51 protein-coding genes and 8 pseudogenes (2 of these 59 only partly in view) are annotated in these 56372 nt (G+C 70.4%); 24 read left to right on the top strand and 35 right to left on the bottom strand.

All coding sequences use genetic code 11. The annotated features are described in order from the left end of the window. Window positions 1–414: pseudogene (locus BLV72_RS00565) on the bottom strand (MerR family transcriptional regulator) (its annotated part extends 261 nt beyond the left edge of the window); the annotation flags it as partial. Window positions 415–722: 308 nt separating this feature from the next. Beyond that, complete coding sequence (locus tag BLV72_RS00560; protein WP_093459526.1) at window positions 723–1103, bottom strand: winged helix-turn-helix transcriptional regulator; 381 nt, start codon at window positions 1101–1103, stop codon at window positions 723–725. Between the two features lie 77 nt (window positions 1104–1180). Between BLV72_RS00560 and BLV72_RS47635 the strand changes: the two genes are divergently transcribed. From BLV72_RS47635 to BLV72_RS51365, 4 genes and pseudogenes are all read left to right on the top strand, one after another. Next, the gene (locus tag BLV72_RS47635) at window positions 1181–1333 is read left to right on the top strand and encodes a hypothetical protein (protein WP_167746225.1); all 153 of its coding nucleotides are present in this window, start codon (window positions 1181–1183) and stop codon (window positions 1331–1333) included. Further along, window positions 1330–1998 (top strand): DsbA family oxidoreductase, encoded by a 669-nt coding sequence (locus BLV72_RS00555; RefSeq protein WP_208905436.1) that lies wholly within the window; start codon window positions 1330–1332, stop codon window positions 1996–1998. Before BLV72_RS47635 ends, BLV72_RS00555 begins: the two co-directional genes overlap by 4 nt. 290 nt (window positions 1999–2288) lie before the next feature. Further along, window positions 2289–2648, top strand: a pseudogene (locus BLV72_RS51370) (FMN-dependent NADH-azoreductase); the annotation flags it as partial. Between the two features lie 77 nt (window positions 2649–2725). Next, window positions 2726–2929 carry a hypothetical protein gene (locus BLV72_RS51365; protein ID WP_342030648.1) on the top strand — a complete coding sequence of 68 codons (204 nt, stop codon included), beginning with the start codon at window positions 2726–2728 and terminating at the stop codon, window positions 2927–2929. Between the two features lie 254 nt (window positions 2930–3183). Here the strand turns inward: BLV72_RS51365 and BLV72_RS00545 are convergent. The 3 genes and pseudogenes from BLV72_RS00545 to BLV72_RS00530 form a co-directional block, all read right to left on the bottom strand. Beyond that, window positions 3184–4375, bottom strand: a pseudogene (locus BLV72_RS00545) (alginate lyase family protein). A gap of 313 nt (window positions 4376–4688) precedes the next feature. Continuing rightward, window positions 4689–5648 carry an alpha/beta hydrolase family protein gene (locus tag BLV72_RS00535; RefSeq protein ID WP_093459523.1) on the bottom strand — a complete coding sequence of 320 codons (960 nt, stop codon included), beginning with the start codon at window positions 5646–5648 and terminating at the stop codon, window positions 4689–4691. A gap of 972 nt (window positions 5649–6620) precedes the next feature. Continuing rightward, window positions 6621–7403 carry an MBL fold metallo-hydrolase gene (locus tag BLV72_RS00530; protein ID WP_093459521.1) on the bottom strand — a complete coding sequence of 261 codons (783 nt, stop codon included), beginning with the start codon at window positions 7401–7403 and terminating at the stop codon, window positions 6621–6623. A 95-nt stretch (window positions 7404–7498) separates the two neighbouring features. Between BLV72_RS00530 and BLV72_RS00525 the strand changes: the two genes are divergently transcribed. Further along, window positions 7499–8101, top strand: coding sequence for a TetR/AcrR family transcriptional regulator (locus BLV72_RS00525; protein WP_093459520.1), 603 nt, complete (start codon window positions 7499–7501; stop codon window positions 8099–8101). Between the two features lie 234 nt (window positions 8102–8335). Here BLV72_RS00525 and BLV72_RS00520 read toward each other — a convergent pair whose 3' ends face one another. Both BLV72_RS00520 and BLV72_RS00515 read right to left on the bottom strand, forming a co-directional pair. Next, window positions 8336–9418 carry a PP2C family protein-serine/threonine phosphatase gene (locus BLV72_RS00520; RefSeq protein ID WP_244320528.1) on the bottom strand — a complete coding sequence of 361 codons (1083 nt, stop codon included), beginning with the start codon at window positions 9416–9418 and terminating at the stop codon, window positions 8336–8338. Between the two features lie 534 nt (window positions 9419–9952). Beyond that, window positions 9953–10546 carry a CGNR zinc finger domain-containing protein gene (locus tag BLV72_RS00515; RefSeq protein WP_093459518.1) on the bottom strand — a complete coding sequence of 198 codons (594 nt, stop codon included), beginning with the start codon at window positions 10544–10546 and terminating at the stop codon, window positions 9953–9955. A gap of 87 nt (window positions 10547–10633) precedes the next feature. Between BLV72_RS00515 and BLV72_RS00510 the strand changes: the two genes are divergently transcribed. After that, on the top strand, window positions 10634–11437 hold the full coding sequence (locus BLV72_RS00510; protein WP_093459516.1) for an MBL fold metallo-hydrolase: 804 nt from the start codon (window positions 10634–10636) through the stop codon (window positions 11435–11437). A gap of 200 nt (window positions 11438–11637) precedes the next feature. Here BLV72_RS00510 and BLV72_RS00505 read toward each other — a convergent pair whose 3' ends face one another. Further along, complete coding sequence (locus BLV72_RS00505; protein WP_093459514.1) at window positions 11638–12531, bottom strand: NADP-dependent oxidoreductase; 894 nt, start codon at window positions 12529–12531, stop codon at window positions 11638–11640. Between the two features lie 70 nt (window positions 12532–12601). Between BLV72_RS00505 and BLV72_RS00500 the strand changes: the two genes are divergently transcribed. Then, window positions 12602–13210 carry a TetR/AcrR family transcriptional regulator gene (locus tag BLV72_RS00500; protein ID WP_093459512.1) on the top strand — a complete coding sequence of 203 codons (609 nt, stop codon included), beginning with the start codon at window positions 12602–12604 and terminating at the stop codon, window positions 13208–13210. A 63-nt stretch (window positions 13211–13273) separates the two neighbouring features. Next, window positions 13274–13463, top strand: a pseudogene (locus tag BLV72_RS49165) (RNA polymerase subunit sigma-70); the annotation flags it as partial. Window positions 13464–13612: 149 nt separating this feature from the next. Here BLV72_RS49165 and BLV72_RS00490 read toward each other — a convergent pair. From BLV72_RS00490 to BLV72_RS00425, 14 genes and pseudogenes are all read right to left on the bottom strand, one after another. Beyond that, a pseudogene (locus BLV72_RS00490) lies at window positions 13613–13795 on the bottom strand (phosphatase); the annotation flags it as partial. A 143-nt stretch (window positions 13796–13938) separates the two neighbouring features. Further along, window positions 13939–14844 carry an NADP-dependent oxidoreductase gene (locus tag BLV72_RS00485; protein WP_093459511.1) on the bottom strand — a complete coding sequence of 302 codons (906 nt, stop codon included), beginning with the start codon at window positions 14842–14844 and terminating at the stop codon, window positions 13939–13941. A gap of 303 nt (window positions 14845–15147) precedes the next feature. After that, the gene (locus BLV72_RS00480) at window positions 15148–15927 is read right to left on the bottom strand and encodes a maleate cis-trans isomerase family protein (RefSeq protein WP_093459509.1); all 780 of its coding nucleotides are present in this window, start codon (window positions 15925–15927) and stop codon (window positions 15148–15150) included. Window positions 15928–16007: 80 nt separating this feature from the next. After that, window positions 16008–16490, bottom strand: coding sequence for a MarR family winged helix-turn-helix transcriptional regulator (locus BLV72_RS00475; RefSeq protein ID WP_093459507.1), 483 nt, complete (start codon window positions 16488–16490; stop codon window positions 16008–16010). Between the two features lie 74 nt (window positions 16491–16564). Further along, window positions 16565–17425: an alpha/beta fold hydrolase gene (locus BLV72_RS00470; protein WP_093459505.1), complete on the bottom strand. Its 861-nt coding sequence runs from the start codon at window positions 17423–17425 to the stop codon at window positions 16565–16567. Between the two features lie 36 nt (window positions 17426–17461). Next, complete coding sequence (locus BLV72_RS00465) at window positions 17462–18124, bottom strand: isochorismatase family protein (protein WP_093459503.1); 663 nt, start codon at window positions 18122–18124, stop codon at window positions 17462–17464. Then, the gene (locus tag BLV72_RS00460; RefSeq protein WP_093459501.1) at window positions 18121–18822 is read right to left on the bottom strand and encodes an SRPBCC family protein; all 702 of its coding nucleotides are present in this window, start codon (window positions 18820–18822) and stop codon (window positions 18121–18123) included. Before BLV72_RS00460 ends, BLV72_RS00465 begins: the two co-directional genes overlap by 4 nt. Before the next feature lie 3 nt (window positions 18823–18825). Continuing rightward, window positions 18826–19359: a (2Fe-2S)-binding protein gene (locus BLV72_RS00455; protein ID WP_208905430.1), complete on the bottom strand. Its 534-nt coding sequence runs from the start codon at window positions 19357–19359 to the stop codon at window positions 18826–18828. After that, on the bottom strand, window positions 19356–21728 hold the full coding sequence (locus tag BLV72_RS00450; RefSeq protein WP_093459499.1) for a xanthine dehydrogenase family protein molybdopterin-binding subunit: 2373 nt from the start codon (window positions 21726–21728) through the stop codon (window positions 19356–19358). The genes BLV72_RS00455 and BLV72_RS00450 overlap by 4 nt, the downstream gene beginning before the upstream one ends. Next, window positions 21725–22573: an FAD binding domain-containing protein gene (locus tag BLV72_RS00445; protein ID WP_093459497.1), complete on the bottom strand. Its 849-nt coding sequence runs from the start codon at window positions 22571–22573 to the stop codon at window positions 21725–21727. The genes BLV72_RS00450 and BLV72_RS00445 overlap by 4 nt, the downstream gene beginning before the upstream one ends. A 63-nt stretch (window positions 22574–22636) precedes the next feature. After that, a complete protein-coding gene (locus BLV72_RS00440; RefSeq protein ID WP_093459495.1) occupies window positions 22637–24034 on the bottom strand; it encodes an MFS transporter in 1398 nt (465 codons plus the stop codon). Between the two features lie 351 nt (window positions 24035–24385). Then, a pseudogene (locus tag BLV72_RS00435) lies at window positions 24386–25444 on the bottom strand (FAD-dependent monooxygenase); the annotation flags it as partial. A gap of 46 nt (window positions 25445–25490) precedes the next feature. Further along, window positions 25491–26522, bottom strand: a complete 1032-nt coding sequence (locus tag BLV72_RS00430; protein ID WP_093459494.1) for a 2,5-dihydroxypyridine 5,6-dioxygenase NicX family protein — start codon at window positions 26520–26522, stop codon at window positions 25491–25493. A 468-nt stretch (window positions 26523–26990) separates the two neighbouring features. Next, entirely contained in the window at window positions 26991–27962 is a 972-nt protein-coding gene (locus tag BLV72_RS00425) for a LacI family DNA-binding transcriptional regulator (protein ID WP_093459492.1), read from the bottom strand. Window positions 27963–28191: 229 nt separating this feature from the next. On the opposite strand from BLV72_RS00425, the gene BLV72_RS47630 reads away from it, so the two are divergent. From BLV72_RS47630 to BLV72_RS00395, 6 genes and pseudogenes are all read left to right on the top strand, one after another. Beyond that, the gene (locus BLV72_RS47630; RefSeq protein ID WP_167746224.1) at window positions 28192–28365 is read left to right on the top strand and encodes a hypothetical protein; all 174 of its coding nucleotides are present in this window, start codon (window positions 28192–28194) and stop codon (window positions 28363–28365) included. Window positions 28366–28550: 185 nt separating this feature from the next. Further along, a complete protein-coding gene (locus tag BLV72_RS00415) occupies window positions 28551–30122 on the top strand; it encodes a purine-cytosine permease family protein (protein ID WP_093459489.1) in 1572 nt (523 codons plus the stop codon). A 58-nt stretch (window positions 30123–30180) separates the two neighbouring features. Continuing rightward, a complete protein-coding gene (locus BLV72_RS00410) occupies window positions 30181–32973 on the top strand; it encodes a hypothetical protein (RefSeq protein ID WP_093459488.1) in 2793 nt (930 codons plus the stop codon). Between the two features lie 117 nt (window positions 32974–33090). Then, a pseudogene (locus tag BLV72_RS52455) lies at window positions 33091–33386 on the top strand (hypothetical protein); the annotation flags it as partial. A gap of 542 nt (window positions 33387–33928) precedes the next feature. Beyond that, complete coding sequence (locus BLV72_RS00400) at window positions 33929–34315, top strand: hypothetical protein (RefSeq protein ID WP_093459486.1); 387 nt, start codon at window positions 33929–33931, stop codon at window positions 34313–34315. Between the two features lie 14 nt (window positions 34316–34329). Then, a complete protein-coding gene (locus BLV72_RS00395) occupies window positions 34330–34503 on the top strand; it encodes a CsbD family protein (RefSeq protein ID WP_093459485.1) in 174 nt (57 codons plus the stop codon). Window positions 34504–34817: 314 nt separating this feature from the next. On the opposite strand, the gene BLV72_RS00390 is transcribed toward BLV72_RS00395, so the two are convergent. The 3 genes from BLV72_RS00390 to BLV72_RS00380 form a co-directional block, all read right to left on the bottom strand. Next, window positions 34818–35303, bottom strand: coding sequence for a lipocalin-like domain-containing protein (locus BLV72_RS00390; protein WP_093459483.1), 486 nt, complete (start codon window positions 35301–35303; stop codon window positions 34818–34820). A gap of 75 nt (window positions 35304–35378) precedes the next feature. Beyond that, window positions 35379–36956: an aldehyde dehydrogenase (NADP(+)) gene (locus BLV72_RS00385; protein WP_093459482.1), complete on the bottom strand. Its 1578-nt coding sequence runs from the start codon at window positions 36954–36956 to the stop codon at window positions 35379–35381. Then, the gene (locus tag BLV72_RS00380) at window positions 36953–37582 is read right to left on the bottom strand and encodes a cysteine hydrolase family protein (protein ID WP_244320527.1); all 630 of its coding nucleotides are present in this window, start codon (window positions 37580–37582) and stop codon (window positions 36953–36955) included. The genes BLV72_RS00385 and BLV72_RS00380 overlap by 4 nt, the downstream gene beginning before the upstream one ends. A 172-nt stretch (window positions 37583–37754) precedes the next feature. Here BLV72_RS00380 and BLV72_RS00375 point away from each other — a divergent pair, with 172 nt between their 5' ends. Together BLV72_RS00375 and BLV72_RS00370 are read left to right on the top strand one after the other, a co-directional pair. Next, window positions 37755–38312 (top strand): TetR/AcrR family transcriptional regulator, encoded by a 558-nt coding sequence (locus BLV72_RS00375; RefSeq protein ID WP_093459479.1) that lies wholly within the window; start codon window positions 37755–37757, stop codon window positions 38310–38312. 384 nt (window positions 38313–38696) lie between these two features. Next, window positions 38697–39437, top strand: a complete 741-nt coding sequence (locus BLV72_RS00370) for a class I SAM-dependent methyltransferase (protein ID WP_093459477.1) — start codon at window positions 38697–38699, stop codon at window positions 39435–39437. Window positions 39438–39440: 3 nt separating this feature from the next. Here BLV72_RS00370 and BLV72_RS48580 read toward each other — a convergent pair. Further along, window positions 39441–39629, bottom strand: a pseudogene (locus BLV72_RS48580) (IS5/IS1182 family transposase); the annotation flags it as partial. Between BLV72_RS48580 and BLV72_RS00360 the strand changes: the two are divergent. Continuing rightward, on the top strand, window positions 39592–39738 hold the full coding sequence (locus tag BLV72_RS00360) for an SDR family oxidoreductase (protein WP_093459476.1): 147 nt from the start codon (window positions 39592–39594) through the stop codon (window positions 39736–39738). The pseudogene BLV72_RS48580 and the gene BLV72_RS00360 sit on opposite strands and share 38 nt — an antisense overlap. A 375-nt stretch (window positions 39739–40113) precedes the next feature. Here BLV72_RS00360 and BLV72_RS00355 read toward each other — a convergent pair whose 3' ends face one another. From BLV72_RS00355 to BLV72_RS00320, 8 genes are all read right to left on the bottom strand, one after another. Then, the gene (locus BLV72_RS00355; protein WP_208905428.1) at window positions 40114–40509 is read right to left on the bottom strand and encodes a hypothetical protein; all 396 of its coding nucleotides are present in this window, start codon (window positions 40507–40509) and stop codon (window positions 40114–40116) included. A 189-nt stretch (window positions 40510–40698) separates the two neighbouring features. Next, window positions 40699–41688, bottom strand: coding sequence for an NAD(P)H-dependent flavin oxidoreductase (locus BLV72_RS00350; RefSeq protein WP_093459474.1), 990 nt, complete (start codon window positions 41686–41688; stop codon window positions 40699–40701). Next, window positions 41685–43304 (bottom strand): AMP-binding protein, encoded by a 1620-nt coding sequence (locus BLV72_RS00345; RefSeq protein WP_093459473.1) that lies wholly within the window; start codon window positions 43302–43304, stop codon window positions 41685–41687. Before BLV72_RS00345 ends, BLV72_RS00350 begins: the two co-directional genes overlap by 4 nt. Continuing rightward, a complete protein-coding gene (locus BLV72_RS00340; protein ID WP_093459471.1) occupies window positions 43301–44110 on the bottom strand; it encodes an enoyl-CoA hydratase/isomerase family protein in 810 nt (269 codons plus the stop codon). Before BLV72_RS00340 ends, BLV72_RS00345 begins: the two co-directional genes overlap by 4 nt. A 6-nt stretch (window positions 44111–44116) precedes the next feature. Beyond that, window positions 44117–45316 (bottom strand): CaiB/BaiF CoA transferase family protein, encoded by a 1200-nt coding sequence (locus BLV72_RS00335; RefSeq protein ID WP_093459470.1) that lies wholly within the window; start codon window positions 45314–45316, stop codon window positions 44117–44119. Continuing rightward, window positions 45313–46074 carry an enoyl-CoA hydratase/isomerase family protein gene (locus BLV72_RS00330; protein WP_093459983.1) on the bottom strand — a complete coding sequence of 254 codons (762 nt, stop codon included), beginning with the start codon at window positions 46072–46074 and terminating at the stop codon, window positions 45313–45315. The genes BLV72_RS00335 and BLV72_RS00330 overlap by 4 nt, the downstream gene beginning before the upstream one ends. A gap of 58 nt (window positions 46075–46132) precedes the next feature. Beyond that, on the bottom strand, window positions 46133–47065 hold the full coding sequence (locus BLV72_RS00325; protein ID WP_093459468.1) for a hydroxymethylglutaryl-CoA lyase: 933 nt from the start codon (window positions 47063–47065) through the stop codon (window positions 46133–46135). Window positions 47066–47128: 63 nt separating this feature from the next. Continuing rightward, window positions 47129–47614, bottom strand: coding sequence for a MarR family winged helix-turn-helix transcriptional regulator (locus BLV72_RS00320; RefSeq protein ID WP_093459467.1), 486 nt, complete (start codon window positions 47612–47614; stop codon window positions 47129–47131). A 113-nt stretch (window positions 47615–47727) separates the two neighbouring features. Here BLV72_RS00320 and BLV72_RS00315 point away from each other — a divergent pair, with 113 nt between their 5' ends. The 5 genes from BLV72_RS00315 (at window position 47728) to BLV72_RS00295 (ending at window position 54451) form a co-directional block, all read left to right on the top strand. Continuing rightward, the gene (locus BLV72_RS00315; RefSeq protein ID WP_208905422.1) at window positions 47728–49092 is read left to right on the top strand and encodes an MFS transporter; all 1365 of its coding nucleotides are present in this window, start codon (window positions 47728–47730) and stop codon (window positions 49090–49092) included. A 349-nt stretch (window positions 49093–49441) separates the two neighbouring features. After that, entirely contained in the window at window positions 49442–50446 is a 1005-nt protein-coding gene (locus BLV72_RS00310; protein WP_167746223.1) for a LacI family DNA-binding transcriptional regulator, read from the top strand. A 37-nt stretch (window positions 50447–50483) separates the two neighbouring features. Continuing rightward, window positions 50484–51482 carry a LacI family DNA-binding transcriptional regulator gene (locus tag BLV72_RS00305; RefSeq protein ID WP_143059710.1) on the top strand — a complete coding sequence of 333 codons (999 nt, stop codon included), beginning with the start codon at window positions 50484–50486 and terminating at the stop codon, window positions 51480–51482. An 87-nt stretch (window positions 51483–51569) separates the two neighbouring features. Continuing rightward, on the top strand, window positions 51570–52922 hold the full coding sequence (locus BLV72_RS00300; RefSeq protein ID WP_093459462.1) for an MFS transporter: 1353 nt from the start codon (window positions 51570–51572) through the stop codon (window positions 52920–52922). Beyond that, on the top strand, window positions 52919–54451 hold the full coding sequence (locus BLV72_RS00295) for a sulfatase-like hydrolase/transferase (RefSeq protein WP_093459461.1): 1533 nt from the start codon (window positions 52919–52921) through the stop codon (window positions 54449–54451). Before BLV72_RS00300 ends, BLV72_RS00295 begins: the two co-directional genes overlap by 4 nt. On the opposite strand, the gene BLV72_RS49155 is transcribed toward BLV72_RS00295, so the two are convergent. Continuing rightward, entirely contained in the window at window positions 54384–54575 is a 192-nt protein-coding gene (locus BLV72_RS49155; protein ID WP_244320525.1) for a transposase, read from the bottom strand. The two genes, BLV72_RS00295 and BLV72_RS49155, sit on opposite strands and share 68 nt — an antisense overlap. Window positions 54576–54717: 142 nt before the next feature. Between BLV72_RS49155 and BLV72_RS00285 the strand changes: the two genes are divergently transcribed. Then, window positions 54718–55938: an RNA-guided endonuclease InsQ/TnpB family protein gene (locus BLV72_RS00285; protein ID WP_093459980.1), complete on the top strand. Its 1221-nt coding sequence runs from the start codon at window positions 54718–54720 to the stop codon at window positions 55936–55938. A 76-nt stretch (window positions 55939–56014) separates the two neighbouring features. Then, a protein-coding gene (locus tag BLV72_RS00280) for a CehA/McbA family metallohydrolase (protein WP_342030631.1) crosses the window boundary here: on the top strand, window positions 56015–56372 show its 5' end (the start). Its footprint extends 671 nt past the window's final position; only the first 358 of its 1029 coding nucleotides appear in the window; its start codon is at window positions 56015–56017; its stop codon lies off the right edge, out of view.

Here is a 56372-nt window from a genome sequence, read left to right as displayed (position 1 = left end):
CTCGGTACACCGCGTCGCGGTGTAAGCGCCGCCGATCGCGTCGTACAACCGTGCACCGAACATCCCCAGTTGCTCCTCCGGTGTCACCGTCAATCCCGCCGCCCGCGCCTCCAGTTCTCTGTCAATGGCCGCCACCATCGCGTCAGCGCGATCACGCCGCTCGAGCAGCAGGCCGCGCAGCCGGCGCAGATGCGCGACCGCGTCGGTGGACGGGTCGCCGACCAGCTCCGCGATCTCCCGCAGACCGAAGCCCAGCCGCCGATAGGCCAGCACCTCCCGCAGCCGCTCCACGTCGCCCGCCGAATAGGCCCGGTACCCGGCCGTGGTCCGCGCCGACGGCCGAACGAGCCTGATCTCGTCATAGTGATGCAGCGTGCGGACACTCACGCCGGCCAGCTCGGCCACGCGTCCCACAGTCCAGTGATCCTCCACGGCACCGACTATGCAGCCTGACGCCACGTGAGGGTCAAGAGCCTCACTCACGGCAGCAAGTGGCGAACGCGAAGCAGCGGTCCGAGGCGCCACATCGGAGTCTTGTGCGAGTCGGAGCTGACGGAGGCCGCGTCGGTCCGGTCGAGTGGGAACCGCCGACCGACCGGCAGCGGACGGGATTGGCCTTGTGGCCGTCCCGTCGGGAGGCGGCCGTCCTCGGTGACGGCTCCTGCCTTGACACTGTGACAGCCCCCTGTGTCCTGGCCGGACGCACGCTTCTCCGGCACGCTTCAGGAGGCTTGGTCGTGGCGTCGGCGGGCGGCCCGGATCTCTTCGCGGTGGGTGTTGGCCCAGGTGTCCAGCGCCCTGAGGGGGCCCAGCAGGGTCCGGCCGAGGTCGGTCAGCTCGTAGTCGACCCGGGGCGGGACGGTCGCGTGCGGGGTGCGGGTGATGAGGCCGTCGCGGGCCAGCGCGCGCAGGGTCAGGGTGAGCATGCGCTGACTGATCCCTTCGATGGCGCGGTGCAGTTCGGAGAAGCGGTGTGTGCGCCGGCCGAGGAGGACGACGATCAGCACGCTCCATTTGTCGCCGACCAGGTCGAGCACCTCACGAACGGCACAGTCGTCGGTCGGCTTGATGGCCTCGGGCACATTCGTGTTCGTGACTGACATCAAAGTGCCTCCTTCCAGTTCCTCCCATGCTGTCGCAGACTGGGGTTACGCACAATAAGTAACCCAAGGAGGATCCCGTGAGCACCTCACTGGATGAAGCCCCCGGGCCCGGGGCGCAGTCGGGTCCCGCGCCGTCCGGCGAGGAACCGGCCCCCGTCCCTGCCCCTGCCCTGGTCCTCGTCGGGGCCGACGACGCTCCCCTCTGCTCGGACGGGGTGTGCCCGCTGTGAGCGGGCAGCAGCGGTTGCGGATCGAGGTGTGGTCGGACGTCGTGTGCCCGTGGTGCTCCATCGGAAAGCGCCGGCTGGACAAGGCACTCGACCAGTTCGGGCACGCAGACGAGGTCGAGGTGGTGTGGCGCAGCTTCCAGCTCGACCCCACTCACCGTGAAGGCGTGCGGGAGCCCGTGTACGACGCCCTTGCCAGGAAGACGGGCGGCTCGCCGGCGCAGGTCCGTGCGATGACCGGGCAGCTTGCGGAGCTGGGGGCGGCGGAAGGGCTCGCCTACGACTTCGACCGGGCCGTCCTCGTCAACACCTTCGATGCCCACCGCCTGAATCAGCTGGGCCGTACCCACGGCCTCGGCTCCCAGATGCATGAGCGGCTGATGCGCGCCCACCTGATCGAGGGCGAGGTCGTCGACGACGTCGAGACCCTCGTCCGGCTCGGGAGCGAGGTCGGGATCCCGGCCGACGAGGCACGCGAGGTTCTCGCCGGTGACGCCTACGCGGCCGACGTCCTGGAGGACACCCGCGAGGCTCAGGCGCTCGGCGCGAGCGGAGTGCCGTTCTTCGTCCTGAACCGCGCATACGGCCTCTCCGGCGCGCAGCCGGTCGACACGTTCCTGTCCGCGCTGCGCAAGGCCGCTGCCGCGCCCGGCACGGCAGCTCGCTGAGCCCCCACCCGCCCCGGCGGACCGGAAACAACCGCCCCGCCTCCGCCGGGGCGCCCCGGGACGCCGCTCATCACCATCGGCACCCGTGGCTCATCGCCTCCGGCACCCCGTCACCGGCCGCTTCCCGGCCGGGAAGCCGGCACCACTCTCGATTTCCTGAGGCAGTCCCTCGCGGCCCGCACCGTCCGCGGGTCCGAGGGCCGCGCGGTCCCCATGCGCATCGCACCGGGTGCCGACGCGCCTGCCCGTCCGTCCTGACACCCATCGAAACCGAAAGAGACCACACAGATATGTCGTACTTGCTCCACATCGATTCCTCGGCCACTCCCGGCGACGGATCCGTCTCCCGCAAGGTCGCCCGGTCCTTCCGCGCCTCCTTCACCGGGCCCGTCATCCACCGCGACCTCGGGCTGGCACCGGTCCCGCACCTCACCGCCGAGAGCATCACCGCCCGCAGCACCGACCCCGCCCAGCACACCCCGGAGCAGGCCAAGGAGCAGGCCCTCCAGGACGAACTCATCGAGGAGTTCCTCGGCGCGAGCGCCTATCTGTTCACCATCCCGCTGTACAACCTGACGATGCCCTCGGTGTTCAAGGCATGGCTGGACCAGATCCTGATCTTCGGCCGAACCCTGGCCATCGGAGCCACTCCGCCCACCGCCGGCCGCCCCGCCACCGTGATCACCGCCCGGGGCGGCAGCTTCGGACCCGGCACCCCAACCACGGCATGGACCACCTCGTACCGTCCCTCGAAGCCATCCTCAACCGGATGCTCGGCCTCGACCTGCGCATCATCCTGCCCGAGCTCACCCACGCCCCCCACGTCCCCGCGATGGCCGACCTCATCCCGCTTCACGAGACGGCCCTGGCCACCGCACACGAACAGGCCGCCCAGGAAGGCGAACTCCTCGCCAAGCGCTTCGCCGCCTGAGGTACGCCCGACCGGCGCGAGGACGCGGGCAGACCACGGGCGCGGACGATGGTGGAGTCGATCTGGACGAGCCAGTCGATGTCACCGGCGGCGCCCGTCCGGGCCCGGATCTGTCGCAGGGCCCGGGCGAAGCTGCCTGCGGGGCCGGTGTCGCTCGCGCCGTCCTGCTCGCCGGGCTCACCGCCACCGTCATGGGTCGTCTACCGCTCCTGCACCCCGGCCCCGGCGGCGGAGAGGGCCGGGGTGCCGCTCGGTCAGGACGGGTTGTCCGCGTGGGTGAGGGTCGTCCAGGCGTTGAAGTAGTTGTCGGTGCCGGACGGGCGGTGGGCCTCGGTGTACTTCTGGGTGTTTGGACATGCTGATGCCGAGACGGTTGTGAAGGGCGTTGAAGCCGACCTCGGTGACCTGGTCCAGGCCCTTCTTGACGGTGCCGCCGCACAGCCAGGAGGGCACTGGGGTGCCGTTCTCGTAGGCGGTGTGGAAGCCCAGTGCGTAGCGCAGCCGGTCCTGGATCTTCGGGTAGAGGTCCTGGCCCTGGATGCGGCTGGTCTCCGCGATGTCCGCGATGGAGGCGATGCCCCAGCCGGTGTGCCCGAAGTCGCGGCAGGTTTCCTGGGCGAGACCGTCGGCGAAGGTGCTCTGGCCCTGCCAGTACTTGATGACCTCGGCCTCGGTGTCGATGCTGCTGTCCGCGGGCGGCTTGGGCAGGTCGCCGTCGCTGGTCAGGTATACGTACGCCGGGACGCGGTCGAGGTAGGTGCTGACCGCCTTGTCGTAGGCGGAGCGGTCATCGAGAAAGACCGCGATGCCGATGGTCGCCTCGGTCATCACCAACTCCCAGTTGCCGTTCTTGGTGGCGGCGCCGTTGATCACCTCGGGGAGGTACACGTTCCGCAGCATGGTGGCGAAGCGTCCGGCGCCCGGCCAGCCGCCGTCGTAGGTGTACTTGATGATCTCGGCTGCGCGCGGCCAGGTGGCGCCGGACCAACCGGACTGCAGCGGGGCGTTGCTGTTGGTGTGGTCGGTGATCGTGGAGGACCAGGCGTCCATGATCTCGATCGACTTCTTGGCGTACTTGCTGTCCCGGGTGAAGTACCAGGCGAGCGCGTCGGTGTAGGCCGCGATGGCGTCCTGGCGCTCCTCGGTGCACCCGTGGTTGGGGTTGGACGACGAGCCGCACTCCACGACGGCGCGTGGCTGGGGGGTGCGCGACAGCGAGGCGTAGGAGCTGCCCATCATGTCGTCGTAGGCGGCCTTCCAGGGCTGCTGGTCGGCCTGCACCTTCGAACGGGCGTAGTCGAGTTGGGCCCGGCTCACCAGTACCCCGGGGTGGGTGAAGGCGGCCGGCGCGGCGGTGGCCCGCGGGGCCGGTCCGCTGAGCTGAAGGCTCAGCAGACCGGCCAGCAGGGCGAGAACACTGAGTAACGCGGTTCTGGTTCGTGCCATCCGATGACCTCTTCCGTTCATGTATAGGAACATAGTTCCCACATACGGACAGGATGGCCTGGACCATAAGGACCGCCCGTGAACATGTCAATGCCTGCGGGCGACGGCCGGGAATTCTCTCCGAGCCCAGCCGAGCACTCCTGGTCCTGCTCCCGCGCGGTGCCGACCTCCGCGGGGCGGGCCGGGGACGCCGTCGATCTCGCCGTAGGGCCAGAGGAGGTCGCCGTGCCCATTGACGCCCAAGACCGCCACGCGACCCGGATATGGCAGGGCTGGACGACGATGACGACGCGGCACTGACACTTGAGACCGCCTACTTGGATTCGACCCGTCCGAGCGGGTCGGGGCCGGAGGCCAGCGCGTCGCGCGCGGTCTGCCAGGTGGAGTCCTCGGGGTAGAGCTCGCTGCGCAGATAGGCCCAGGTGAGGCGCGCGACCGCGGCGACCCGCTCAGGGTTCTCGTCCGTGGTCTCGGCAACGTCGTATCCGGGGATCCCGCCGAGTGCGTGCCCCGCGCCGAACAGGGTGAGCAGGGACTTGGGGCTGGGCCCGAGGGTGTAGGGGTCGGCGTGCCAGTCCGGTCCCATGTCGGTGAAGTGCCGGGAGTCGTCCTCGTCGCCGGCGACGACCAGCGCGGGGGTGGCCATCGTGGAGAAGTCGATGGTCGCGAAGACCGGCAGCATGTCGCCCATGGGTCCGTTGAGGACGTCGCCCCTGCCGGGCGCGGCGAGCAGCACGCCCGCCTTGATCCGGGGTTCGAGGAGGTTCACCACCTCGCCGGTGTCGGGGTCGGTGAGCTTGGCTCCGAGCAGGGTGCTGGAGGTGAAGCCGCCGAAGGAGTGTCCGGCGACGGCGACTTTGGTGTGGTCGATCCGCCCGGCCAGCAGCGGCACGGCCTTCTCGATCTCGTCGAGCCGGTCAAGGATGTGGGTCATGTCCTCGGCGCGCGAGCGCCAGAAGAAGGGCGCTCCGGGGGCGTCGGCGACCAGGTGGCTCAGGGTCCTGGAGGTGAGGTGGGTGGGCTGGATGACGACGAATCCGTGGGCGGCCCAGAAGTTGACCAGCGGCGCGTAGCCGTTCAGCGACGAGAGGTTGTTCGAGGGGCCGTGACCGTGGGAGAGCAGGATGACGGGCAGGCCGGTTCCGGTCTCGGGTGCGGAGACGCGTGCCTGGAGGTCCACGGGACGTCCGGGTACGGACAGCACCACCGGACTGTAGGACAGGACCGGGGCGGGCGAGCCCGAGGTGTCGGCGGTGGTGGCGGATGTGGTCATGATGCGTTGGTTGCCCTTCTGTGGACCCTGCCGCCCTGCGGTCCGGTTCGACCGGCGCACGGCGAGGCGGCCAGGAGCGTTCCGCTTCGATCAGCCTGAAATGGAGCGTTGCTCCATTTAGTATTCGGAACGTCGCTCCGGTTTGTCAAGTTGTGTGCGAAGCAAGGGGAGGGCGTCGTGCCCACCGAGAGTCCCGCCGGGAAGACGCCGGCCCGAAGCAAGCAGGCCGACGCGCTGCGCAACCAGCAGGCGTTGGGCAGGCGGCGTCGAGCTACCCCGGTAATGATGTGGCGACGCAGGGGTCTGCGCATCCGCCATGGCGCTCACCGAACCTGTCGTCGCGGCACGGGCCGAAGCCGCCGACCGACTGACCTTGCTGACGTTTCGTCACCCCGACCGCGAGCCGCTTCCGCAGTGGCAGCCCGATGCCCCCATCGACCCGCTGCTCGCCGACGGCCTGGTGCGAAACTACTCATGGTGCGGCGCGCTCGCCGCGTCCACCCGGCCCGCAGGCGTTGAGCGTGAGAGTGGCCAGCCGAACCGCTCCATCACATCCGGGCTCGCGGACCATCCGGGGCGCGGCCGCCACAGCTCGAAACCCGCGAGCTCAACGCCGGTGAGACGGACCTCTTCCAGCCGGCCGGCCCGGCGGCCGTCGCCCTGGAAGCAGACCTCCCTCGAGCGATCCGGCGGCGATCTCCTTGAGCCGACGGTCGTCGGCGCCCGCCTCCTCGGCCCCGAAGAGACGGGCGGCACAGCCGAATTGGAGAGGCGACGGTCAGGTGCCGGAAGTGGTCCTGATCCCCCGTGCCGATCGGTGCGGTGCGACCGAGCTGGACACCGGTGTGCTCCAGCGCCCGGTGTGACCACCGGAAGTCGTGGTCTCCCTCGTGTGCATCGGCCCCATGTCCTGTTGCTGTCCGAGCCATGTCCTGTTACCGCCTGAGCCCGTTGGCATGGCGGAGTTTCCGGTCATGTGGCCAGGTCCAGCCATTCCCCGACGGCCAGCACGTGGGCGCGCGATCCGGCGTGCGTGCGGAACTCGTTCTCCGGGTCGGAGACCTCGACGTAGCCCGCGATCTTGTCCGGCTGCTCCACCTCGTAGTGCATCGGCACCGCGTACCGGGCGTCGAGGATCTCCGCGGCCGCGGCGGCCTGCCTCGGGTCCATCGCGGCGGGCAGCGGGCTCGGCGGCTGCAGGTGCGGCGCGTCGACCACCGCGCCGTTGGCGGGCAGGAACACCGCGTCGAGGGGGCTGAACCGGCGCGCGACGAGCCACCAGTAGCCGTGGAACATCGTGTCGCCGCCGTGGAAGACCCGCTGCCCGTCGGCCTGCACCACCCAGTTCAGCTGCGGGTCGCCCAGCCCGTCGACGGAGGGGACCGCGGTGACGCGGAACGGCCCGACGTCACGGGTGGACCAGACATCCACGACCTCGGCGGCCAGCCGGTGCAGGGCCAGTTCGCGCTCGGCCGGCAGCGTCGTCACGTTGTCCACGTCGTCGCCGTGACCGGGCGCCGGTCGCAGCACCGGCGCCCCCGGCGTCAGCGCGTCCGCGAGCGCGGACGCGTCGGTGTGGTCCCGGTGCAGGTGGGTGACCAGCGCGGCAGTGGCCTTCCCGCCCGGCACCGCCAGCCCCTCGCCGGGCTTCCACCCCGTGAACAGGGGTGAGAGGTCCCGCACGTAGTCGATCACCAGTCGCTCGCCGCCTGCCTCGATCTCCACTCCGGCCCAGCCCAGTCGTCGCACCCGCATCTCGCACTCCTTCGTCCCGGTGGTTGTTGCCACGGAATTTAGCGTACGGTCGTTCACCAAATCTATAGCGGACGACCGTACGCTATCCTCGTCGCATGTCACCACGACGTTCAGCGGCGGAAGCGCAGGCCACCAGGGGCCGGATCCTCGGCCGTGCCGCCGAGATCGCCTCCGAGGAAGGGCTGGACGGCATCACCATCGGCCGGCTCGCCGAGGAGCTGGAGATGAGCAAGTCCGGGGTGCACAAGCACTTCGGCACCAAGGAGACGCTGCAGATCTCCACGCTGGACAAGGCGTTCGTGGACTTCTGGCACCGGGTGGTCGAGCCCGCACTGGCCGAGCCTGCGGGTCTGCGGCGGCTGCGCGTGGTGTGCGCCAACTCCGTGGGCTACCTGGAAGCGCCGCTGCTGCCGGGCGGCTGCCTGATGACCGCGGCGCTCAGCGAGTACGACGGCCGCCCCGGCCGGGTCCGCGACGCGGTGGCCGAGGTGTGGTCGCGCTGGCGGGAACAGCTGCGGGCGGACCTGACCGCGGCGGTGGAGAACGGCGAACTACCCGCAGGGTTCGACATCGACCAGGCGCTGTTCGAGATCCTCGCCGCCGGACTGGCGCTGAACGCCGCCATGCAGCTCCACCACGACCGGGCGGCCGCGGGCCGGGCCCGCCGCGCGATCGAACGGGCCCTGGAACAGTCCTGACCCCACGCCACACCGGGCACCGGCCGAGCGCGCCGAGCGAGAGGCCTACCCAGAGGTCATGGAGCAGGCCCCCGCCGACGTCGCCACCCCGGATACGACCACCTGACCGCGTACCTGGCGGCCAGCCGGCCCGTATCCACCCGGAAATTCCCGAGTACTACGGGGGCTTGGCCCAGTCAGCGTGACGATCGTCAAACGTGGCGCGCGACCGAGATCTCCGACAGCGTCGGCTTGTCAGCGAACCGGCGCCAGGGCCAGGGCCAGGATCGCCATGTCGTCATGCCGTCGGCCCCCGGTCCAGCCGGTGACATCGGCAACGAGTGTGTCCACCACCTCCGACGCTGTGCGCAAATCCCGGCCGGCCAGCCTCGTACAGGGATCGTAAAAGGCCCCGTGCCGGTCGCGCGACTCGGTGACACCGTCGGTCACCAGCAGCAGGCAGTCCCCCTGGTGGAAGGGGAAGGTGTCACAGCCGGACACGCCGACACCCTCCGGCATTCCCAGCCCCAGGGGGAGCCCCGGAACCGAGGGCTCCAGCGACATCACCCGGCCCCCTCGGATCAGATACGGCGGCGGATGACCGCGGTGGTGCAACCGCACCCGCCCCTCCTCCTCACTGACCTCGACCAGTACGGCGGTGGCGAACCGCTCCAGTGCGTCCGGCTGGTCGCCGACGTCCGCCGCGAACCGGACCAGGGCCCGCTCCATGTACTCCGCGAGCTCCCGCAACGTCGCCGCCTGCTCCGCCGCCTCACGGAAAGCACTGGTCGCCACAGCCATGGTGGACACGGCCGGCAAACCCTTGCCCCGTACGTCCCCGATCAGCGCCCGCACCCCGAACGGCGTACTGCGCACCGCATAGAAATCCCCACCGACCAACGCCTCCGCGTCCGCACACTCATACCGCGTGGCCACCGACACTGCCCCCACCCGCGCCGGCGGCAGCGGCAGAACCGCCCGCTGCGCCACCTCGGCCACAGCTCGCACCGCCGCGAAACGCTGTCCCTGACGCTGGACCACCCACTTCAGCCACAACGCGATCACACTGATCACCGCCACGTCCAACAGATCCACCACCAGCGCCGTCAGCGGGCGGTTCACCAGCACGTCCACACACACCGTCAGCACACAGGCAACGGCCGCGGTGATCACCGCACCCCGGAACGCCAGCACCATGCAGGCCGCGAGCGGGCTCGCGGACAGCAGAGGCAACCCGGCATACGGCACCGGCCCGAAGACGTCCAGCACCACACCCCCGACCAGCAGCAGCACCGGGACCACGGCGAGCAGCCCGGCCCAACCGCCACGCACCTCCACCGGCCCGCCCACCACATCCCGGCGCGCACCGGCCCCCGGCCACCGGCCCTCACCTCATCCGCCATCCGCCCTCTCCCGGTCCATGTCCGGCCTACGGCGGCGAGAAAATCCTCTACCGCCCATACCGCCATACCCGACGGCACGGACGGAGCGCGGCCTCACGCCATATCACCCCCGATCGATGGCGAGCAGAGGCGCCCGACCCCCTCAAGGAGTACCCGGACCAGCCCACCGCCAAGGAGGGGTGCTCTGCGACGAGGCGGAGAAGCTCCCGCAGACCACGGAGGTGCGCGAGTAGAGGCGCAAGGAGGTTGCCGACGACCACGAGCGGTCCGTTCGCGAACCACGGGCCGGTGCCGCCCGCCGCGGTATCAGCCGGAGCCAGCTTTCGCGCACCCGGGCGGCGCGACGTCGACGCACTCTGGGCGGCGCGCGCCGGACGCGGCGCGGCCTGCTCGGCAGAAGCGGCGGGAGTGGGCTTTCGGACGCCCCTGCGGGCGGGCCCGGGCCGCAGTTCCCCGGGCAAACGGCAGGTCAGGCGGGGTTGGTGCGGCGGGCGTAGGCGCGGGCGGCACGGGCCCGGTCGCCGCAGCGGGTGGAGCACCAGTGGCGGCGGCCGTGGCGGAGGAGGTAGCGGTTGCAGGGGGTGGAGCCGCAGGCGGTGAGGCGTTGTGTGTCGGGGGAGGTGAGGAGGTCGGCGGCGTCGGCGGCGAGGGTGGCCAGCGCGTGGTCGACGATGGCGGTGGTGGGGTGGGGGGTGGTGCGGTAGGGGCCGGTTGTGGCGTCCCACTGCAGCAGCGGTGCGGTGGGGACACGCGTCATCGCGTCGTTGATGGCCGTGACGGCGGCGGGGAGGGCAGGAAGCCCCGCGGTGTGGGAGGCGAACAGCGACCTGATCTGCTCGCGCAGCGAGCGCAGCTGCGTCGCGCACATCTCGCGCATGCCGGCGTCGGCCGGGGCGAGGTCGCGTTGTGCCAGCCATTGGTTGGCCTGCGCGGGGGTGCCCAGGAGATCGAGGGTGTGCCCGCCGGGCAGCGCGATCGCGCTGTTGGCGAGGGCGAGGGAGAGGTGCTCTTCCTCGCCTTGCGCGGGCGGCAGGCCGGGGGGTTCGATCACGGGCTCTTCCATGTTCCTCATGGTACGGCTTGCGTGTATCCGTGAGAAGCGTGCTACGTTCGCCTCACGGTTCAAATGCATCCATCCGTGAGGTGTCTGGTGTCTTCTCTCCCCGCAACGACCAGCCGGTTCCCTGTCCGCGTCTTCGGCGGCCCGACCGCCCTCCTCGAGTACGGCGGCCTGCGGCTCCTGACCGACCCGACCTTCGACGGCCCCGGCGACTACGGTCCACCCGGGCGGCCGCTCCTGACCAAGACCGCTCCCTCCGCCACCACCCCAGCCGACCTCGGCCACATCGACGTGGTACTGCTCTCGCACGACGAGCACCCCGACAACCTCGACACCTCCGGCCGGAACCTGCTCGCCGACGTTCCCCTCACTCTGACCACACCCGGCGGCGGCGAACGCCTGGGCGCGCAACTCGGAGACAAGGCCAGGGGATTGGCCGACTGGGAGACCATCGAACTGGACCGCCCCGGCGGCGGCACGATCACCGTGACCGGTGTCCCCGCCATCCACGGCCCCGGCTCCCGCGAGGAGGTCGAGCCGGTCGCCGGTCAGGTCGTCGGCTTCGTCCTGACCGGCCAGGGACTGCCCACCGTCTACGTCAGCGGCGACAACGCCTCACTCGATGCGGTCCGCGAGATCGCCGGCCGCTTCCCCACCGTCGACACCGCTCTCCTCTTCGCCGGCGCTCCCCGCTTCGCCGTCCTCTTCGACAACCAGCTGATCGTCCTGGACAGCGCCCAGGCCGCCGAGGCCGCCACGATCCTCGGCGCCCGCCGCGTCGTCCCCGTCCACTACGACAGCTGGGCCCACTTCACCGAGGGCCGCGACGACCTGACGGCCGCCTTCAGCGCCGCCGGGCTGGCCGACCGCCTGGACTGGGGCCGCCAGAACTGACCCGGGGCACCTGGAACACCGACGAAAGCGGCGAGCTCTCCCCCACACCGGTCGCCTGACCGGGGCCCGACGGGCGGGCCCCGGCCCGGAGACCGCGTGGCGGTTTGTACGGCCGGGGCTGGTGTCGCGGGCCGGCTGCCGACGTACTCCACCGTCGAGCAATTCAGCCCGCCGGGCTCCGCGACCGCGCAGGAGAGGGATCAGATGACCACGACGCGGCGCCCGCGCGTGTGACCGGCCTGGCTGTCGATGTGCGCCGCAGCGGCCTCGACGAGCGCGTACGACTTCTCAACCGGGATGTGGAGCTTCCCCCGCGAGATGAGACCGGCCGCCTCGGCCAGCGCCTCCGGCACACTCCCGGCCACGCCGGAGAACCGGACACCGAACTCCGGCGCACCGAGATCCGCGATGGAGACCACCTTCCCCGGATCCCCGGTCAGCTCGACCAGCTCACGGATCACGCCCGAGCCGGCCAGATCCAGTGCCGCGTCGACATGGCCGAGCCGGCGCACCCGCTCGACCCAGCCCTCGCCGTACGTCGTGGCAACGGCACCCAGGCTCCGCAGATAGTCCTGGTTCGCCGCCCCGGCCGTACCGATCACCGCGATGCCGCGCTCGCGCGCGATCTGCAGCACCGCCGATCCCACTCCCCCGGACGCACCGCTGACCAGCAGCCTCTGCCCGGGCTGCACACCGACCTCGCGGATGATGCGCAGCGCGGTCTCCACCACGGAGGGGTACCCGGCCGCCTCCTCGAATGTCAGCCCCTCGGGCATCCGCGCCCAGGCCGACAGCACGGCGAACTCGGCATACGTGCTCGACCCTTCGCCGAACACATGGTCACCGACCTCGACCCCTTCGACCCCGTCACCGACCTCGTCCACCACCCCGGAGGCATCCAGCCCGACCCCGGAGGGCAACTCGACCGGATGGGCCCCCAGGACCTGGCCCTCCCGGATCCTCCAGTCGACGGGATTCACACCCGCCGCCCGCACAGCGATACGTACCTGGCCGGGGCCCGCATGGGGCTCCTCGGCATCCACGAGTTGCAGAACATCCGGACCGCCGAACTCGGCGAAGCTCACTTTCTTCATGCCGCCGACCGTAGCACTAACGGTTAGCTTTTAAAAACGGTTACGGGTTCGTATCTGATAGTGTCAGGGCATGACCGTGCCGACCGGACGCCGTGAGCGCAAGAAGGCCGCGACCCGACAGAAGATCGCCGACACCGCCCTGCGGCTCTTCCTGGAACACGGATACGACGCGGTGGGCATCCGCGACGTGGCCGCCGAGGCCGACGTCGCCGTCACCACGCTCTTCTCCCACTTCGCCTCGAAAGAGGCCCTGGTATTCGAGCAGGACGAAAACTTCGAACAACGCCTCACACTGGCCGTCACCGGCCGGGCGCCGCATGAGCCCGTCATCCCCGCACTGCGCCGCGAGATCCAGGCCATGGTGCGACATTGCATGGCGGACAGCGCCGCCCCCATCTGGCACATGATCGACGCATCACCCGCCCTGCGGGAGTACGAGGAATCGATGAGGCTGCGCCACGCCGAGTCACTGGCAACAGCCATCGCCGCCGACCCCGACCTGTCACAGACCACAACCGCCTGCCGCGCGATCGCGAGGTTCGCGATCGACGCCTTCTCACTGGCCCGCGAAACCGCCGACCCGCAAGCCGCCGTAGACGAGATCTTCCACATGATCGAAGCCGCCTGGAACGCCACCAAACCACCTCACGACGCGCCAGGAACTGTTTCCTCCACGTAGGGCAAAGCGGCGTGGACCGGGGTGCGGATGGTGCGGCTCTGGTCGGCAAGGGCCGGGTGACCGTTGGACACCGAGATGACCCCGCACGAGGCCGGCATCATCTCCCCGCGTTACGGCCTCACCGGCGGCCGCCCACCGAGGAAGTCGGCAAGGCACAGGCGTCACCCGCGAACGCATCCGCCTGATCGAAACCAAGACGATGAGCAAGCCGCGCCCCCCATCGCGATCGCACGTACCGCGGGACTACCTCGACGCAAAGCGACCCAAGCCCGCACGGAAGGCCGGCCCGCCGGCCTCGATCCTCGCCACCGCCCACGCCGAGTCTCGTCGCCCGGAGTGTCAGAGGGCGTTTACATCTCTTATGCTGCAGTTTTAGGTGGTACGCGTATCGGCTTCGGTGGGGAGCTGCTCGGCGGCCAACAGGTAGGGCACGGGCAACGGTTTGCCCTCCTGCACTGCGGCGGCGTCGACGATGACGCGCGGGAGTGGCAGGCTCGTCCGGGCAAATCGCCCGCGGACCCGGTGCTCGTAGTTCGACGTCACCAGCGCCCACGAGGCCGCCGGCAGGGTGTTCAGCAGCTCCGAACCACGGCGTCGATCAACTTACCGTCGACATCGAACAGGACGTACTTGGCGGGGCCGGGCTGCACAGGCTCACTGGTCACGTCGCGATCATGCCAGGCTTCCCGCGGCCGAAGCCGCGGGAAGCCCCGAACGGTGGGACAAGCTCAGATGCGGACCACGATCTTCCCTCGCGTGTGTCCGCGCTCGGCGTATGCGTGCGCTTCCGCGATCCGTTCGAGCGGGTAGGTCCGCTCGATGCGCGGTGTGTAGCGGCCTTGCCGACCGAGTTCGCCTGCTGCGGCGAGGAGCGTGGAGTCGTTCTCCGCGTTGCCCAGATGCACACCCAGTCGATGCGCGTTGGTGTAGTCGGCGATCGTCGACACACGAGCAGGGTCGCCCACGATCGCGATGAGATCGGCGAGGGACCCGGAGGCCGCAGTGTCGAGCGCGATGTCGACACCGTCCGGAGCCAGCGTGACGAGGCGCTCCGCGAGGCCGGTGCCGTAAGTGGTCGGAACGGCTCCGAGAGAGGCGAGGAACTCGTGGTTGCGCTCGCTGGCCGTCCCGATCACGGTGGCGCCCTGAGCCACCGCGATCTCGACCGCGGCACTGCCCACGCCTCCGGCGGCCCCCTCGACGAGAAGGGTGCGCCCCCGCAGGGGACCGAGCGCCTTCAGCCCGCCCATCGCGGTAACGGATGCCAGACCGGCGCCGGCGGCCTCCTCGTCGGTCCATGTGGTGGGCGCGGGGGCCCAGGCCGAGAGCACGGCCAGCTCCGCTGTCGCGCCGGTGACGCCGCCCAGCCCGAAGACGCGGTCGCCGATGCTCACCCCCTGCACGCCCTCACCGATCTCATCGACCACGCCGACGGCATCACGCCCGGGAATCGCGGGCAGGTCCACGGGGAGCACCTCGTGCACCGCACCGGAACGCACCTTCCAGTCGACGGGATTGACGCCGGCCGCCGCGACACGGACGCGGATCTCGCCGGGCCCGGGATGCGGGTCCGGCGCCTGTTCGACCACAAGGGTCTCCACACCGCCGTACTCGTGATAACGGACTGCGCGCATGACGTTCTGCCTTTCCACGCGGCCTGAACCGGCCGTTCGTGAAATCAATGGGTGAAGGTTCGGCGAGCGCCGACACCCACTACGCTAAAACCTCACGTCGGCGTCAGGTGCAAGTCGGACGGGCCACCCCGAACAGAGTGGTCCGCCAGGGCCCGCAGTCGCAGGGCCGGGGCTCGGGTCCCGCCCTGACAGCCGTTGCCTCCCGTGGCGGCGTGCGTGGCAGTCGGGGCCGGACACGGGCCGGGCACGCCCGGCCTCCCTGCCCAGGCCCACGCTTTGACGGTAGGACCAGCTCAGGCGAAGCTATTCCGGAGCACTCCGGGCGGGGACGGGAAGGCGGCCGCCGAGGAGACTGCCGGTGCCCGGCACATGCGGGGGCAGGCCGAGTTCGACGAGGATGCGGTACGCCGTGGCGGTGGCCGCGGACAGGACGGGCAGGCCGACCGCGTCCTCGACCGGTTGGATCGACGGCAGTGACGGCATCTGGACGCACGCCGACAGTACGAGGGCGTCGGCACGTGACAGGTCCAGGCGCCGCCAGTGGTCGAGCAGATCCGCCGGGTCCAGCCGGGCGACGGCGAGATTGTCCGGTACCTCCAGGCTCAGCGCGTCCACGACCTCGATGTCCGCGTCCTCGATGTAGTTCGCGACCAGCCCCGTGAGCGGCTTCATATAGGGCGTGATGATCGCGACCCGCTTGGCCCCGAGTGCCTTGATGCCGTCGAGAAGGGCACCTGCGCTGGACACCACGGGTGCCTGGGCGCCGTGCGCTCGCAGCACAGTGGTGATCTCGTCCTCCGCCGTGCAGTGGTACCCCGTGCCCTGGGCCATGATCGCGACGAGACAGGCTGTGGCGACGACGTCCGGCCGTGCGTCGGCGAGTTCCAGCGCGGCACGCTCGGTCTGCGCGTTCATGGCGCGCAGCTGCTCGGGGGTCACCTGCTGCATGCGCATCCGGCTGCTGTGGAACACGAACCGGTCCTCGGGGACTGCCGACTCGCGCAGCCGCAGGATCCGGGGCAACTCCTTTTCCATGGTGAGGTTCGAGCTGGGCACGATCAGGCCGACGTGGTGATCGGTCACGGAATCCTCCGGTTGTCCGGTGTACGGGACTCGCCGACGACCCGCGGGCCCGTTCCCGTGGCCTGCCGTGCCACGGCGGTTCACCCGTCCTGAGTCAGTTGCTCCCAGTGGTCGGCGAGGGATGCGAGCAGATGCGTGATGTCGTCGCGCTGCTGTGGTCCGTACGGCTCCAGGAGCTGTTCGTCGAGCAGGCGGGCGCGGCGGTTCGCGTCGTCGAGGGTGTGTTTGCCTTCCTCGGTCAGATAGAGCAGTTTGCGCCGGCCGTCGTCGGCGGCCGTTCTGCGCACGATCAGGCCGCGCTTCTCCAGTCGGCGGGCGACGTCCGTCATGGTCGACGTATCGAGGGCGACCGCTGACGCCAGCGATCGCTGGTCGTGCCCCGGGCTCGCGTCCACGACCTGGAGCACCGCGAACTGCGGCCCGGTCAGGAGCGGGTCGACCGCCCTGATCCAGACGGCGAGGTATGCCTGGTACAGGCGCCGGACCTGGTACCCGGGCGCGGTCGTCAGCGCGGCGGGTGGCCGGGGCCGCGCGGACGTCGAGGGTGCGGTTTCGTCAGCCATGGGGCCTACTTAAGCACGCCACGTCATCGCCCCCGCGCGGGGATGGAGCGGGCTGGGAATCGAGGAGCCACCGGTCAGGCGAGCATCGGGCGCAGTGCTTCTCGCAGGCTCGCGAGGGCGGCGGGAGGATTGTCCCAGAACAGCATGTGGCCGGCGTCCGGTATCCGGCTCAGTGAGGCCGTGGGGTTCTTCCGGGCCGCCTCTGCCGCGCCCGCCTCGGTGACCACGGGGCTGTCCGCGCCGTACAGCAGCACCGTGGGGCCGGGGACGGAGGGCCACCAGTCGAAGAAGTCCTCGCTCTCGAAACCGCGGTGGGTGGCCTTGATGGCCTCCTCGCCACAACTGGCCAGCCACCGGGCCCTCAACTCCAGCTCCCGGTGCGGCCACCGGGGCCACGCCCTGGCCACTTCCGCGGCGGTGGTGCCGCGTACGGCCTGCGCCAGCTGGTCCAGGAAGGCGTCCACGGGTGTCGGGTAGGGTCCGCGCCCCGGGCCGCTCATGGGCGGGTCGCCCAGAACCGTGCCCCGGAGCGGGACCTTGTTCCGCGCCGCGGTGACCGCGGCGATGCGCGCGCCCATGGAATGCCCGAACAGCACCGGCCGGTCGAGCCCGAGCCGCATGATGACAGCCTCCGTGTCCTCGGCGTACTCCTCCAGCCCATAGCCGCCGCCGTCGTCGGACAGCCCGCGCCCACGGACGTCGACGACCACCGGACGTACAAGGTCGGTCAGCTCACGCACGACGAAGTCCATCGTGATCGCGGGACTGGTGATGCCCGGCATGACGAGGAGCGGGACACCAGGGCCGCCGTAGTCGAGGACGTGCAGGCGAGTGGCGCCCGAGCACACCCAGCGGCTCGTGGCGGGCACATCGGCGAGATCGGCGAGCGCGCTCTGCGGCAGGCTGCGGGCAGCCGGGGACGGGTGCGGGGTCATGCGGCCTCCAACGGCGGGTGGTGCGGGGGGGCAAGGTCATGGCGCTGCGACGGGGAGCGCCGAGAGGTAGGCGATGGCGTCCTCGAGGTCGATCACGTCGCCGTACTTGGCCTGGATGTCGAACAGGTTGGCCTCATGAGGACCCGGCGCGCGGTCGCCGACGCATTCACGCGGCACCAGCACCGAGAGCCCGGACTGCACGGCGTCGACCGCGGTGGCCCGCACGCAGCCGCTGGTCGTCGCCCCGCAGACGAGCACGGTGTCGCGGCCGAGCCCGGTCAGCAAGGAGGCCAGCGCCGTGCCGAAGAACGCGGAAGCGCCCTTCTTGGCGATCACATGGTCCCGTGCCCCGCGCGGCAGCCGTGGATCGATCGTGACTTCCTCACTGTCCTCGACCAGGGCTCGCATGCCTCGCGCCTTGTGCAGCCAGGTCACCGCGTCTCCGGTCGCCTCGGCCGAGGTGTAGGCAATGGTCGTGAACACGACCGGCACTCCGGCTGGACGGCCTGACTCGATCAGCGCGGACGTCGCACCGACCACCTCGGTCAGATCGGCCCCCGACGGGAACCGGTCCTCGGTGAACCCGCGCGTCAGATCGACCACGACGATCGCCGGCCGGTCGCCGCGCCGGACCGGCGCGCCGAAGCCCGCCCGTTCGTAGGTGCGTCCCGTGTCCAGTCCGTACGGCGCCTCGCTCACAACGACCCCCGCAGGGTGCGCAGTTCGCGTGACTGGGCGCGCATCCGGCCGACGAGCCAGCCCTGGACGAGACCGAGCGCGAACGCCCCGGCGAGCACCCCGTACTTGGCGGCGGCGGGACCGAACACCATGGACACACCGTCGAGTTCGGGTTGCCGAGCGGGAGCGGCCGGCGTGCGGGCGGCGTGCGCGGCGGGAGCGGTGGCTGAAGGGGCGGGCACCGCGGAGTGCGGTCCGGGTTGCCCGGCGGCATGGTCCTGATCGAGCAGACCGGCCAGGTTCTGCGCGAACTGCCGCAGGATCCGCTCCGACACGGCGCCGATCGCCCCCTTGCCGAACTGAGCGATCTTGCCCCGGATCACCAGATCCGTGGCGAGCTGGAGCAGCGCGCCCTCGGGTGCGCCCAGCACATCGAGGACGACTTCGGCCTCCGCGTCGCCGCTTCCGTGCGTGTCGGCGCCGCGGGCGTGGACGCGCAGCCGCCGGTGCTCGGAGTCGACCTCCAGGAAGCGGACCGTGCCGGCGTACGAGGCCGTGATCGGCCCCACTTTGACCTTTACGCTGCCCTTCCAGGTGTCCCCGTCCTGCCCTTCGAGCGCGGCGCCCGGCATGCACGAGGCGACCCGTTCGACGTCGTTCATCAAGGCGAAGACGTCATCGGGTGAGGCTTTGACCGGAATGGAGTTGGTCAGCTGCACAGGTCAGTCCTCCTTGCTGGGGCACGCCCGTGCGCAGGCCCGGCGGCGGGCCGTGGCACAGGCGTCGATCGCCTCGACGATGGTCTGGTAGCCGGTGCACCGGCACATGTTGGCGGCGACGACCTCCCGGATCTCCTCCTTGGTCGCCTCGGGCCGCTCGGCGAGGAAGCCCTCGGCGAGCATGAGGAACCCCGGTGTGCAGAAACCGCACTGCAAGGCGTGGTGCTCGCTGAACGCCCGCTGGAGGTCGCTCAGCCCGTTGCCGTCGGCGAGGGATTCCACCGTACGGATGCGGGCGCCTTCGGCCTGCGCCGCGAACATCAGGCAGCCACGTACGGGCCGGTCGTCGACGAGTACGGTGCAGGCACCGCAGCTGCCGTGCTCGCACCCGACGTGGGTTCCGGTCAGGCGCAGCTCGTGGCGGAGCACATCGACGAGGGTGCGGCGGGCTTCGGTGATCACCTCGTGCTGCTCGCCGTTGACATGCAACGCGATGAGCTGTGGCTCCCGCGGCGTCATGAGAGTGTCATCGGTCATGGAAAGGGCTCCGGGTTCAGGGCGCGGTGCACGGTCTGTGGCGTGATGGGCGTGTGGTCGAGTTCGGTGCCGGTGGGGCGCAGGGCGTCGTTGACAGCATTGAGGACGGCGGCGGGCGCCCCGATGGTGCCGCCCTCTCCGGCGCCCTTCGCTCCCGTGGCGGTGAACGCGCAAGGGGTTTCCAGGTGGTGGATCGACACCTCGGGGATCTCTTGGGCCGTGGGCACCTTGTAGTCCATGAAGCTCGTCGCCGACGGCTCGCCGACCGCGTCGTAGGTCACCTCCTCGTACAGGGCACCGGCGATGCCCTGCGCGATCCCGCCCCGGCACTGTCCCTCCACGACCTGCGGGTGGATCGCGACGCCGCAGTCCTCGACGCACACGTATCGCAGGATCTCCACCTGCCCGGTGCCCTGGTGGAGCTCGACGACCACACCGTGGGTGGCGTTGGAGAACGTGCCGTCGTTGAAGACGTCGAAGGTGGCGGTCGCGGTCAGCCCCGGTTCGATGTCCTTGGGCAGCAGGTCCGCCCGGAGGTAGGCGACGTCGGCGATCTCCTGGTGGGTGAGCACGTCATGGGCACCGTCGCCGCCTCGGCGGCGCACATGGCCGCCCGCCAGCTCCACCTGCTCCGGCTCGGTGTCCCACAGGGCGGCGGCGATGGCGCGCAGCTTGTCGCCGAGTCGCTCGGCGGCCAGGCGCACCGCACTGCCGCCGACGGTGATGGACCGGCTCGCGAAGGTGCCCCAGCCGTAGGTGACACGGTCGGTGTCCCCCTGGTGGAGCCTGACCCGGGCGATGTCGAGGCCGAGTGCGTCGGCGACGATCTGCGCCATGGTCGTCTCGTGGCTCTGCCCATGGCTCATCGTGCCGGTGGTGACCGTCACCGCGCCGCTGGTGTCCATCCGTACTTCGGAGATGTCGAATCCCGGCACCACCTGCATCTTGCGCTGCGCGAAGGCCGAGGAGCCGTATCCGGTGCGCTCGCTGAAGCAGGCGTAGCCGATACCGACGTGCCGTCCTTCGGCCGCCGCCGCGGTCCGCGTGTCGTACCAGCCCTCGTCCCTGATGACCCGCTCGCACAGGTTCAGGGACTCCAGGTACGAGCCGGGGTCGTAGGTGATGTCGTTGACGCCCGTGTAGGGGAAGTCGGTGATGACATTGCGGCGGCGGATCTCCACCGGGTCCAGGCCGAGTTCGCGGGCGGCGCGCTCGAAGAGCCGCTCGACGACCATCACGTACTGCGGGCGGCTCACACCCCGGTACGGTGCGGTCGGCGCCTTGTTGGTGGTGATGGCCCGGCCGCGGACCCGGTAGGCGGGCACCTTGTACACCCCGGGCATCTCGGCGGACGCCATCAGCGGCTCGATGCCCGCGGTGAACGGATAGCAGGAGTAGGCGCCCATGTCGCACACCACGTCCGCGTCGAGAGCAAGGATCCGGCCGTCGGCGTCGAAGGCGGCGCGCGCCCGGTAGTGCTGCTCGCGGGCGAGAAAGGACGCGGACAGGGCGTCCTTGCGGTCCTCGATCCATTTCACCGGCCGCCCGAGTCTCAGCGCGGCCGCGGCGGCCGCGATCTCCTCGCGTCCGACCACGCACTTCTGGCCGAAGCCGCCGCCCATGTCGGGGACCACGACCCGCACGGCTCGCTCGTCGAGGCGCAGGCAGCGCGAGGCGACCGTTCTCACCTGGTGCGGGACCTGGGTGCAGGTCTGGAGGAGAAGTTGCTCCTCGCGGTCGTCCCAGTGCGCCACGGCGCCGCGGGTCTCCAGCGGCAGCGCGTTCTGCCGGCCGGTCGTGACGTCCACCTCGACGACGCGGTGCGCCGCGTCGAAGATGGCGTCGATCCCGTCGGTCGCGAAGAGCGAGACGTCCACGAGGGTGTTGCGGGCGGCCTCGCCGTGGACGAGCACCGCGTCGTCGGCGAGCGCCGTCTCCTCGCCGAGGACAGGTGGCAGCGGGGCGTACTCCACATGCGCCGCCTCCAGGCCGTCCTCCACGGCGTAGGCGTCGAGGCCCACGACGATCGCGAGGGGCTCCCCGACGTAGCGGACCTTGTCGCGGGCGAGGACCGGCATGGCGGTCGGCACGAACTGCGACCGGGGACGTCCCAACTGAGCGGTGATGTCCGCGATGGCCAGGTCGTCCGCGGTGAACGCCGCCACGACGCCCGGGACGCGGCGTACCGCCGACAGGTCCATGGACATGATCTCGCCGTGCGCGACCGTGCTGCGCACGAACTGCGCGTGGAGCATGCCGGGCAGGGCGATGTCGTCCACGAACCGGCCGCGCCCGGACACCAGCCGCCGGTCCTCCCGGCGCGGGATCGACCGGCCCACCAGTGGCCGCCCGCTTTCCTGACGTGTCATCGGGACATCGCCTCCTCACAGGCGCGCCGGACCAGGGTCCGGACCAGTTCCTTGCGGTAGTGCGAGCCGCAGGACGCGTCGCCCGCGGGGTCGGCGGCCGCCGCCGCGGCGGACGCGCAGGCGTCGAAGGAACCGCCGCCCGTCAGCACCGCCTCCGCCTCCGGAACGCGGATGGCCGCCGCCGCCACCCCACCGAGTGCCACCCGGCCGCCGCGTACGGCGCCGTCCACGACGTCGAGGTCCACGGCCGCCGCCACGATCGCGAAGTCGCCACGTCGCTCGGCGAACTCGGTGAGCGCCGCGTGCGGCGCCGTCCGTGGGAAGACGATCTCCACCAGGAGTTCGTCCGGGGCGAGGGCGGTCGTGTAGTAGCCGAGGAAGAAGTCCCCGGCCGCGATCGAGCGTTCGCCCAGGGGGCCGCGTACGACGAACTCGGCGTCCAGGAGCACCGCGAGCAGACACCATTCGGCGGTGGCGTCCGCGTGTGCCATGCTGCCCCCGACCGTGCCGCGGGTACGGATCGGCAGATGCCCGATCCAGGCCATGGCCCGGCGCATCACCTCAAAGCCCTGCGCGAGTGTGCCCGCCGGGTCCCTCTCCACGGTGTGGTGGGTGGTGAGCGCCCCGATCCGCAGCGCCCCGGCGGCATCCCGGTGCATGCGGTCGAGCTCCCGGAGGCCGCCGATGTCGACGAGGTGGTGCGGACGGGCCAACCGGAAGTTCATCATTGCGACCAGGCTCTGTCCGCCTGCGATGGCCTTGGCGTCCTCACCCAGCTCGGCCAGCAGCCGGACGGCGCCGGCTACGTCACGGGCCCGGTGGTACTGAAAGGGCGCGGGCTTCATGGGTTTCCTGTCCTCCCTTGCGTGGGGTCGCCTCGTGTGCGGTTCCGTGGGTGTCCCGGCGGCCTAGACCACCGTCTGTTCGCGGACCGCGCGAGGTTCCTGAGCCCGGACGTCCGCGGTGTCCCCGTCCAGGGCCCGGCCCTTTGTCTCCGGCGCCGCGATGGCCATCCACACGACGGCGACCAGCACCGCGAGTCCGAGCACGGCGAACGTCACGGCGAGCCCGAGCGCCGGCCACATCACCGACCCGAACAGCAGCGGCGCGAACCCGGTGAGCGCCCGGCTGACCGAGGAGGCCCAGCCGAAGCCGCTGGCCCGCAGAGGCGTGGGGTACAGCTCGGAGACGTAGGCGTACATGGCGGGGATGGCGAGCTGCATCACGAAGCCGAACACGCCGATCGCCACGACGGACCCGGTCGGCGCCCTCATCACCAGCGCGAACACCACCAGCGCGAGGGCGGCGACCGGAGCCGAGACCCCGATGAGCCACTTGCGGCCGACCACGTCCACCAGGGCGGTGGAGACGAGGACACCGAGGATGCCGACGCCGCTCATCACGGTGGTGTTCATGAAGCTGGCGGTGTCCCCCAGGCCCTCCTCCTTGAGGATGGAGGGCATCCAGCTGAGGGCCGCGTAGTACACGAGCATCACGGTGGCGAACAGCGACCAGGCCACGGAGGTGACGCGCGGGCTGTGCGCCCAGATGTCGCGCAGCTGCTCCACGGCGGCGCCCACACCGCGTCGGCCGGTCCCGGCGACGGGCTCCGGGATGACGTACGGCTCGACCGGCGCGCCGGTACGGGCGACGAGGTCGTCGATGACGGCCCTGGCCTCGGCCTCGCGTCCCTTCTTCGTCAGGTAGACCGGTGACTCGGGGATGCCCCGGCGCACCCAGAACAGCAGGAGCGCGGGCAGCACCATGGTCGCCAGCATCCAGCGCCAGTTGCCGTCGAGGGGGACCATCACCGTCGAGACGAGACCGCACAGCGTCACACCCACCGGCCACCACAGGTCGAGCGCGGTGAGCACCCGGCCGCGGTACGCCCGTGGCGAGAACTCACCGACCAGGGCGTAGTCGACGGGGATGCAGCCGCCGAGCCCCACACCCGCGAGGAAACGCAGGGCCAGGAAGAGTGGGTAGGTGGGCGCGAGGGCGCCCAGCACCGAGAACAGGGCGAAGATCAGCAGTGTGACGCTGAACGCCTTCGTGCGTCCGATGCGGTCCGCGACCGCGCCCCAGGCGATGGCCCCCACGGCCATGCCGACGAGGTTGGCGGTCGCCACGAGCCCGCGCCCGCCGAGCGAGAGGTCGAAGTGCGAACCCAGGAGCGGCATGAGGAAACCGTTCAGGGCGATGTCGTAGGCGTCGAAGAGGTAGCCGAGACCTCCGATGATGAAAATGCGGCCCTGGACGCCCCATCTCCACGGAAGTTCCTGAACGATCTGATCACCGGTTTTCATGTTCGCTCCACGGTGGTCGCGTATCGGGTGCATGCCGCGCCATTGCCGGTGTGGTACGCACAGCTCGGGCGTGCGGGTCGTCAGTGCGCGGGGGCTCCCGCCACTGGCGGTGGGCTCAGCGGGCGAACTGGTAGGAGAACGCCCCAGATCCGGGTCGTTGAGCGGGGTTCCGCTCCACAGCCAGTCGTACGACACGTCCGACTCGCCGTCGAAGTTCGTGAGCTTCTCGTCCCTGGCCCGCTGCTCCGGGCCGTCGGCCAGGTGGTAGAAGGTCTTGTTCGCGAGCGACGCGTCCTGGACCATCCCGGCGTGCTTGGCACGCCGGTCGACGTAGCGGCGCAGCGCCCCTTCTATGCCGGAGGCGGTGACAGCACCCAGTTCCTCGGCGAGTACGGCCGCGTCCTCCATGGCCTGCGAGGCGCCCTGTGCCTGATAGGGGAGCATCGCGTGGCAGGCGTCGCCCAGGAGGGCGACGCGGCCGTCAAGCCATACGGGGTCGCGGCGCCGGTAGTAGAGGGCGAAGGCCAGGACGTCCTCCTTCGCCTTGGACAGCATCGCAGGGACCCGGTCGTCCCAGCCGGGGAACGCCTCGACGAGGTCCTGCGCGGTGGCGGGAAGCGTCCAGTTCTCGCGGACCGCGTCCGTGCAGGGGACACACGCCACGACGTTCAGGTAGTCGCCGCCCCGGATCATGTAGTGGACGAGGTGCCGGTCGGGCCCGTACCAGATGGTGCTCTGATAGCGGTCCACGAGCCAGCGGGTGGCCGGGTCGGCCGCGATGAGGTCACCGGGGATCAGGGCCCGGTAGGCCATCTCGCCGGAGAACAGCAGCGTGTCGGGGGCGCCCATGAGGTCGCGCACCCGGGATCGGACGCCGTCGGCGCCGATGATCACATCGGCACCGTGGCGCCGTCCGTCCTCGGTGACCGCCACGGGCCGCACGGGATCGGTGCGGTCCATTTCGACGACCTTGCTGGAGGTGTGGACCACCACGGCGGGCCCGGGGCCCGCGGGGTCCGCACAGGCGTCCAGCAGCATGCGGTGCAGATCGGCCCGGTGGTAGTGCCAGTACGGGGCGTTGAACTCGTCCTTGCAGCGCTGTCCGAGCGAGGTCAGGCCGACGATCCGGCCGTCCGTCCACCGGCGCCGCACCTGGTCGAGCGGTTCCGTGCGGATGGCCTCCATCTGCCGGCGCAGCCCGAGACCCATCAGGACGCGGCTGGCGTTGGGTGCGGTCTGGATGCCCGCGCCGACCTCGCCGAGTTCGGCGGCCTGTTCCAGGACGGTGACCCGCAGGCCGCGGTGGCGCAGCGCCAGAGCGGCGGTCAGACCGCCGAGTCCTCCCCCGACGACGGTGACTTCGAATGACTGACTGGACGCCACTCTTCCTCCAATGTGCGGGCGCGTCATGGTCTTGTGTGCGGCGCGGCGGTACGGCGGCTCGCCCCCAAGGCGCTCAGCGGTCGGTGAGCGTCCCGGCGGTGACGACCTCGGTGCCGTCCACGGAGACGGTGCAGCCCCGCATGGCGATGTCGAGGTGGGCGTACGACTCGCGGCCCAGGACCGGGTGGGGACCGGTCGACCACAGGAAGTTCCCCGCGAACGCCCGGGCGTCCATGCCCATCAGCTCGTCCTTGCCGTACATCGCCGTGGCGAACCAGTCGGCCGTACGCATCAGCCCCCAGCCCATGTGGGACAGGCTGCGTGCCCAACGGTCCTGTGCGTCGTCGAAGAACGTCGACAGCATCCGGGCCTGGGCTCCGCCGGAGACCTTCTCGATATGGCCGTCGGATACCTGAAGCGTGACGGGGCTGCTGACGTACTCCTTGAAGGGCAGCAGGATGTCGCCCTCATCCAGCACGATCTGCCCGCCTGAGATCTCCGGCCAGCACAGCACCATGGTGCTCGGCCAGTGGTCCCAGCGGCCCGGATCGTCGGCGAAGCCGCACTGGAACTCCGGCTTGGCGCCCGCGAGCTGCACGGTCAGGTCGGTGCCCGCGGCCGAGGTGACCCGCATGACGGACGACCTCTCCAGCAGGTCGACGCCCTCCTGCACCTCCGCCTTGTCGTTTTCCTTGGGCAGATTGCGAATGAGCACGTCGGGCGCGTCGCAGATGAAGATGATGCGGGTGCCGGCCCGCCGGATCTCCTGCTGGACCGGCGCGTGGATGAAGCCCTCGCGGGTCAGATCGACGACCAGGTCCGCGGATTTCAGCAGGTCCTGGGCGGCGCTGTCGTTGAGGACGGACAGCAGTCCGGGGCCCGCGCCGGTGTGTGTGCTGGGCATCGGCGCGGGGCTGCCCCCGGGAACGGTTGCCGCGATGACGTGTGCACCACATGCTTTGGCCGCGCCGAAGGCCGCCGCCACGTAGTCGCCCCGGCTGCCGGGCTCCGACAGTACGACCACGTGCTCGCCCTCGCGGACCTTGCACAGTCGCAACTCGCGGGTGAAGGCGTCGAGCAGATCGGCGGAAGAGAGATCGAACACGTTTTCCTCCCAGGTCGCTTGGGGTACAGACCGCGGCCTTGTGGTGGCGGCGGGCATGCCGCGGCCAGGCTTCGAGGGCGGCGGTCGAGGGGAATGGCGAAGAGCGGGCAGGGCACAGGGCCCCTCGCCGCCCATGGCGAACAGCGGACTCGGACCGGTTGCGTTGTCCGGCCGATGGAGATAATCCGAACACGTACTATCTCCGCTTGGCAAGGGGTGGTCCCGGAGTTAACACGGATCTTCTCCGGCGACGGCGGGGCGGGCCATCACCGTCACACCCCTGACCTGCGGTGGAAACGTTCGCATACGCGTACCACGCCGCCTCGGCCCCCGTGGTACGCGGATTTTCCGTCAGCCGGGCAGGCGAATGGGCCTTCTCGTAGATCGGGGCGTGGCCCTGGCGACGCTCTTCCTCAACGGCGGAGTGGACGCGCCGCGGTGATCGCCGGGCCGGCGACCCGTTCGCGGTCAGCCGCTGGAACCGCGGACCACGAGCTCGGGTTTCAGGACGACATCACCGCTGCCGCCATCGAGGAGGGCCAGGGATGCCTCGACCATGCGCTCGGCGGTCGAGCCCAGGGTGGTGAGCCCCGGCGCGGCGGTGTCGGAGATGTAGGTACCGTCGAAACTCGTGATCGCGTACTCGGCGGGCACCCGTTTACCGGCGTGCTGGAGCGCCGTCAGCAGGCCGAGCGCGACAGTGTCGGCGGTGCAGATGATCGCGTCTGTGGCGCCGGGATTCGCGAGCAGGAGCCTGGCCGCCTCGATACCGCTCGCCACGGTGAAGTTCGGCATTTCCAGAACCCGGTCGTCCGGCCCGGCGAGCGCGCGGAACGCGGTTGTGCGCTCGATGCTCGACGAGGAGTCCTCCTGGGCGTCGACCATCAGGATGCCGCGGCGGCCCCGCGCCCGCAGATGATCCGCGAGCAGGCGGACCCCCGCCGCGTTGTCGAGCCGTACCGACGGCGCTTCGACGTCTCGCGCACGGCGATCGACCTGCACGACCCGGTTGGACCGCGCGAGCTCCGTGATCGCCGCGCCGCTCCGCTCGAATGCCGCGGGCACCACGAGCACCGCGTCCACCAGCACCCGATCCATGGCGCCGAGCTGACGCCGCTCGGTCTCCGGGCTCTCGCCCGTGTCGATCGTCACCAGCCGCTTGCCCTGAAGATCCAGGCGGCGCGAATACGCCGACACCAGCTCCGCGAAGTACGCGTTCGCGATCGCGGGAACGACAAGCGCCAACGAATCCGTCGACTGAATCCGCAGCGCCCGCGCCGCCGCGTTCACCCTGTAGCCCAGTTCCTCGCATGCGTTCCGCACCCGCAGCGCCAGCTCCGGATCGACATTGCGCTCAACACCGGACAGCACACGACTCGCCGTCGGCACCGACACCCCCGCGCGCGATGCCACGTCCTTCAAGCCGATGCGCGCGCCCATCCTGAACTCCCCTGGCTCCTGCCCGTCGATGCTATCAGGGCGGTTTCGGCGACCCGTTGACGCGGCGGGGGCCGGCGTGCTTAGGTTCGGAAATGGTTTTCCCGACGGGGAGAGTACGGCATGACGGCCCGCCGCAGGCTCTGGGGGCAGCGGGCGAGTGCTTGTCGCCGGATCGGTGAACCTCTGCCTCGGCCGCACACTGCCGCGCCTGCCGGACGGTGCTGAGCGGATGCGCACCACCGGGCACTCGGAGGCGGGCGGAGGCAAGGGGGCGCACCAGTCCCTCGCCGGTCTTCTGCTCGCCCTCGCCTCGGCCCCGGCCGCTCCCGGCGCCGACGACGCGTTCACCGACGCGCCCGCCGCCCCTCTCACCGGCGGATTAGCGGTCCACCCCACCGCTTAGCGGTCCGCCTCACCGCCGTATACGGGTCCACCGCGACCGCGGTGGCCGTCACCGCACACGCCGCACGCGGAGCCGTGTCGACCCCGGACGCGGTCGACACGCTCCTCGAACGCAGAACCCACGACTTCCCCCAACCCCACCACCCGCCCCTCCCCACCTCGCCATACGTCGAAAGGCGCCCTTCCATGAGCAATGAGGCTCAGCAAGGTCGTAGAGGCACGACCGTCGAATCGAACGGCGTCAATCCCGTTCCGGATGCCGAACGGCGCGGGAAGCCGCGCGGCCTGTTCGCCGTGTGGTTCGCCTGGAACATCTCGATCCTCGGCATCAGTTACGGCATCTTCGTCTTCGGCCTCGGCCTGAACGTCTGGCAGACGATCGTCGCCGGGACCGCCGGCTACCTCACCTCGGCCACCCTCGTCGGGATCCTCGCGGTCGGCGGGCCCCGCACGGGACTGCCGACCCTCGCCCAGACGCGCTTCGCGTTCGGCATGAAGGGGAACAGAATCCCCGCGTTCTTCGCCTACCTGTCCAATATGGGCTGGAAGGTGACGATCATCACCCTTGCCTCGACCACCGGTGCGAACCTGTTCGCGAAACTGTGGCCCTCGGTGTTCGCCGACATGGACGGGTCGAGCGCCACGTCCACGATCGTGCTGTGGTTCGTGCTCGTGCTCGCCGTGACGATGGCGGTCTCCGTCCTCGGCCACGAGCTCATCATGAAGGTCGAGGTCTGGATCTCGTGGGTGACCGGCATCATGACGGTCGCGTTCCTCGGATTCATGGTGCCCGAGATCGAGTGGGCACACCTCGGTGACACCCCTGCGGGCGGACCGCTGGTGTTCACCGGCGGCATCATCATGGCGATGACCCTCGTCGGCCTCGGCTTCCTCAACTACGGCGGCGACTTCGCCCGTTACCTCCCGCGTGACACCCCGGCGCGCGGCGTGATCGGCTGGACGGTCGCCGGGCTCAGCCTGCCGGTCGTCATCCTCCTCGCCGTCGGCGCGCTGCTCGTCGGCGGGGATTCGAAGCTCGGGGCCGCCGCGGCGTCCGACCCGATCGGGGCGCTCACCACGCTCCTGCCGATGTGGTTCTTCGTCCCGTTCTCCATCGTGATCGTCATCTCGCTCGTTTCGGCCGCCATCACCGGTATGTACAGCTCCGGCCTCGCGCTCATGGCGGTCGGCGTACCGCTGCGCCGCTCCGTGACGACCGGGATCAACGCGATCATCATCGCGGCGGGCGCCTTCTATCTGCTGTTCGTCTCCACCTCGTTCCTCGCCACGTTCCAGTCGTTCCTGTCGCTCATCGCAGTGATGATGGGCACCATGGGCGGCATCCAGCTCGTCGACTTCATCCGGCAGCGCCGCATGGGCTGGAACACCGATATGGCGAACCCGCGTGGCTACGGCGGCCGCGACGGGCGCTGGACGGCGATCGTGAGTCTGATCACCGGAACCGTCGTCGGTCTCGGCCTCGTGACGAGCTCCGACCCGAACTTCGGGAAGATCACGGGATTCCTCCTCACCGAGAAGGGCCGCACCGGCGTGTTCGGGTCGAGCGGGCTCGGCATCGTCATCGCCCTGGCGCTCGGCGCCGCGCTCTACGCGATCCTCACGTTCGGACTCCGGCTGGACCCGAAGCCCGACTACTCGCTCGTGACCGCGGGAGACACCGCTCGCGGGGAGGGCGGGCTCCAGGTACCGACTCCCGACACGGACGGCAGGCACGCTGCCGACCGCACGGAACGCTGACCGACCCGTGGTGGCGAGGCCCGCGCGGGACTCGCCACCGATCGAGGAGCTGACACCCTTGTCCGCACATGAGACCGCGCTGGGGCGATTCCGGAACCCGGACCCGTGGCATGCGCCCGCCGCCTACTGGTTCTGGCATCGACTCCCCGGCACGGACACGATCCGCGCCCAGGTGCGGCAGATGTACGACGCCGGGATCCGGAGCTTCCAGGTGCAGGCACGGTTGTCGTACCCGATCGAGGACTACCTGGACGACGACTACCTCGCCGCGTGCCGTGCTGCGGTCGGGACGGCCGCCGAGCTCGGCATGGTCGTCGGCATCTATGACGACTACAACTGGCAGACCGGTCACGCCGCGGGCCGGGCCGTGACCGGCCACGACGAACTGCGCGAACGGCACCTGTTCTGGGTACGGATCCCCGCGGGCGCGGGCGACGGCTCGCTCAGCGGGATCCGCTCGGCGACGGAGAACCTCGGCCCGGCCGCGATGGACTGGCACTACGAGGGCGGCGTCGTCGACTGGGCCGACTGGCGGCTCGAATACGCGCTCGTCGTGGATGGGGAGCAGGGCGCGGCCGCCGAGCGGCCCGAACTCGTCGACCGGGTGGACGGCGCCGCCGACAGGTGCCGTGTCCGCCTCGTCGAGCCCGTGCCCGAGGGCGCGGAGGCGATCGTGTTCGTCTCCGCCCGCTGCGCGACCTCCCGGCTGGTGAACCCCGTCGACCCGGTCGCGGTCGATCGCTTCATCGAGGCCGGCTACCAGCCCTTCGCCGATGCCCTGGGCGACTTCTTCGGCTCCACCGTCGCCTACATGTTCTTCGACCAGCCGCACGCCGTGTACTACGACTGGGCGGAGCGCACAGGAGACCTGCGTTCGGCGATGCCGTTCCACGAGAGCCTGGCCGTCTCGATCCGAGAGCGCTGGGGCGGGCGGACCCCCCAGGTGCTCGCCGCCGTGCTCGACGGGGACGACCCGGAGCGGCTGAGCCTCCGCGCCCAGTTCTACGAGCACTTCAGCGGCTACGCGATGGAGACCTTCCTCGGCAAGCTGCGCGCCTGGAGCCACGCCCACGGCCTGCGTCAGTCCGGCCATGAAGTCCTCGGGCACGTCGGCGGCTGGGGGCTGGACACCGCGTTCGCGAACTGGGACCTGCGCGTGAACTTCGGACTCGACCACTTCGGTGTGGACGGCTACCGCGACCTCACCGCGGTGGACGCGCAGGACGCCCTGGTGCAGCTCAGCCCCGTGTTCGGCGACTCGGTCGCCCGCCACCACGGCCGCGGCGGGACGATGGTCGAGCAGTACTTCGTCACCCCGCCCGAAGGCGGGACCCCGTGGTCCGGCCACTGGGGGCTGACCCTGCAGGAGTTGCGCACCACGGCGATCAACCACCATCTGCAGGGCATGCGACAGATGATCTTCCATGGCTTCTACCAGACACACGGCCATGGAGACGATCACGAGTCGCTGCGGAATCCGCGCTTCGACTTCCCCCCTGGCATCAATTTCGAACCGTGGTTCACCGACCATCACCCGCGGTTCGCGCTGGAGAGCGCGCGGCTGAGCGAATTCCTCGAACCGGTGTCACCACAGAACGACGTGGCCCTCCTGTACCCGTTGCGCACGGTGTGGACCGCGGGTCAGCTCGGCGAGCAGGCGTCGGCGATGGGTGAGTGGGCCCGCGCGCTCACCGAAGCCCGGGTGGGCTTCCACCTCGTGGACGAACGCGATCTCGACGCGGCCGCTGTGGAGGAGGGCGCGGTGTGCTTCGGGGACCGCCGGTACCGGGCGCTCGTGCTTCCCGCCGTGACAACGCTGCGCTCGGCCGCGTCGCTGCGCCGACTTCGCCGCATGGCCGAATCGGGGGTACGGGTGCTGGCCGGCGGTGCGACGCCCACCGTCTACCAGGTGGGCCCGCAGACCGCCGCCGAGGACTGGGCGGACCTCGCCCCCGCCGCGGAGGTGTTCGCCGCGGTCCCCGAGGAGGCGGTCCTGCGCGGGCTCGTCGCGCAGCGTGGGCGGGCCGAACCGACTCTGCGCGTCCCCGCCGGCTCGGCGGTGCGCTGGCGCGGCGGCCCGGACGCGGCCGACGGCTTCCGTTTCGCGTGCTTCACCGAGACCGAGGGCACAGTGGAGCTCCTGCTGCCCGACGGGTCCTGGCATATCGAGGAGTGGGAGGCCGCCGACGGTACCGTGCGCACCCTCGAAGCGGCCGAGAGCCCGGTCGCGCTGCGGCTGGAGCAGAACGCATTGCGCCTGTTGCGTGTGTACCGGGGCGCAGAGCCCGCTTCGGGCTCGCCGGATGTCACGGAAGACTCCGAGGCGGCGGCCGGTCACGGCACACCGGAATGGTCGGCGCCGGAGGCGCTTGAGTCCGGCTGGCTGCTCGAGGTCGCCGAGGACGCGTACGAGGAGGCGGGCACCCGCCGTGACATCGCGGTGACGTGCGGCTGGGAGCGCCAGGGCCTTCCGGCGTTCGCGGGCACCGCCGACTATGTGCGGCAGATCGAGCTCGACGCGCCGGTCCCCCTGGAGCTGACGTTCCCGGCTGTCGCCGGAGCTGTGATCGTGTCCGTGAACGGCGTGCGTGCGGGGGCGCGCGCCTGGGCGCCGTACCGCGTCACGATCCCCGCCGACGCCCTACGGCCCGGGATGAACGAACTCCGCGTCCGGGTCGCGCCGTCGGCGGCCAACCGCTACTACGCCGGGACCGGGCTCCGCGCCGGGCCCGAACCGTGCGGGCTGCTCGCGCCGCCGCTGCTGCGCCACGCGCTCGCGACTCCCGACCTCGGTGTGCTCCCGGACGGTTCCGACTCCGGCCCGCGCTCAACCTCGATCCCGGAAGGCTGATCCACCTTGCTCAAGGGCTCGACCCGCTCCTGACCCCGGACCCGCTGTACGCGCTCGCGCCAAAAGTGGACTGTCCACCAGGCGAGAAGCCTCACCATGACGCTGGGATGCCGGATGGGCTCCCTGCGCTTCCTCCTCGCGGTGATCGAGCACGCCACCCGCCGCGCGCGGTTCCTCGGCGCGACGGCACACCCCACCGCCGACTGGGTCACTCAGCCGCCATCTCCTCCACACACTGCGCGAGTACGAGGCGTTCTCCAACGAGCACAGACCTCACCGCACTCTCGCGGGCGACGCGCCACTTCGCCCCCTACCCGAACCGATCGCCGCCCCCGACCAGCCCTCCCATCACCATGTCCATCGGCGCGATCGCCCTCGGCGGCCTCCTGCACGAGTACCGACACGCTGCGTGACCAGCACGGACGTAGTAGTTACAGCCGCCCGGGGCGACGTGATGTGGCGACGCGGGCACACACCAGAATCTACCAATATGTGAGGTACACCCCGATCGCGGGTAAACCAAGCTCGTGACCACCAAACCGTGGCGCCCGGTCACACTCGCGCCGGCCGTACTCGTCCCTCTGGCGGCGGCACCCCTCACGCCCGGGAGTACCGCTCACGCTGAAACCAGCGTGAACAAGATCGCCCAAGCGCTGCGGAGCAGCCTCGTCCACGTGGATCGCGCGTCCGGCGCACTGAGCGCCGGGCAGGCGCGCGAGCCGGCAGGCAGCATCCGCGGCACGGGCGGGCCGCCCGGACACCCGCCCCGTCTGGGTCGGCGGCGAACGCCGCCCCTATGGGGACGCCGGTCCGGCCTATGGCCCTTGGGCGGGTGGGTACTTCGGCGGGTACGGGTCGATGCCGCTGCCCGGGTGCCGACCGCGGACGACGGCGAGACGGGTGTGGACCGCAACTGTTCATTTGACACATGGGTTCTCAAGGCAAGGAGAGCGACATGCTGCTCATAGGGCTCATCATCCTGGCCGCGGCGGCTGTCATCGGCGTGGTAGGCGTGCTGGCCAACCTCGGCGGTGGGCACGCGCTCACCGATGGCTTCTCCGTGTTCGGTTTCAACGGCGCCGGCTACACCGGAACGGTGTTTCTCTCCGGGATCGTGATCGGGGCCGCCGCCCTGCTCGGGCTGAGCCTGATGATGGCCGCCGTGCGCCGCAGGCACGCCGCGCGCCACGGGCTCACACGGCACCGCCGGAAGGCCGCCCCGGTCGACCGGGAGCGCGATGAGGTGGCTGGCAGACACGAGCCCGCGGACGACGAGTCCGCCCGCGGCACTCGGCGCCATGGCCGACCGCATCTCTTCGGGCACCGCACCGCCCATCGATAGGAAGGCAGTGGCTCATGAATGTCGGGAAGAAGATGGCCCACACGGCCGAAGCGGTCCGAGGCAGCGCCAAAAAGGCGCTCGGCCGGGTCACCGGTAACCGCCGCATGCAGGCGGAAGGGCACGGCGACAAGGTGAAGGGCAACACCAAGCAGTCCGGTTCGAAGATCAGGGACGCCTTCCGGCACTGATCCCTCGGTAGACGGTCCCATCGCCCGCGCTCACGCCGCACCACCCGCCTCGCCGCCCGGGCCCTGCTGCTGAGGAACGCCCCGGGGGCTCTGGACTGGGCGCGCCGGATCGAGCTGTGCACCGTCGTGGTTGCCTCTTTCGTGGCAGTGGTGGGTCTCTGGTACTCAAGCGTTCAGTCGCGGTGTGCTCGACGGCCAGGTCGGACCGGACCAGCTTCGGGAGGACCGCATCCGCGGCGGAGACGTCCAGGACTCGGCCGGGCAGCCGGCCCACGAAGTCACTGGGCCGCTGTGGCGGACGCTGCCCACGATGGTCAGTCCGACCTGCTCCAGGTGAGTTCGGCTGTGCGTTCCGCACCCCACAGGCGGGTGGGAGTGGCGACGCCGAGCGTGAGGAGTGAGCCTTCGAAGCCCACTTTCCGGACCTGGGACCGTCCGATCCAGTTCGGGAAGAGGCTGGTGGTGACGTGGTGTTCGACGGTTGTGGGATCGATGACCTCGAACGGCCCGCCGTAGGCAACGTAGCCGACCGCTGCCCGGGCGAGTTCACCGGCCGACGCGTCCTCGAGACGTGCCGATCTCATGGGCGGGCGGTCGCCGCGCCCCAGCTGGGCGGACATATATCCCTGAGGGGTGTAGACGATCAAGCCGTAGGGGGTGGGGCCGAGGGGGTGGATGACCTCCCCGTCGGTGCTCGTCGTGGTGTAGGACACGAGGTGCCATGCGCCGAGCAGCTTCTTGCGGACCTCTTCGCGGGCCTCGCGTTCATGCCCCGCGGCCGGTTGGCCGGCAATGGTCATGGAAAAGCGGCTCCCTTCGTTCCAGGAGAGCGAACGGGCCCCGTCCGGGAGAGCCTACGGGGCCCGTGACCAGGGTCAGTGCTGGGTGAGCTCTCCGTCGACGAGCCGCCACAGGTGGAGCGGGTTCGCCTCGCGCAGTGGCTGCGGCAGCAGTTCGTCAGGAAAGTTCTGGTAGGTGATCGGGCGTACGAACCGCTCGATCGCGCGCATGCCCACGGAGGTGAAGCGACTGTCGGAGGAGGCCGGGAACGGGCCGCCATGGGTGGAGGCGTAGGAGACCTCCTGCGGGATCGAAAAGGCGTTGAACACGATGCGTCCGGTTCGGCGCTCCAGGATCGGCAGGAGCTGTTCGACGCCGGGGCGGTCGGCGGCCTCGGCATGCACGGTCGCCGAGAGTTGTCCGCGGAAGGCGCGGGCCGTCCCGAGCAGCTGATCCGAGCCGGTCAGTCTGACCAGCAGGATCGCGGGGCCGAAGACTTCTTCGCGCAGGGCGGGAGCGGCCAGCAGTTGCTCACCGGTGACCTCGTACAGCAGGGACTGCCCGTCCCCTCCGTGGGCCGGGGCCGGTCCCGCGCCGATCAGAGTGGCGCCCTCGCCCTGCATACGCTGTACGTTGCGGGTGTAGGAGTCGTGGATGCCGGGTGTGAGCATGGTCCGTGCGGCCACCTTCTCCACCTCGGCGATCGCCGCGTCACGCAGTTCCTGGAAACCGGGTCCGTCGACGGCGAGGAGGATGGCGGGCTTCAAGCATGCCTGCCCGACGTTGTACATGGCGCGCTGGACCAGGCCCCCGCCGATCTCCGCGCCGCGGGCCGCGAGGGCGGCGGGCAGTACGAAGGTCGGGTTGACGCTGGTCATCTCGGTGAACACGGGGATGGGGTCGGGGCGCCGCTGAGCCCGGCGGTAGAGGGCCATGCCGCCGCCCTCGGAGCCGGTGAAAGTGACCGCCCGGACCAGGGGATGGTCCACCAGGGCCTCACCGATCTCGTTGCCGGCGCCACGGACGAGGGAGAAAACACCTTCGTGCAGTCCCGCCTCGGCCACGGCCTCCTGGATGACACGGCCCTGGATCTCGGACGCGCCGGGGTGGGCGTTGTGGGCCTTGACGACGACGGGGCAGCCTGCCGCCAGGGCCGAGGCGGTGTCGCCACCCGCCGCTGAGTAGGAGATCGGGAAGTTGCTGGCGCCGAAGATCGCCACGGGCCCCAGGGCCACCTTCAGCAGCCGGTGATCCATGCGCGGTGCGGGCCGGCGATCCGGCTGTGCGGTGTCGATGGCCACCTGGAGGAAGCGGCCCTGACGGACAACGGTGGCGAACTTGCGGAACACACCGGCGGTCCGTATCGCCTCGCCCTCGAACTGGGCGGCGGGCAGGCCGGTCTCCAACGCGGTCCGCGCGGCGAGTTCGTCCTTGACGGCCTCGAGCTTGTCCGCGATGAGGTCGAGGAATGCCGCCCGCTCGGCAGGCCCGGTGTGGCTGTAAGAGTCCAAGGCATCGTCCGCGAGGCGGACCGCACGGTCGACCTCGGCCGCGCCGCCGAAAGCGAACTCCGGCTCGATGAGTTCTCCGGTGGCGGGGTTGAGCGCCTTCATCGTCCCCGCGGTGGCGGGCACACCTGCCGCTCCGAGCAGCAGCTCTCCGGTCAGTGTCATGCGTGCGCTCCCTTGAAACCGGCGGTGAGCTCGTCGGTGGTGGTGATGGCGTGGGCGTAGGTGGGGCCGTTCAGCTCGTGCGCGGCGTGCATCATCTCGGGCAGGAGCGCCGCGGTGGCGTCACGGACCAGCGTCACGTGGTAGCCGAGCTCCATGGCAAAGCGCCCGGTGGACTCGATGCAGGTGTTCGCCAGCAGGCCGATCATCACGACGTGGGTGATGCCGTGCTGCTTGAGCTGGAAGTCAAGGTCGGTGTTGGCAAAACCGCTCTGTGCCCAGTGCTCCTGCACCACGATGTCGCCGGGCCTCGGCCGGAAATCGGCGTGGAACTCCCCGCCCCAGGTACCGCGAGCGAAACTGTGCCGCTCCATGATGGCGCGCTGGGTGGGGTTGGGGTGATCCCACGTCTGGTAGTCACCCGGTTCCCAGCGACGGTGGGGAACGAACACCACGCGGACACCGCTCTCGCGGGCGGCGGTGACCACGGAGCGCAGGTGGTGCAGCAGGCCCACCTCCTCCGCTATGGGCTCCAAACGCGGCCAGATCTTGCCGCCCTCGGACAAGAAGTCGTTGTAGGGGTCGACCAGCAAAACGGCCGTATGGCGGGGGTCACAGGTCTGGTGCACGGGTTCCATTCCAATCTGGATGACGAATAACATCCAGATTGAAGATTACGTCGGTCATCCTGAAAGTCAAAACAACAGCACCGAATCTCCCCTACGAGACCAGGGTGTATGATGCACATCATCCAGATGCGCGGTGGTTGCACTGCGCCGCCCCACGGAAGGCAGGGCCGGCATGGGCCACTCACAGGCGGAGAAGGTGGCGAGCCGCGAACGGGTGCTGCGGATCGCGTCGCGCAAGGTCCGCGCCGAAGGCGTCAGCCGCCCCGGCATCGCGGACCTCATGAAGGAGGCCGGGCTCACCCATGGCGGCTTCTACAAACACTTCGACTCACGCGACGATCTGATCGCCCAGGCCGCCGCCGTCGCCCTGGCCGAGGGCTCGGCGAAGATGGAGCGGTCCGCCCGGAAGAACGATCAGGACGCACGGGCCGGTCTCATCGACGGCTACCTCGCGAAGCGGCACCGCGACGGACCGGCCACCGGCTGCGCGCTCGTCTCCCTCGGAGCCGCCGCCGGACGCGGCGACCAGCACTTCAAAGAGTCCTATGAAAAGCAGGTCCGCACGTACCTGGAGCTGATCGCCGGCCTGGACGACGACGCCGCGGATGCCCGGGCGGAGGCAATGCTCACCCTCAGCGCTCTGGTCGGCGCCGTGCTCATATCCCGGGCCGTGGCCGACCAAGACTTCTCCGACGAGCTACTGGAGACAGTCGCCAAGCAACTCAAGTGAGACGCGTCGGAACCCCTGCCACCCACCACCGCCTGACGCCCACCCCGGACCGCGCTGCGGTCCGGCGGGATTCCCGGCCGCGCCGCACCACATACCGCAGCCGACGCGACCGGTGACATCGACCGGCCGGTCCAGGCCGGTCTCACAACCGTCCGCGCCGACCCGCCGCAGACACCCGCGGAAAGACGGGAGGCACCGGCACGGCGGACCGTGATATATGCCGCCCCGCCAGACGTCGAGGGCCGCACCGGCGCAGACGCGCTGCCCGCAACCCCTAGGCTCGTCCGGCGGATCATGGGCCGAGCCAGGGCCGGACCGAGGCGAGGGCCGACCAGTGCCCTCATCGTGTTGACCGCCCCCGGCAGGCAGTGCTGGAGTCGGCACGTGGACAGCATCCCCGCCAACCGGCGGCTCTGGAACCAGATCAGCAGCGCCTACCAGCACAAGCACGACCCGCAAATCGGCGCCACACCCCGGCTGTGGGGCATGTACTCCATCCCCGACGCGCACCTGCACGCCCTGGGCGACGTCACCGGCAAGCGCGTCCTCGAACTCGGCTGCGGCGCCGGCCAGTGGTCCAGGGCGCTCGCCGCCGAGGGCGCCACCGTGGTCGGACTCGACCTGTCCGAAGCCCAACTCGCCGCAGCGGCCCGCGCGATGGGAGCGGACCGCTACCCGCTGGTGCAAGGCGCCGCCGAACAACTCCCCTTCGCCGCCGACAGCTTCGACCTGGTGTTCTGCGACTTCGGTGGGCTCAGCTGGGCGCCCCCGCACCTGGCCGTCCCGCAGGCCGCACGCGTCTTGGGCCGAGGCGGGCGCCTGGTGTTCAACGTCGCCAGCCCATGGTTCGAAGCTTGTTATGACGAAGCCGCCAGCCGCGTGACCACGACGCTGCAGCAGGACTACTTCGGGCTGAACACCATCGCCGAAGACAACGGCGCGACCAGCTATCAGCTCACCTACGGCGACTGGGTCAAGGTCCTGCGCGGCGCGGGTCTCATCATCGACGACCTCATCGAGCCGCGGCCCGAACGCGGAACACCCAACGGCTACAACGAAACCGACCCACCCGACTGGGCACACCGCTGGCCGGCGGAACTGCTCTGGGTAACCCACAAACCGTAGGTTCCGCCGCGCCGAGACGTGAAGTCCTCCCAACGCATCGCTCGTCCGCTCCACTTCGTTCCTGCGTTTGTAGATCGTCTTGTCGAAGCCGGCAGGCCGTCCGCCCCTGCTGCCGCGTCTTTTGCGGTGGGCCCGCTGATCTCGGGGCTCGGGAATGGTGTCCTTGATCTGGCGACGTCTCCTCAAGCGCTTCGCCCAGCACGAGGAAATCGTCGAGCTCGCCACCTTCCTCGCCTCCGACCGCGCGTCGTACATCACGGGCGCCAACTACGCAGTCGACGGCGGCGCGAGCGCCTGGTAGGCCACCGAATCTCACGCGCGTAGCGGAAGGGGCCTCCGGCGGAGTTGCCGGAAGCCCTGAAGCTCGGTCGCCACGGTAGTCACCGTCGTCGCCAACCTGCGGCCGACGGGGCTTCGAAGGTGAGCGGTGCGTTGAGGACCCGGGCGTGCCTAACCTGCGGGTGTCCGCGCCCGGGCGAAGCTCGGCGGTGACCCGGCCCCGCGACCGGGCTGCCACGCCCTCCCGCTCAGCTTCTGGTCCGCAGCGCGCCGCGCCACACCGCTGCCGCGGGCGGCCACGTTGCCCCGGCCGACCTCGACACCGTCCACCTACTTCTCCTGCCGCTCCACCCCCGAGGCCTCGGCGATCTCGCCGCGTTGACGGAACAGCGGACAGTCACTCAGGGGAAGCCGGAGGGTAAGTGGGGACGACCCGGTAACTCACGGCCGGGTAAGGCAAGTTCCCCCAATGCAGGCCGGTGACGTTCGAGTACAGGTCGCCGGGCTCACTGGGGGAACCGGTCTCGCAGTTCTCGCGGAAATACACCTTGACCTCGGCGAAGGCGAAGTTGGCCACGGAAAGCGCAGGCTCCGGGAGGGTCTGGCATTCGGTGTCGGTGGCCGCGATGGGGTACACCGTGCCGGTGAGGTCTTTCCCGGTATAGAACCCGGCCTTGCCCCAAGGGATATCGGTCGCGGCGGCAGGCTGGGCGAGGGCCGCGCCCACCAGCAATGCAGCCCCAAAGAGGGCAAGGACGGCACCGCCGAGGCGTCTGTTGCTGCGAATGGTCATGCGTGCGCTCCTTTGCGAACGTCTCCGGCGCCGACGCTACGGAACGATGAAGCACTCCACAGCGACCGACCAACGGATTCCCTTGACGCGTCAATCATCTAACAGGAAGCGCAATATCTGCTACCCGGAGTGAAGTTGACCTCCGTCACATCTCGCGTACGGTGCGTCAGGCTCCGCCACGACGTCGTCTCACAGGTCAGGCGGCTCGGCGACGACCGGCAGCGGCAGGCGGGTGAGCGCGGCCCGGTACTCGGCGACGATGCGCTCCACGACAGCGGCCGCGGGGAGCACCGTGTCGATGAGTCCCGCAGACTGGCCCGCCTCCACCTTGCCTTCCAGAACCCGGCCGTACAGGGCGGCGTCCCTGAGGGTGGCGGCCTGGAACTCCTTGCGCCGCACGTCGATTTCGGCACCGGATTCCTCAAGGCGGCGCATGCGCGCGGTGAACTCGTTCTCCAGGGCGCGGATGACGCCGAGGCCATGTCCGACGGTGCGGGTGCCGTCGACACCGGCGGCGAGAACGGCGGCCTGGTAGTCGGGGTGAACGGTGGCTTCCCGAGTGGCCAGGAAACGGGTGCCGAACTGGGCGGCCCCCGCGCCCAGAGCGAGCATCGCGGCCAGTCCGGAGCCGTCCGCGATCCCGCCGGAGGCGATCACCGGGGTTTCGGGAACGGCCGAGACCACGGCCCGGATGAGGACCTGCGTGGTGACCATCGAGGGCGGCGGGTGCCCGCCGGCCTCCGCGCCGACGACGACGAGCCCGTCGACGCCCGCGTCGGCGGCCTTGCGGGCGTGCTCGACACCGGCGACGACATGCAGGCAGACGGTGCCGATGGCACGGAAGCGCTCCAGGTAGCGGCGCGGTCCGCCCTGCGAGGCGATCAGTACGGGCGGCCGACGGGCGAGGAGCAGATCGATGACGTCATCGGCTCCCGCCCGGTTGATCGGAAGGTTGACCGCCCACGGGCGGTCGGTGCCCGCGGCCATCTCGTCGAGGGTACGGGCCAGGTCGTCCAGGCGCATGGGCCCCGCGGCGACGACCCCGAGGCCACCGGCCTCGCTGACCGTCAGCGGCAGGGCCGAGCACGAGGAGGCCCAGGACATGCCGGCCTGAACGACCGGAAGGTCGATGCCGAGCAGACGGGTGACGGGGGTGGGGATACGGCTCACGCCGGTCATGCCGGCACCTCGTCGTCCCGCCGCGCGAGCAGCCCGCGCGCGTGGGCGGCGAGCCGGTTCTTCTGCACCTTGGAGCTGGCGGTCATGCCGATGTCCTCGAACCCTTCGACGATGCGCAGATGGCGGGGGACCTTGAACCCGGCCATGCGGGTGCGCGCCCAGGCGATCAGTTCGTCCTCGGTGGTGCCCGGTTCGGTGAGGACGACGAACGCGAAGACCACCTCGACCAGCCGCTCGTCGGGGACACCGACCACGACGGCATGCCGCACCCGCGGATGCCGGTGCAAGGTGTTCTCCACGTCGGCCGGTGCGACGTTCTCGCCGCCGACCCGGATGATGTCCTTGGTGCGACCCACGAAGTGCAGCCGGCCCGTGGCGTCGAGCGCGCCGACGTCACCGGTGGCCAGCCAGCCGTCGGGGTCGATGGCGGCGGCGGTCACCTCCGGCGCGTCCAGATAGCCCCGCATGACATTCCAGCCGCGCACCAGGATCGAGCCCGGCTCGCCGGGACCGCAGTCGCGGGTGTCGTCCGCGGCGCGGATGCGCACCTCGACGCCAGGCTCCACCAGCATCGCACCGGACGCCCTGATCTGGTCGTCCTCCCACCAGCAGGACTGGGCGACATTGGGCGAGGCTTCGGACAGGCCGTATCCGGCGACGCACTCGGTGGCACCCAGCTCGTCGATCACTCGGCGGATGACGGTGGGAGAGGCCGCGACCCACGCGCCCCGCAGGTGCAGCGTGCGGTGTGCGCGGTCGGGGTGGTTGAGCAGCATCAGCGCGATGGTGTCGTTGCCGGAGAAGTGTGTGCAGCGTTCGCTCTCCAACAGCCGCAGCGCTTCGGCCGGTTCGAAGCGCGCCATGGTCACCAGGGTCGCGGCGTGCTGGATGGACGCCAGTACGGACAGGGTGCTGCCGGCGACGTGGAAGAAGGGCCGGGCGCTGTGGAAGCGGTCGCCGGGGCGCAGGCCAAGGCGCGCACCGGAGAAGAACGCGTCGGCGCACATGCTGCGCTGGGTGAGCAGCACGCCCTTGGGGTGGGATGTCGTGCCGGAGGTGTACTGGACCAGCAGGATGTCATCGGGGGTGCCGGTCGCGGGGACCTCGCCGGTGACCCCGTCCAGGAACTGCGGCCACGCCGTCGCCCACTCCGGCACCTCCTTCCCGCACACGACGACTCTCTCCAGGTCGGGCAGGCCGCGGCAGGTGGCCGTGGAGTCCTCGCCGATGCCGAGCTCGCGCAGGATGGCGCAGAAGTCGACGCGCAGGACGCGGTCGGCGACGAACAGCACGGAGACCCTGGCGTGGGCGAGGGTGTGGTGTATCTCGTCAGCGGTGTACCGGGTGTTGACGGGGATGGTCACCGCGCCGACCGAGCCCAGGGCGACGAACAGGGCGACCCAGCGCGGCCCGTTGCCGAGGCAGAGGCCGATCCGGTCGCCGCGGCCGATGCCGGCGTTGGTCAGGGCGGCCCGGATCCGGGCGACCTCGGCGGCGAGTTCACCATAGGTGATCCGCTCCTCGGCGGTGACCACGGCCTCCACGTCGGGGGCGAGCAACGCGGCCCGTTCCAGCGCCTCGTGGGCGGTCAGGGGGCATGCCGTCCTGAGGTTCATCGCTTCTCCTCGTCGGTGGTGGTCGCTTTGTCGGCGCCACGGCGGGTGAACCGGTCGACGCCGTCGCGCCAGCCGTCGTCGGTGAGGCACTGCTCGATCGCCGCCATCTCGATCCTGATGCCGCGATCGAGGTCCGTCTCGCCCCCCAGGTCGACGGCCCGTTTCGTCAGCTCGATCGCCAGGGGCGGAGCCTTCGCGACAGTGCCGGCGATCTCCGCGCCGGTCCGCGCCAGCCGCTCCTCGGGCACCACCTGGCAGACGACACCCAGGTCGAGGGCCTCGGTGGCGGGCATGGGACGGCCGGTGAACAGGAGTTCCTTCGCGCGGCGCCTGCCGATGACGCGCTGCAGCCGCTGGGTGGCGCCCACCGTGCCCCAGTGCGGCTCCGGGAAGCGGAAAGTGGTGCCCTCGGCGGCGATGGCGAAGTCCGCGGCCAGGGTGATCTCTCCGCCGGATCCCACGACCGCGCCGTGCACGAGTGCGACGACCGGGCGGCGGCACCGTTCGATCGCGTCGTAGGCGGCGAACGAGGCGATACGCCTGCGGCGGACCCAGGCGGCGTCCCGGCCGGCCCGCTCCTTGAGGTCCGCCCCGGCGCAGAACGCGGGACCCTGCGCGGACAGCAGCACCACGCGGACGGAGTCGTCGGCGTCGAGCTCCTCGAAGACCGACCGCAGCTGCCTGCACATCGGCAGATCGACGGCGTTACGGGCCCGGGGCCGGGCCAGTTCGACACGGGCGATCCCGTCAGCCACCGCACAGCGCACTCGCGGGTCCGCGGGAGTCGGCTCGTCGGTCCCGGACATTTCAGATCACCCCGAGGCCCGCAGGTCCTCGATCTCGCCGCGGTCGAGCCCGGCGAGTTCCGTGAGCACCGCCTCGGTGTCGGCGCCCAGCAGCGGCGGGGCGTCGGTGGGCGGCGGCGCGCCGGTGGTCTCCCGCAGCGGGGTGCGCAGGGCGCGGAAGGTGCCCTCGGTGGGATGCTCGAACTCCGCGACGACGTCCCGCGCCCGCGCGTGCGGGTCGGCCAGGGCCTCGCGGACGCCGCGCACCTCGCCGGCCGGGATGTCGGCGGCGCGCAACTCCTTGAGCAGCGGATCGCGGTCCCGTCCGGCGATCGCCGTCCGCAGGGCGGTCATCACGCGGTCGCGCCCGGCGACGCGCCCCGCGTTGTGCCGCAGACCGGGATCGGCGGCGAGGTCGTCAAGACCGAGGGCGGCGCACAGCGATGCCCAGTGCTGGTCGCTGCCGCTGATGTGCAGCCAGCCGCCGTCGGCCGTCTGGAACGCGGCGGACGGGACCCGGCCGGGGTGCTGGGTGCCGGTGCGCACCGGGTCCTCGTCCAGGGCGAACAGCCGGGCCGCGTTGAGTGCCTGCAGACTGAGCTGGACGTCCATCATGGAGACGTCGTAGTGGCGGCCGTGGCCGGAAGCGGCACGCCCGGCCAGACCGGTGAGCGCGGCGATGGCGACCCACAGCCCAGAGGTCATGTCCGCCACCGGGATCCCGGCCTTGCTGGGCGGGCCGTCCGGTTCCCCGGTCACCGCCATGACGCCGGACAGCGCCTGGAAGACGGTGTCGTAGCCCTTGCGGGTGCGGTCGGGGCCGCTCTGCCCGAAGCCGGTGGCGGACACGTACACCAGGGCCGGGTTGTCCGCGGCGAGCCGGTCGTATCCCAGTCCCATCCGTTCCATGGCGCCGGGCAGGAAGTTCTCGACGACGACGTCGGCGCCGGTGGCGAGGCGGCGCGCGAGGTCCTGGCCGCGGGGGTCCTTGAGGTCGAGGGTGATCGAGCGTTTGCCGCGGTTGAACGCGAAGAAGTAGGCGCTCTCGCCGTGCGGCAGACGGGGCTCGAAGCCACGGGTCTCGTCGCCGCGGCCGGGGCGTTCGACCTTGATGACGGTGGCTCCCAGCTCGGCGAGAACCTGGGTGGCCATCGGGGCGGCCAGGACCCGCGAGAAGTCGAGGACGGTGATGCCGCCGAGCGGGCCGGGCGTGGGGTGCGCGCTCACCGGCGGAACCCCCGCATCAGTGCGTTGACGTCCTGGCCGGCCCGCATCGCGGCCTCGGTCGGCAGATCGGCGACGCGGTAGAAGAGGTCCTTGGCCGCGTGGATGGCGCGGGACTCCACGGCGGCCCACCGCTCGGCTGTGCCGAGCGCGGCCTCGACCACCTGGTCCGGCTCGACGACACGGTTCACCAGGCCGTGTGCCGCGGCCTCGGAGGCCGAGAGCAGCCGGCCCGTGCTGATCAGCTCGAAGGCGAGCTTGCGGCCGAGGTGGCGCTGGAGCCCGGTCATGACCAGGGCGGGCACGATCGAGTGTCGCAGTTCGGGGTAGCCGAACTTCAGGTCCGTGCCGGCTATGGCCATGTCGGCGCCGATGGCGAGCCCGGCGCCACCGCCCACCGCGGCGCCGCGCACCGCGGAGACGACCGGTGTGCCCATCCGCTGCATCTGCGTCTGCAGGTGCGCGGTGAGCGCCGCCCGCTCCAGGACGGCATCCGGCTCGTCGGGGGTGAGGGTGGAGAACTCCGACAGGTCGGCGCCCGAACAGAAGCCGCGGCCGGCGCCGGTGAGGACGACGGCGCGGACTTCGCGGTCGTCCTCGGCCGCGGTGAGCGCGGTGCTCAGCGCCCGGGTGAGCGCGGTGTTCAGCGCGTTGAGCTTGTCGGGGCGGTTGAGGATGAGGACGCGGACCGGGCCGCGGTCCTCGACGAGCAGCACATCGGCGGCCGCTTCGCCCGTGTCGGCCGACTGCCCGCTGGTCATGACGGTCACGGAAGGTTCTCCTCGGGGGGTGGGATGGGGAAGCGTGCGGTGGGGCGGGTCAGGCGGCGGCCGCGGAGCGGGCGAAGCCTGCGCGGGCCACCATGCTGTGCAGGGGCCGGCCCAGGGCCTCCTCGCAAGCCCGGGACGCGGCGGCGAGCGCGTCGAGGTCGATGCCGGTGTCGGCTCCCATCGCGTCGAACAGGCTCACCAGGTCCTCGGTGCAGACGTTTCCGGTGAGGCCGGCTCCATAGCCGATCCGCGACGGATGGCCGCCGACGCCGCCCAGGGCGCTGTCGAAGTGGCGGCAGCCCGCGTCCAGGGCGGCGACCGCGTTGGCGATGGCCGTTCCGCGGGTGTTGTGGAAGTGGGCGACGATCGGCAGCCCGGGGTGGGCCCGGTCCAGCCGGGCGAAGAGGCCGGTGACGGCCGCGGGGGTGGCGACGCCCGTGGTGTCGCCCAGGGTGACGGCATCCGCGCCGAGGTCGACGAAGCGGGCGACGTCCTCGGCGACCCGGCCCGGGTCGACGGGGCCTTCGAAGGGACAGCCGAACGCGACGGACACCACCCCGATCAGCCGGAACCGGTCGCCGGCGAGCGCGACCATCTCGGTGACCCGTTCCCACTGGTGCTCCCGCGTGGTGCGCAGGTTCTTCCGCGTGTGGCTCTCACTGGCCGACACCAGCAGGCTCAACTCCTCGGCGCCCGCGCCGCGTTCGAGGTCGGCCAGGGCGCGCTCGACGGCCCGCGGGTTGGGACACGTCGCCTTGAACGCCACACCGGGGCGGTGGGTGACGCCCGCCAGCACATGGCTCGCGTCGGCGAAGGCGGGAACCCACCGCGGATGGCTATAGCCAGTCGCTTCGATGCGGCGGAAGCCGGCGTCGGCGAATGCCTCCAGTAGGGCGATCTTGGTTTCGGTGGGCACGAACGTGGGTTCGTGCTGCAGCCCGTCCCGGGCGAAGCATTCGCAGATCGTGACCGCGTCGGTCATCGAGCCACCTCCTCATGGATGACTCCACCACAACTACCGCCGCCATGTTGATAAAGTCAACACTCAGTCGTCGTCGAGCTGATCTCGCTCCCGCCGTTCCAGGGACAGCGCGAGATCGGTGAGCTTCTCCAGGGCACGCCCCAGCACCCGCACCTCCTCGCCGGAGAGGACCTCCGCGAAGGTCGCGTCCCGCTCGTTCGCCGCCGCGATCAGACCCCGGTACACCGTCACCCCGGCCTCGGTGAGAGCCAGTTGGCGGCTGCGCCCCGATCCTTCGGTGCGGCCGACCAAGCCCCGCTCCACCAACCCCCGCACTACCCGGCTCACCTGTGCTTTATCCAGCCCCGCCCGCCGGGCCAGGCGATTGAGGGTCAGGGTCGGATCCGCCGCGATCAGTGCGATCGTCCGCCACTCACCGAGGCTGACGTCGAACTCGCGGCGGTACCTCAGGGCCGCGCTGCGCGACAGCGCCGACGATGTACGCGACAGCCGATAGGACAACAGTTCGGAGATCGGCACCAGGTCTCCGCCACCCTCACGTTTCACCATGGGTGGCATGGTATCTCCGCCACAAGTGTTGACTTTATCAACGCGAGCGACGGAAACTCGCACCGCCCGCCGCCCCGGCGACGCAGCCCCTCTCAGCAAAGGAGTCGTACGTCGTGGCCGACCCTTCAACCCTCTCCGGATCCCAGGAAGCCGACGCCGCCGATACTTCCTCGGTCGACCGCACCGCGACCTACCGCACCATCGCCTGGCGCCTCATGCCGCTCCTGGTCATCTGCTACGTCGTCAGCTTCATCGACCGCACCAACATCGGCATCGCCCAGCAGGGCCTCGAGCGCGACCTCGGCTTCGGCTCCGCCGTCTACGGCCTGGGCGTGACCCTCTTCTTCGTCGGCTTCATCCTCTTCGAGGTGCCGAGCAGCACCCTGCTCGCCCGGATCGGCGCCCGTAAGACACTCGTGCGCATCATGGCGTCCTGGGGTGCCGTCACCATCGCCACATCACTCGTCCACAACGAGATCACCTTCTATATCGCCCGGTTCCTCCTCGGTGTCGCCGAGGCCGGCTTCTTCCCCGGGGCGCTCTACTTCCTGTCCCGCTGGTTCCCCTCCGCCCGGCGTACCCGCATGACCGCGGTGTTCTTCGCGGGCGTGCCCATCTCCGGCATCCTCGGCTCCCTCATGTCCGGCAGCATCATGCACAGCTTCGGCGGCGTGGCCGGCTTCGCCGACTGGCAGTGGCTGTTCCTCATCGAGGGCATTCCCCCGATCGTGCTCGCCGGCGTCGTCCTCCTGCGGCTCGTCGACGAACCCGGACAGGCGCGGTGGCTGACCCCCGCGCAGCGAGCGGCCGTACGCGCGGACCTCGACGCGGACCAGCGGCGCAAGAGCGAAGAAGAGGCGGCCGGCGGCGGGCACGGCGGTCTGCGCCTCGCGCTGCGAGACCCCAAGGTGTGGATCATCGGTCTGTGTGCCTGCGGCGCCTACACCCTGGCCAACGCCGTGTCGTTCTGGACGCCTCGGATCATCGCGGAGGCGGGCGTCGGCGACGTCCTCGACCTCGGGCTCTTCTCCGCCCTGCCGCCCCTGCTCGGCATCGTGGTCATGCTGATCGTGGGGCGGCACTCCGACCGCACTCTCGAACGTCGCTGGCACACGGCTCTCAGCTGGACCGTCGCCGCCCTCGCGATGGTGGCGCTCTCGGTGTCCAGCGGCAGCGTCTTCGTCGTCGTGGCGCTGCTGGCGATCCTCGCCGCGGCACACTACTCCGGCCTTACCGTCTTCTACTCGATTCCCTCCATCTACCTGGGAGAACGCGCGGCAGCCACCGGAATCGCCTTCGTCACCTCGATGGGCTCGTTCGCCGCTGCCGCCTCCCCGTCCCTGCTCGGCTTCATCCAGGCCGGCACCGGCAGCCTTGCCCTCGGCCTGCAGATCAGCGCCGGTATCGTGCTGCTCGCCGTCGTCCTGCTGCTGCTCGGGGTCAAGGCGAGCGATCTGCGGGAACGACGGTCCCCCTGAGGCGTGCGGCGGGTCGCCCGAACAGCCGGTGGCCCGGGAGATGGCCGAACTGCTCGCCGAGCTCGCCCAACCACTTTTGACCTCGCATCGCCACAGGCAGCAGCGGCCGGATGAACTCTCACTCGGCGTCGGACAGTTCATGGCGACGCATCACTCGAGCATGATCCATCACTCCAGATTATCTGTTGACCGACCCCAGGGCTGGTGGGCGGCGGGGCTGAGGCCGGGCGCCGCGGCGGGCGCGGGCTAGAATCCCGTCGTGGTGGAAGGGGCTTGGTGAGCTGTGCGCGGACGGCTTTCTGGCGCGGGTGCGGACTCCGCGACGCGCGGTTCCGCGACCTTGCGTGACGTGGCCGCTCTCGCCGGTGTCTCGGCGAGCACGGTGTCGAGCGTGGTGCGCGGCCGCGGGAACGTCCGGGAGCAGACCCGGCAGCGGGTGCGGGACGCGATCGACGAGCTCGGATACCGCCCCAACCTGGCCGCGCGGCGGCTGCGTTCGGGACGATCCCATGTGATGGGGCTTGCCCTGCCGAGTGTCACGGTCCCGTACTTCCGCGAATTCGCCGACTCCGTGCTGCGCGAGGCCCAGGAGCACGGGATGTCCGTGCGCATCACGCAGACGCACGGCGACGTGCGGCGCGAGCGCGGTGTCTGCGACGACCCCTACCTGCGGCACGTGGACGGAATCCTGCTCGTCCCCGTCGCGCTCGGCCAGGAGGACATGCGGGCGTTGGCGGTGACGAAGCCGCTGGTCGTGGCCACGGCGTCGGTCACCGCGGGCGGCGTCGACTCCTTCGACACGGACCAGTTCGAGGCGGCGCGCACGGTCGTGGCCCATCTGGTCGCGGGCGGGCGGCGCCGCATCGCCGCCCTGGCCCCCGGTGAGGCGCTGCCGGCCGAGAGCGACGAGCGCTATCTCGGGTATGTCGCGGGTCTGCGCGACGCCGGGCTGCCGGTGAGCCGCCGGCGGGTGGTGAGCACGGAGACCGTCACGTTCGCGGCGGGCGCCGAGGCGGTGCGCACGCTTGTCGAGCGGGCGCCGGAGGCGGACGCCGTGTTCGCCCTCGGCGACGCGCTCGCCCTGGGCGCGCTCCGCGGCCTGCGGGACGCGGGGCGCAGCGTGCCGGGGGACATCGCCGTGGTCGGGTTCGGCAACGTCGCGCAGGCCGGGTACTGCGCCCCCACCCTCAGCACCGTCGACCCGGGGCGGGAGGAGATGGCGCACCACGCCGTCGCGCTCCTGGCGGAACGCGCACAGGCTCAGGTGACCGGCGCGGCGCTCCCCGAACCGGGACACCACACGGTCGGATTCCGCCTTGTCGAACGGGAGTCGAGCGCCGTTGCCAGTGAATGAGCCCAAGTCCTCCCGTGGTCGGCCGACGGTGGTGCGCATGCGCGACGTGGCCGCCGCCGTCGGTGTGTCCGTCAAGACCGTGTCCAACGTCGTCAATGCCACCGGGCAGGTGAACGAGGCGACCGTCCGAGCCGTGCGCGTGGCGGTCGAGGAGCTCGGCTACCGCCCCAACCCCCTGGCCCGCGGCCTCAATTCGAGGGCGACGGACACGGTGACGCTCGCCCTGCCGGGCCTCGGGTACGGCTACTGCGCGCCGCTGGCCGCCGCGGTCTTCGATCTCGCGGAGGCCGAGGGCATCAGCGTCGTGATGGAGCCCACCGGGGGCGACCGCGAGCGGGAGCTGGAGGTGCTGCGCAATCGCGGGGGCCTCTCGGACGGTGTGCTGCTGATGCCGACCGCGATCACCGCGCGGGAGCTGAAGGCTCTGCCGTCCCCCGGCCCCGCGGTGCTGCTCGGATCGCGCCGGGTGGAGGGCCCCTTCGACAGCGTCGCGTCGCAGGACACCGTCGCGGCCGAGGCCGCCGTGCGGCTGCTGCTCGACCGTGGCGCCTCGCGCGTCGTGCTGCTGGGCGGTGAGCGGAAGGCGGGCGGCGACACTGCGGCCGCACTGCGCACCGACGGTTACCGGCGCGCGCTGACGGCGGCGGGGCAGAAGTTCGTCCCGGCTCTCGTCCTGGAGACGCCGCGGTCCTCCCGGGACGACGGTCAGGCGGCGATGGCTCAGCTTCTGGGCAGCGAAACACCGTTCGACGCGGTGCTGGCGCTGGAGGAGCCGCTCGCGCACGGGGCGTTGCACGCGCTGCGCAGGGCGGGCCGGGACGTACCGGGGCAGGTCCAGGTCGTCGCGTTCGGCAACGACGAGGACGCGGAGTACTCCTCGCCCAGCCTGACGACCGTTCAGGCGGATGTCACAACGATGGCCCGGCGCGCTCTCGACCAGCTCACGGCGCGGGTACGGGAAGGCGCACGCCCGCGGAGCCACGTCGAAGTGCCGCTCACCATTATCGAACGCGAGTCAACAATTTCCCACGCCTAGTCATTGACGGCGAACATCGCGCGGTCCTAACGTCCCACGCAATGCAACGGTTACCGTAACCGTTGGGATCCTCAGTGGAGCCGCTGTATGCCAAGGCCAGACCCGCCTCGGATCGCCCCCGCCGCGCGTCGTACCGTGCTCGCCAGCTTCCTCGGCTCGACCTTCGAATGGTTCGACTTCGGGCTTTACGGAACCACCGCGGCACTTGTCTTCGGCCACGTCTTCTTCCCCGCGCAGAGCAGCGCGATCGGTTCCCTGCTGGCCCTCACCACGACCGCCGTCGGGTTCTTCGCCCGGCCCATCGGCGGCCTGGTCTTCGGGCACTTCGGCGACCGGGTCGGCCGCAAGAAGCTCCTGATCCTCACGATGCTGCTCATGGGCATCCCGACGTTCGTGATCGGCCTGCTGCCCGGCTACGCCACGATCGGCGCGGCCGCCCCGGTCATCCTGCTGTTCCTGCGCGTGCTGCAGGGCATCGGCCTCGGCGGTGAGTACGCCGGTGCCGCGCTCGCCACGATCGAGTCGGTGCCCAAGGAACGGCGCGGCTTCTTCGGTTCCATCCCGCAGCTCGGCAATCCCGTGGGCGGCATCTTCAGCAGTGGGCTCGTGCTGCTGTGCACCTGGCTCTCCTCGGACACGCAGTACGAGGACTGGGTGTGGCGACTCCCCTTCCTGCTCAGCGGAATCCTGCTCGTCTACACCCTCGTGGTGCGCACGCGCCTTGCCGAGAGCGTGGACTTCACGCGCCTTCAGAAAAGGCGCGGGGTGGCGAAGGCGCCGCTGATCACGCTGCTGCGCAACCACTGGGCGCCGCTGCTCCTCGCGCTGGGCGCGCGTGCGGCCGACGCCATCACCGGCAATGTCGTCGGGCCCGTGGTGACGGCGTACATCGTCACCTATCTGCACCGCAGCGACAGCATCGGGATCGTGGGAACCATGATCCCGAGCATCATCTGCCTGCCGCTGATGCTCTACCTCGGCAGGGTCGGCGACCGGTACGGGGTGCGCCGCACATTCGTGTGGAGTGTGCTGTCGATGGCCGTGACCACCTTCCCCCTGTTCGCCCTGCTGCAGACCGGGACGCTCTTGTGGATGGTGCTGGGGATCACGCTCTTCCGGCTGTGCAACTCGGCCCAATTCGCCGTCCAGAGCACGTTCCTGGCCGAGCTGTTCCCCACCGAGGTGCGCTACACGGCGGTGTCGTTCGTCTACCAGGTCGGCTCGATCCTCGGCGGCCTCACCCCGCCGGTCGCGTACGCCATGCTCGTGGCGTCCGACGGCTCGCCGTGGTGGCTGGCCCTCGCCGTGGTCGTCTCGGTCCTGTTCAGCGCGGCCTGCGCGGCCGTCATCGGCCTGCGGATCTCCCGCGCCGACCGCCGTACCACCGACGGCCCGTCGACCGACGGCGCCGACCTCGCCGAAAGGACCACTCGAGCGTGACCACGCCCCGCCGGCCCGACCTCGTTCTCGTCCTGACCGACCAGCACCGTGCCGACGTCAGCGCCCGTGAGGGATTCCCGCTGGACACCACGCCGTTCCTCGACGAGCTGGGACGCTCCGGGGCCTGGTTCGACCGTGCCTACACGACCTCACCGCTGTGCTGCCCGGCGCGCACCAGCCTGATGACCGGACGGTTCCCCAGCGCGCACCGCGTCACCCAGAACCCGGCGCATCCGCTCGCGATCCGCGACGCCGATCTCTTCGGTGAGGCCCGCGCGGCCGGATACGCCACGGCGATGATCGGCAAGAACCACACCTATCTCGACGCCTCGTCCGTGGACCACTGGGTCGAGTTCATGCATGACGGCCAAGTGACCGCTCCGTCGAAGGCGTTGCACAAGGAGTTCGACACGTGGCTGGCGGCGCTGCGGCACCGTACCCACGAGGAGCCCACGCCGTTCCCGGTCGAGGTCCAGAACCCGCACCGCATCGTCGACGAAGCGCTCGCCTGGGCCGCCACCGTCCCCGAGGACCGGCCGTTCCTGCTGACGGTGTCCATCCCCGAGCCGCACAATCCGTATCAGGTGCCCGAGCCCTACTTCTCACTGTTCCCGAAGGAGTCGCTGCCCCCGACCCGCACCGGCGCCGACGTGCTGGAGGGGAAGTCCTTCCCCTGGCAGTACCTGCGCGGCCTGGGCGAGCGCGCGGTGGCCGACTACGAGGGAGCCATCGCCCCGTCGCGTGCCAACTACTTCGGCATGCTGCGGCTCATCGACGACGAACTTCGGCGCCTGCTCGCGGGGTTGGAGACCCGGCACCGCGTACGCGAACGCGTCGTCGTCGCCACCGCGGACCACGGCGACTTCGTCGGCGAGTACGGACTGGTGCGCAAGGGCGCGGAGATCCCGGACATCCTGGCCAGAGTTCCCCTGGTCGTGAGCGGGGACGCGGTGCGGCCCTCCGGCGCGCCGCGTCCGGAGCACGTCTCGCTCGCGGACCTCATGCCGACGCTCTGCGAGGCGATGGGACGCGAGCTGCCCGACGGTGTGCAGGGGCGCAGCCTGTGGCCGTTGCTGACCGGAGGGCCCTGTCCGGCGGAGGAGTTCAGCAGCGTCTACGTGGAGCAGGGCATGGGAGGACTCCCGTACGGGCCCGAGGACGTGGCCGATCAGATGCCCGGGCTCATCTTCGACGGACCGGGCGGCGAGCCCCGCTGGGATGAGCTCAACGCGGCCACGCAGAGCGGGCGCCGCCGCAAGGTCCGCAGCGGGGACTGGACCCTGTACGCCGACATCGTCGGGGACTTCCGCCTGTACAACCTGCGCGAGGACCCGCTGGAGCTGGTGGACCGCTGGTCGGACCCGGCGGCCGCCGACGAACGGGTCAGGCTGCTGTCCCTGCTGGCCGTGTGGCAGATGCGGGCCGAGGACCCGCTGCCGACGGTCCCCGGCGGCTACCGGCTCAAGCGGGACCCCCGCAACCACCTCGCTCCCTACCGGCATTCCGAGGAAAAGGGACCATCGTCATGAAACGGCGACGGCTCCCGCGTGCCGGGAGAACCGGAACGAGCAGGTGGACGTGGTTGTTCTCGCCGTTAAACTCGATTGGCTCGCATTCGAAGTCGGCGCAGACGGCCCGCCTGATCTCCTCCATGCGCTCAGGTGAGTGTCCTTGAAGACCTTGTGCCGGTACTTCGTCACAAGAACCAAGTGCGCGTGGAGGGCGAAAGTGCAGTGCCGACCAGTACGGATGTTCTGATTCTCAGCCATAGCCCAACTGTCTTAGGGTGATCGACATGCAGTTGAGGTACAGCTTCCGCCTGTACCCGAACTGTCCTCAGCGCGCGGCGCTGGCCAGGGCATTCGGGTGTGCGCGGGTGGTCTACAACCATGCGCTTCGCGCCCGTGAGACCGCCCGCGCCGCAGGCGAGGCGTTCCCGAAGACCGGGGACCTGTCCAAGCTGCTGATCACCCAGGCCAAGCTCACCGATGAGCGCGCGTGGCTCGGCGAGGTGTCCGCTGTTGTGCTCCAGCAGTCCCTGCGGGACCTGGACACCGCATACCGGAACTTCTTCGACGGGCTGAAGGGCAAGCGCCCGCGCATGGGCGCGCCCCGGTTCAAGTCCCGCAAGGACAACCGGCAGGCCGTACGGTTCACCGCGAACGCCCGATGGAAGATCACCGCCGGCGGGGACCTGTCCTTGCCGAAGATCGGGGACGTCCGGGTGAAGTGGTCCCGCAGCCTTCCCTCGGTCCCTTCCACGGTGACCGTGATCAAGGACGCGGCCGGAAGGTACTTCGCGAGCTTCGTTGTGGCCACCGAGCCCGTCACCTCAGCCGAGAGCGACAGGGCTGTCGGCATTGACCTGGGGCTGGGGCATTTCGCGGTCTTGTCCGACGGCACGAAGATCGACGCTCCTCGCTTCCTGCGCCGGGCCGAGAAAAAGTTCAAGCGCGCACAGCAGGCCCTCAGCCGCAAGGCGAAGGGCTCGAACAACCGGAACAAGGCCCGCTTCAAGGTCGCCCGCGCTCACGCGCAGGTGGCCGACGCGCGACGTGAGTTCCACCACCAGCTCTCCACCCGGCTGATCCGCGATAAACAAGCGGTCGCAGTGGAAGACCTGGCGGTGAAGGGACTCGCCCGTACACGCCTGGCCAAGTCCGTGCACGACGCGGGATGGTCCGCGTTCGTGACGATGCTGGAGTACAAGGCCGCGAAATTCGGCCGCGGCCTCCACCGCATCGGACGGTTCGAGCCGACCTCCCAGGTCTGCTCGCAGTGCGGCGTCAAGGACGGCCCCAAGCCCCTGCACATTCGAGTGTGGGAATGCCGGGCCTGCGGAGCCGTCCTCGACCGGGACATCAACGCGGCGGTCAACGTCGCCAAGGCCGCCGGACTGGCGGTGTCAGCCTGTCGAGCGCAGGTAAGACCGGTACTCGTACCGGCCCAGCGCGGTGAAGCAGGAACCCACCGAGGCGGTCAGCCGACCGTGGTAGGAATCCCCGGCTTTTACTGATCGTTTCAGAATGCGATTTGATCTGACCTCTCGGCTGAGACCGCGCTCAGTGGTGCGACGGAATCGGTAGCTCTGGTTGCGCGTTGGCTCGACAGGACTTTGGGGGGAGAGAACCTTGTCGAGTTTGAGCTTCCCGCCGGCGCGGGCGGTCGGACGCAGGGCGGCCTGGTACCGCGGGGACTGCCATGTCCACTCCGTCCACTCGGACGGGGAACTCACTCCTGAAGAGTTGGCCGTTCGGGCGCGCGCTGCCGGGCTCGACTTCATGGCGACGACGGAGCACAACTCGGCTGCGGAGCCCGGTGCATGGGGGCATCTGGCTGCCGATGACTTCTTGATCGTTCTCGGTGAGGAAGTGACCACGAAGAACGGGCACTGGCTCGCGCTCGGCATCAACCCCGGCGAGGTCGTCGACTGGAACCACCGGGTCAGGG

The sequence above is a fragment of the Streptomyces melanosporofaciens genome (genome assembly GCF_900105695.1).
Taxonomy (GTDB): domain Bacteria; phylum Actinomycetota; class Actinomycetes; order Streptomycetales; family Streptomycetaceae; genus Streptomyces; species Streptomyces antimycoticus.
Note: the sequence above shows the minus strand (reverse complement) of the source record. Positions and strands in the feature narration are given on the sequence as shown.

Coding starts and splice junctions, on each gene's coding strand:
- BLV72_RS00560 (WP_093459526.1), bottom strand. CDS start 1,103: ATGTCAGTCACGAACACGAATGTGCCCGAGGCCATCAAGCCGACCGAC.
- BLV72_RS51365 (WP_342030648.1), top strand. CDS start 2,726: ATGGACCACCTCGTACCGTCCCTCGAAGCCATCCTCAACCGGATGCTC.
- BLV72_RS00535 (WP_093459523.1), bottom strand. CDS start 5,648: ATGACCACATCCGCCACCACCGCCGACACCTCGGGCTCGCCCGCCCCG.
- BLV72_RS00530 (WP_093459521.1), bottom strand. CDS start 7,403: ATGCGGGTGCGACGACTGGGCTGGGCCGGAGTGGAGATCGAGGCAGGC.
- BLV72_RS00525 (WP_093459520.1), top strand. CDS start 7,499: ATGTCACCACGACGTTCAGCGGCGGAAGCGCAGGCCACCAGGGGCCGG.
- BLV72_RS00515 (WP_093459518.1), bottom strand. CDS start 10,546: ATGGAAGAGCCCGTGATCGAACCCCCCGGCCTGCCGCCCGCGCAAGGC.
- BLV72_RS00505 (WP_093459514.1), bottom strand. CDS start 12,531: ATGAAGAAAGTGAGCTTCGCCGAGTTCGGCGGTCCGGATGTTCTGCAA.
- BLV72_RS00500 (WP_093459512.1), top strand. CDS start 12,602: ATGACCGTGCCGACCGGACGCCGTGAGCGCAAGAAGGCCGCGACCCGA.
- BLV72_RS00485 (WP_093459511.1), bottom strand. CDS start 14,844: ATGCGCGCAGTCCGTTATCACGAGTACGGCGGTGTGGAGACCCTTGTG.
- BLV72_RS00475 (WP_093459507.1), bottom strand. CDS start 16,490: ATGGCTGACGAAACCGCACCCTCGACGTCCGCGCGGCCCCGGCCACCC.
- BLV72_RS00470 (WP_093459505.1), bottom strand. CDS start 17,425: ATGACCCCGCACCCGTCCCCGGCTGCCCGCAGCCTGCCGCAGAGCGCG.
- BLV72_RS00455 (WP_208905430.1), bottom strand. CDS start 19,359: ATGACCGATGACACTCTCATGACGCCGCGGGAGCCACAGCTCATCGCG.
- BLV72_RS00450 (WP_093459499.1), bottom strand. CDS start 21,728: ATGACACGTCAGGAAAGCGGGCGGCCACTGGTGGGCCGGTCGATCCCG.
- BLV72_RS00445 (WP_093459497.1), bottom strand. CDS start 22,573: ATGAAGCCCGCGCCCTTTCAGTACCACCGGGCCCGTGACGTAGCCGGC.
- BLV72_RS00440 (WP_093459495.1), bottom strand. CDS start 24,034: ATGAAAACCGGTGATCAGATCGTTCAGGAACTTCCGTGGAGATGGGGC.
- BLV72_RS00425 (WP_093459492.1), bottom strand. CDS start 27,962: ATGGGCGCGCGCATCGGCTTGAAGGACGTGGCATCGCGCGCGGGGGTG.
- BLV72_RS47630 (WP_167746224.1), top strand. CDS start 28,192: ATGCGCACCACCGGGCACTCGGAGGCGGGCGGAGGCAAGGGGGCGCAC.
- BLV72_RS00415 (WP_093459489.1), top strand. CDS start 28,551: ATGAGCAATGAGGCTCAGCAAGGTCGTAGAGGCACGACCGTCGAATCG.
- BLV72_RS00400 (WP_093459486.1), top strand. CDS start 33,929: ATGCTGCTCATAGGGCTCATCATCCTGGCCGCGGCGGCTGTCATCGGC.
- BLV72_RS00395 (WP_093459485.1), top strand. CDS start 34,330: ATGAATGTCGGGAAGAAGATGGCCCACACGGCCGAAGCGGTCCGAGGC.
- BLV72_RS00390 (WP_093459483.1), bottom strand. CDS start 35,303: ATGACCATTGCCGGCCAACCGGCCGCGGGGCATGAACGCGAGGCCCGC.
- BLV72_RS00385 (WP_093459482.1), bottom strand. CDS start 36,956: ATGACACTGACCGGAGAGCTGCTGCTCGGAGCGGCAGGTGTGCCCGCC.
- BLV72_RS00375 (WP_093459479.1), top strand. CDS start 37,755: ATGGGCCACTCACAGGCGGAGAAGGTGGCGAGCCGCGAACGGGTGCTG.
- BLV72_RS00360 (WP_093459476.1), top strand. CDS start 39,592: ATGGTGTCCTTGATCTGGCGACGTCTCCTCAAGCGCTTCGCCCAGCAC.
- BLV72_RS00355 (WP_208905428.1), bottom strand. CDS start 40,509: ATGACCATTCGCAGCAACAGACGCCTCGGCGGTGCCGTCCTTGCCCTC.
- BLV72_RS00350 (WP_093459474.1), bottom strand. CDS start 41,688: ATGACCGGCGTGAGCCGTATCCCCACCCCCGTCACCCGTCTGCTCGGC.
- BLV72_RS00345 (WP_093459473.1), bottom strand. CDS start 43,304: ATGAACCTCAGGACGGCATGCCCCCTGACCGCCCACGAGGCGCTGGAA.
- BLV72_RS00340 (WP_093459471.1), bottom strand. CDS start 44,110: ATGTCCGGGACCGACGAGCCGACTCCCGCGGACCCGCGAGTGCGCTGT.
- BLV72_RS00330 (WP_093459983.1), bottom strand. CDS start 46,074: ATGACCAGCGGGCAGTCGGCCGACACGGGCGAAGCGGCCGCCGATGTG.
- BLV72_RS00325 (WP_093459468.1), bottom strand. CDS start 47,065: ATGACCGACGCGGTCACGATCTGCGAATGCTTCGCCCGGGACGGGCTG.
- BLV72_RS00320 (WP_093459467.1), bottom strand. CDS start 47,614: ATGGTGAAACGTGAGGGTGGCGGAGACCTGGTGCCGATCTCCGAACTG.
- BLV72_RS00305 (WP_143059710.1), top strand. CDS start 50,484: ATGCGCGACGTGGCCGCCGCCGTCGGTGTGTCCGTCAAGACCGTGTCC.
- BLV72_RS00300 (WP_093459462.1), top strand. CDS start 51,570: ATGCCAAGGCCAGACCCGCCTCGGATCGCCCCCGCCGCGCGTCGTACC.
- BLV72_RS49155 (WP_244320525.1), bottom strand. CDS start 54,575: ATGGAGGAGATCAGGCGGGCCGTCTGCGCCGACTTCGAATGCGAGCCA.
- BLV72_RS00285 (WP_093459980.1), top strand. CDS start 54,718: ATGCAGTTGAGGTACAGCTTCCGCCTGTACCCGAACTGTCCTCAGCGC.